Origin of the sequence: Enterobacter sp. MGH 24, from assembly GCF_000493015.1 — a bacterium.
In the GTDB taxonomy this organism is placed as follows: domain Bacteria; phylum Pseudomonadota; class Gammaproteobacteria; order Enterobacterales; family Enterobacteriaceae; genus Enterobacter.
This window is the reverse complement of record NZ_KI535657.1, coordinates 4,231,073-4,288,743: the sequence shown is the minus strand read 5'-3', so window position 1 is coordinate 4,288,743 and position 57,671 is coordinate 4,231,073. Positions and strand designations below refer to the sequence as shown.

Genomic DNA, 57,671 nt, shown 5'->3' with positions numbered 1-57,671 from the left:
TCCCGTTCCCGACGCCGGAGATTTTTACCGCGCTGCCGCCGCATGAAGAATTGCTGGAGGCGCTGTGTGATTACGATTTGCTGGGCTTCCAGACCGAAAATGACCGCCTCGCATTCCTTGACTCCGTCTCAGGTAAAGCGCGTCTGGTGACCAAAGGCGGGAAAACCCATACGGCATGGGGGAAAACCTTCCACACCGAAGTGTATCCGATAGGGATTGAGCCTGACGACATCGCGGAGCAGGCTTCCGGCCCGCTGCCGCCGAAGCTGGCGCAGCTTAAGAATGAACTTAAGCACGTGAAAAACATCTTCTCGGTTGAGCGTCTTGATTATTCCAAAGGGCTGCCGGAACGCTTCCTGGCCTATGAAACGCTGCTGGATAAATATCCGCAGCATCACGGTAAAATCCGCTACACCCAGATCGCGCCGACGTCGCGCGGTGAGGTTCAGGCCTATCAGGATATTCGCCATCAGCTGGAGACAGAAGCAGGGCGCATCAATGGCCGCTACGGCCAGCTGGGCTGGACGCCGCTCTTTTACCTGAATCAGCACTTTGACCGTAAGATCCTGATGAAGGTTTTCCGCTATGCGGACGTTGGACTGGTCACGCCGCTGCGCGACGGGATGAACCTGGTGGCGAAAGAGTATGTGGCGGCGCAGGATCCTGCCGACCCGGGTGTTCTGGTGCTCTCCCAGTTCGCCGGAGCCGCAAATGAGCTCACGTCGGCGCTTATCGTGAACCCTTATGACAGGGATGACGTGGCGAACGCGCTGAACCGCGCCCTGACAATGCCGCTCACGGAACGTCTTTCCCGCCATGCTGACATGATGGAGACGATCCGTAATAACGACATTAACCACTGGCAGGCACGTTTTATTCAGGATCTGCGGGATATCGCCCCGCAAAGTCATGAAGGCGATCTGCAAAAAAAGATCGCGACCTTTCCTAAACTCGCCTGATTTTCCGCTGGGGGGTTAACTCCCCCCAAGCGGCACTAACAGCACATCGACCTGGCTCGACGCGACAATAGATTTCGCGGCGCAGGCTGCGCGCGATATAAAGCTGTGGTTATGATTCCCGCAAATCACTAAATCAATATGTTGATTACGGCACACGTCGAGAATATGGGCGTTAAGTTCCCCGGTCGCAATAATTGTCTCATAAACCGGATATTGTGCCTTTTCCACCAGTTCGCGCAGAAATTGCTGCGTTTCTTCCTGAAGGACCTCACGAATATCCTCCAGCATGGGGGCGGCCAGCTGATTATACATCTCAGGCTCTGCGGCAAGCGTGATGAGGCTGATGCGGGCATTGTGGGGTCTGGCAATGGAAACTGCCCGGGCAACGAGCTGATGGCTTTCGGGAGAAACTGCTACGGAAACAAGCAGATGGGAGTAACTCATGGCGCACTCCTTAGGTGTCTGAAAGACAGCGTTTGATCACCTTTACCGCGAAATCTCTGGATCTGCAAGACCTGATTACGACATTAGTGTGAAGCTTATCATAATTATTCATTAATTATTCTTATAAGAAGAATAACTGAAAAATGCGCCTAAATGAAAAAAATTAACAACTTAACGTAAATCACACAAATTCACGCTTTCGCTGTTAAATCGTTTTTACGCGTTACAAAATCATTTCGAATGATCACGTACAGAAACATCTTTTATGTGCTATCTGCATAACTATATGTTTTTTCACGGTAAGAAAAATGTTTCCTGGAGAGGCGTTTGTTGTAAATGTTTCCGCGCGGCGCTTACGGCGGGAAAAGCACGATGTATGCCAGTTCGGATCACCCGTCTGCATGAGTATTCGTCAATTAAGAATACAAAACAGTGCCGATTGGTTAAAAAACGATCAAATTACAAGTCATACTGATGGATTTATGGGGCATATTCACTTAAATTGTGTGACGTGGATCACATTTTTTTTAAATTTGAGGGTGGCTGGATTGTATGTGACAAAACTGACGAGTAGAGTTTGCGTCGAATTAGGAAAAATCTTAGTTATTTGTAAGAAATGATAAAACATGTAAGAGACGCATTCGCGGTTTCTCTCTTACGGGTTTCAATGAATACAAACCTAAATTCAACTATGCATTTAGCCTTTTCTTTTTTATACCGGGTGATTTCCCGGCGACATCACGGGGTGCGGTCTTTCCGCATAAAAATAATAGTTGGTTATTCGGGATGGGAACAATGCATACATCCGAGTTGCTAAAACATATCTATGACATCAATTTGTCGTATTTACTGCTCGCGCAGCGTTTGATTAGTCAGGACAAGGCGTCCGCGATGTTTCGTCTGGGTATTAACGAAGAGATGGCAACCATGCTGGGCGGTTTAACCCTCCCGCAGATGGTTAAACTGGCTGAAACGAATCAACTGGTTTGCCAGTTCCGTTTCGATGATTCGCAGACAATAACGCGTCTGACGCAGGATTCCCGTGTGGACGATCTTCAACAGATCCATACCGGTATTCTTCTCTCCACTCGCTTGCTTAACGAAATCAGCCAGCCTGATGACGCAGCCCGTAAGAAAAGGGCCTAGCAATGAGCGAGAAAAGCATTGTTCAGGAAGCGCGTGACATACAGTTGGCCATGGAGCTGATTACGCTGGGTGCTCGTTTACAAATGCTGGAAAGCGAGACTCAGTTGAGCCGTGGCCGTCTCATCAAACTGTACAAAGAGTTACGTGGTAGTCCCCCGCCGAAAGGCATGCTGCCGTTTTCTACCGACTGGTTTATGACGTGGGAGCAGAATATTCACGCTTCCATGTTCTGTAATGCCTGGCAGTATCTTCTCAAAACCGGTTTGTGTAGCGGCGTTGACGCCGTGATCAAAGCGTACAAACTTTACCTTGAACAATGCCCACAGCAGGAAGAAGGCCCTCTGCTGGCGCTGACCCGCGCATGGACGCTGGTGCGTTTTGTTGAGAGCGGAATGCTTGAACTGTCGCGCTGCAACTGCTGCGACGGCAATTTTATTACCCATGCTCATCAGCCTGCAGGCAGCTTCGCATGTAGTTTATGTCAGCCTCCATCCCGCGCAGTAAAAAGACGTAAACTTTCCCGGGATGCTGCCGATATTATTCCACAACTGCTGGATGAACAGATCGAACAAGCTGTTTAACCCGAACGTGTGGGAAAGATTCCAGCAGCGGTAAGCAATTACCGCTGCTTTTTTTTACCCCGCAAACGGTAAACGCTGCGAGCTGGTCGTCCTTGCCATAGTCACTAGCGGAAGGATGATGTCGTGCTTATCTTATTAGGTTACCTGGTAGTTCTCGGTACAGTTTTCGGCGGTTACATGATGACCGGCGGGCACCTTGGAGCACTCTATCAACCGGCTGAACTTATTATCATCGGCGGTGCAGGGGTAGGGGCTTTTATCGTTGGTAACAACGGTAAATCGATCAAGGGCACGCTGAAAGCGATTCCGTTGCTGTTCCGTCGCTCGAAATACACCAAAAGTATGTATATGGATCTGCTGGCACTGCTCTATCGCCTGATGGCGAAGTCCCGTCAGCAGGGCATGTTCTCGCTTGAACGGGATATTGAAAACCCAAAAGAGAGCGAAATTTTTGCCAGCTATCCGCGCATTCTTGCTGACGCCATGATGCTGGATTTCATCGTCGACTATCTGCGGCTCATCATCAGCGGCAATATGAATACCTTCGAAATCGAAGCACTGATGGACGAAGAGATCGAAACCCACGAAAGCGAATCTGAAGTGCCGGCCAACAGCCTGGCGCTGGTCGGCGATTCACTTCCGGCATTCGGCATCGTTGCTGCGGTAATGGGGGTAGTTCACGCCCTGGCCTCGGCAGACCGTCCGGCAGCCGAGCTCGGTGCGCTGATTGCCCATGCGATGGTGGGAACTTTCCTCGGTATTCTGCTGGCGTACGGCTTCATCTCTCCGCTGGCAAGCGTTTTGCGCCAGAAGAGCGCGGAAACCACCAAAATGATGCAGTGCGTGAAGATCACGCTGCTCTCTAACCTCAACGGTTACGCGCCACCGATCGCGGTTGAGTTTGGCCGTAAAACGCTTTACTCCAGCGAGCGTCCGTCGTTTATCGAGCTTGAAGAACACGTGCGTGCGGTGAAAAACCCAAACCAACAGACGACAACTGAGGACGCATGAAAAACCAGTCCCATCCGATCGTCATCGTAAAAAAACGCAAGCACAAGGGTGGCGGGCATGGCGCACACGGCTCGTGGAAAATTGCGTACGCCGACTTTATGACTGCAATGATGGCGTTCTTTCTGGTGATGTGGCTGATCTCCATCTCCAGCCCAAAAGAACTGATCCAGATTGCCGAATATTTCCGAACGCCGCTGGCAACGGCGGTGGCCGGTGGGCCGCGTATCTCTAACAGCGACAGCCCGATCCCGGGCGGCGGCGATGATTACACCCAGCAGAAGGGTGAGGTGAAAAAAGAACCGAACATCGACGAGCTGAAAAGAAAGATGGAGCAGGCGCGTCTGAAGAAACTGCGTGGCGATCTCGATCAGCTGATCGAAGCGGATCCAAAGCTGCGCGCGCTGCGCCCGCACCTGAAGATCGACCTGGTGCAGGAAGGGCTGCGTATTCAGATTATCGACAGCCAGAACCGACCAATGTTTAAAACCGGGAGTGCGGAAGTCGAACCGTACATGCGCGACATTCTGCGTGCCATTGCACCGGTGCTGAACGGCATTCCTAACCGAATCAGCCTGTCAGGACACACGGATGATTTCCCGTACGCCAGTGGGGAGAAGGGATACAGCAACTGGGAGCTTTCTGCCGATCGTGCCAACGCCTCGCGTCGCGAGCTGGTGGTAGGTGGGCTTGATTATGGCAAGGTACTGCGCGTAGTCGGCATGGCCGCAACCATGCGCGTTTCCGACCGCGGGCCGGATGATGCCATCAACCGTCGTATCAGTCTTTTAGTGCTGAACCAGCAGGCGGAGCAGGCCATCCTGCATGAAAACGCCGAAAGTCAGAATGAGTCACTGGACGATTTAAAACAGCCTGGGGCCGTTCCTTCGGCTGCCGTTCCAACATCGCCACCAGCCAATCCGAGGTGATAGCGTGAGCATGGATATTAGCGATTTTTACCAGACATTCTTTGATGAAGCCGACGAATTGTTGGCCGATATGGAGCAACACTTGCTCGATTTGGTGCCCGAAGCGCCGGACTCCGAGCAGCTCAATGCCATCTTCCGTGCGGCGCACTCTATTAAAGGCGGAGCCGGAACGTTTGGATTTACCATCCTGCAGGAAACGACCCATTTAATGGAAAACCTGCTTGATGAAGCACGACGCGGTGAGATGCAGCTCAATACCGACATTATCAACCTGTTTTTGGAAACCAAAGATATTATGCAGGAACAGCTCGACGCCTATAAAAGTTCGGCAGAGCCTGATGCCGCCAGCTTTGAATACATCTGCAATGCGCTGCGCCAGCTCGCCCTGGAAGCAAAAGGTGAGGTCACTGCAGCCGTTGTCCCTGCGGCAAAACTGAGCGTTGTCGATGCGGTTGCTGCCGACGAGGCTGCGCCAGCCGCTGCACAAGCGAGCAAACTGCGCGTTGTGCTGTCACGCCTGAAAGAGAATGAAGTTAACCTGCTGGAAGAAGAGCTGGGTAACCTGGCGAAGTTAAGCAACGTGGTAAAAGGCAAAGACAGCCTTGCCGCGACGCTTGATGACGGTATTGGCCAGGACGATATCGTCGCGGTGCTGTGCTTTGTGATTGAAGCGGACCAGATCGCCTTCGAAACCGAAACCGCTGCGGTTGACGCCCCTGCCGCTGCAGAAGAGGTGGCTGTTGCTGCTCAGGCCGCCGCACCGGCTGTGACGCCTGCAGCCCCGGCGCTGAAGGCGGTGCCAAAAGAGGCCGCGGCACCTGGCCGTGGTGAAAAACCTGCCGCGCGTTCCAGCGAGTCAACCAGTATCCGCGTTGCCGTTGAGAAGGTCGACCAGCTGATAAACCTGGTTGGCGAACTGGTGATCACCCAGTCGATGCTGGCACAGCGTTCAAACGAACTGGATCCGGTCACCCACGGCGATCTGATTACCAGCATGGGTCAGCTGCAGCGTAACGCCCGCGATCTGCAGGAATCGGTCATGTCCATCCGTATGATGCCGATGGAATATGTCTTCAGCCGCTTCCCGCGTCTGGTCCGCGACCTTGCCAGCAAGCTGAATAAACAGATTGAACTGACCCTGATGGGCAGCTCAACTGAACTGGATAAGAGCCTGATCGAGCGCATTATTGACCCGTTAACGCACCTGGTGCGTAACAGCCTCGACCACGGTATCGAACTGCCGGAAAACCGCATTGCCGCCGGAAAATCCCCGGTCGGCAACCTGATCCTCTCTGCGGAACACCAGGGCGGGAACATCTGCATCGAAGTGACCGACGACGGCGCGGGCCTTAACCGCGAGCGCATCCTGGCAAAAGCGATTTCGCAGGGGATGGCGGTCAATGAAAACATGACCGATGAAGAAGTGGGCATGCTCATCTTCGCACCGGGCTTCTCTACCGCGGAGCAGGTGACCGACGTGTCCGGACGCGGCGTCGGCATGGACGTGGTGAAACGTAACATCCAGGAGATGGGCGGCCACGTAGAGATTCAGTCTAAACAGGGTTCCGGCACCACCATTCGCATTCTGCTGCCGCTGACGCTGGCGATTCTGGACGGCATGTCGGTCAAAGTGGCGGACGAAGTCTTTATCCTGCCGCTGAACGCCGTGATGGAATCCCTGCAGCCGCGTGAAGAAGATCTGCATCCGCTGGCGGGCGGCGAGCGCGTCCTCGAAGTGCGCGGTGAGTACCTGCCGCTGGTGGAACTGTGGAAAGTGTTCGAAGTGGACGGGGCGAAGACAGAGGCCACGCAGGGCATCGTTGTGATCCTGCAAAGCGCGGGTCGCCGCTATGCGCTGCTGGTCGATCAGCTGCTCGGTCAGCACCAGGTGGTGGTGAAGAACCTCGAAAGCAACTACCGCAAAGTGCCGGGTATTTCTGCCGCCACCATTCTGGGTGATGGTAGCGTGGCGCTGATCGTCGACGTGTCGGCGCTTCAGGGATTAAATCGTGAACAACGTGTGGCGTACACAGCCGCCTGATTAAGTAGAAGGTAATAACATGACCGGTATGAGTAATGTAACGAAACTGGCGGGCGAGCCATCAGGACAGGAATTTCTGGTATTCACTTTAGGCGATGAAGAGTACGGCATCGATATCCTTAAAGTGCAGGAAATCCGTGGTTACGACCAGGTTACCCGCATCGCTAACACGCCTGCTTTTATTAAAGGTGTCACCAACCTGCGTGGCGTCATTGTGCCAATTGTGGACCTGCGCGTGAAGTTCAGCCAGGGCGACGTTGACTACAACGACAACACCGTGGTGATCGTCCTGAACCTGGGGCAACGCGTGGTGGGTATCGTGGTGGATGGCGTATCTGACGTGCTCTCCCTGACCTCTGACCAAATTCGTCCTGCGCCGGAGTTTGCGGTCACGCTGTCGACCGAATACCTGACCGGTCTGGGCGCGCTCGGCGAGCGTATGCTGATTCTGGTGAACATTGAGAAGCTGCTGAACAGCGATGAGATGGCGCTGCTGGATATCGCCGCGAGTCATGTAGCATAAAACAACGCCGGGTGGCGCTGACGCTTACCCGGCCTACGTGTTCGAGCTATTTGTAGGCCGGGTAAGGCGAAGCCGCCACCCGGCTTTTTCATACCGTTACGCTTCCTGCTTTACCAGCTCAGCTTCAGCTTCCGCTTCCCGCGCACCTTCATTCTGCGACAGCATCGCGGTCGCAATACCATTCCCCAGCACGTTAATTGCGGAACGGCCCATATCCAGGAAGTGGTCGATGCCCATCAGCAGCAGAATACCCGCCACCGGAATATTAAAGCTCGGAATGGTGGCTGCCAGCACAACCAGCGACGAGCGCGGTACGCCCGCAATCCCTTTGGAGGCCAGCATCAGTGTTAGCATCAGCACCGTCACCTCAGAGAAGCTCAGGTGAATGTTGTACGCCTGGGCGATAAACATTGAGGCGAAAGAGCAGTACACCATCGAACCCACCAGGTTGAAGGAGTAGCCAATCGGCAGGACGAAAGAGGCGATGTTGCGCGAGCAGCCAAAACGCTCCAGCTGCTCCAGCGTTTTCGGGTAGGCGGCTTCAGAGCTGCTTGTGGTAAAGGCCACCAGGACCGGATCTTTCAGCATGCTGACCAGGCGAAACACCTCTTTTTTCAGCACCATGTAACCCACGGCCAGCAGCACCATGCAGGTCAGCAGGATCGCCACATAGTAGCCACCAATAAAGGAGGCGTAGTTCAGCAGGATGCCCAGACCCTGCGTGGCAATGACGGATGAAATCGCCGCGAAAATCGCCAGCGGAGCAACGTACATCACGTAACCCGTTACCTTCAGCATGATATGGGAAACCACATCCAGCGCGGCCACCAGCGGCGCGTTGAATTTCTGCCCCAGCGACGCGCCGCCGATGCCGAAGAACATTGAGAACACCACAATCTGCAGGATCTCGTTGTTCGACATCGCCCCTGCGATACTGGTCGGAATGGTGTGCGAAAGGAACGCTTTCAGCGTCATGCCGCCCACGGCCAGACCGGTATCCACCGCCTCGGTTGGGATCGTCAGGTTCAGACCGCTTCCCGGATGCTCGAGGGTGACGATAAACAGCCCGACCAGAATAGAGAGCACGGATGAGCTGATAAACCACACCATCGCTTTGCCGCCAACGCGGCCAATGGTCGAGGTTTCGCCCAGCTTCATAATGCCGACGGTGAGCGTGCTGAAGACCAACGGTGCAATGACCATTTTGATCAGGCGGAGGAAAATATCGGTCAGAAGGGTAATATTATCCGACCAGGCTTTGATGGCATCCGCAGATGCATATTCATGAATTGCTGCCCCTGAAAGAATACCCGCCAGCATGAATATCACGATGAAGAGTGTGAGTTTGTTTGCACTTGCCACGAAAAAAGACCCTCTATGCGCTTCAGATGTAGCCCGCGTCGATACATATAAATTTTTTATTACGATGCAGGAAATTATTCGGCACATAAATTGACGCAAAGTGTAGGGGGATACAACTCCTTTTTAAGTTTTATTAATTTTGTTGTTATTGCTCTGACGATATATTGTGATCTACATCACATATTAATGGATATATTCTCTCCGGAAAAAATAAAATCGCGGATTAAATGAATTTAAGCCTCTGTTATTAATATGAAAATTAAGTCAATAAGACATATGGCTTATGCGTCGTGGGGCAGGTGGTCGAAGCGATATCCGTAAACTAAATTCACAATAACCCCCTCAGAGGAACCTTAAGCGGGGCTAACATCTTGAACGACAAAAATAAAATGTGGCAAGGGAACGGAAACGTCTTCTGGAGGGTGGTAAATGAAAAGAAAACTTCTTTTGATCTGCGCAGGCACCTTACTGACTGTGACAACGGCCCATCAGGCGCTGGCCGTTACCAGCAGCGGCACCATCGGTGCGACGCTGACGCTGACAAACGGCTGTCTGATAAACGGCTCGCCCGCGCAAAGCGGTATTAACTTCGGTACGCTCGATTTCGGTACCCATCCGGCAACCTTTTCCACGCTTACGACGCAGCTGAGCGGTGCCAGCGGCGGAAACACCTTCACCATTCAATGTACGACCGCCAGCTATACGGTCGCGATCACCGGTAATACCCACTCCACCGCACCCGGAACCGTGGTCGGCTCGCCCGGTACGCCAGAGCGCTATCTGGTGAATACGGCAAACGCGGCTCAGGGTGTGGCTTATAGCCTGTACAGCGACAGCGGGTTTAATACCGTGATTGCGAATAATGCCGCGCTGCCGATCGCCTCAACCGCCGGAGGCGTGGATAGTTACACCCTCTACGGGCGTATTACCGGCGGTGGTAACAGCGTAACGGTCGTCCCGGGAACCTACACCGACACGATTAACGTCAGCGTCACCTATTAGTCCCGAACTGCCATGAAGGCCACTTTCGCAGGTCTGCGCAAACGCGCAGAGGGACGCGTGCAGCCTTTTTTCGCGCTGATCGTCGGCTTGCTCATGACGCCCGCGGCGGACGCGGTGACGTCCCAGTCGTTTAAGGTCAGTGCCACGATTGTACCGGGATGCGCGGTGGCCACCGGTAGCGGGGGGCTTCTCGGTACGCTGGATTTTGGCACCCATAACGGCGTCGAGAGCGCACCGGTCAGCACCAGCTTTGTGCCAAACGGGGCGTTGTCTATCGCCTGTACGCCGGGCGTGGCGCTGAGCATGAGCATTAATGGCGGTCAAAATTATTCATCCGTCCGCCGGATGAAGCGGTCCGGTGGAACGGAACTGGTGCCATACCGGCTCTACAGCAGCAGCTCGCTGGCCGCGAACAGCGAAATTGGTGTTAACCAGGCAATACCGGTGACCTATACCAACAGCAACAACATCGCGCTGCCGCTTTTTGGCGTGGCGCTACTGACCGGTTTTAGTCCGGCGGGAACCTATTCCGATCAGCTCACCGTGACCTTGTCATGGTAATAAAGGGAGAGTGTTGATGAAGCCATTTATCAGACCGGTTTGTCTGGCGGGCGCGTTGGGCATGGCTGCGGCCTCCGGCCAGGCGCAGGCGGCGGCCACCATCCTGCTCTGGCCGATCGATCCGTGGCTTGCTGCGGACGCCAACGCCACGGAGCTGTGGATCCAGAACCAGGGAAACAGCGCCACGACGATGCAGGTCCGCATCGTGCGCTGGAAGCAGGAGGACGGCCACGAGCGCTACACTGCGCAGCAGGACGTGGTCGCCAGCCCGCCCATCGTCACGATTGGCACGGGCAGCAAGCAGCTTATTCGCCTTATCAAACAGGCTTCGGTTCCCGCAGGGGTCGAACAGGCCTATCGCATTATCGTCGATGAAATCCCCCAGCCAGATGCCAAAGCCGAGCCCGCCATCGGCCTCAAACTGCAGATGCGTTACTCCATCCCTCTGTTCGTGTATGGACAGGGGATCCCGACCCTCAAAGAGGGCGCGCATCACGCGCTGGCGGAGACCCAAAACCTGAGCTGGCGGGTGACGCAGGCGGGGGGACAGCCTGCGCTGGAGGTCCGAAATCGGGGTAATGTCCACGTCAGGCTGAGCCAGGTCGCGCTGGAGCAGGGGGGGCAGAAACGCACGGTCGCGGAGGGATTACTGGGTTACGTCCTTCCGGGCAGCACCCGCAGCTGGCCGGTACCCGCTGGCGTTCGTCAGCCGGAGCGGATGAGCGCGCAGATTAATGCCAGGGACGAACAATGGCAGTCGCCGCCCGTAAACTGAAGCCAGCGATGATGATACTGCTATGCGTCAGCTCCGCGACCCTGGCCGAGCCCGGTGACGACAGTTTACCGCCGCCTCCTCAGGCGCAGGCGATAAATGATGAAGCGGTTTTCCAGCTTTCCCTCGTGGTCAACCACTACGATACCGGCCTGGTGGTGCCCGTGACGCAGCGTAAAGGCGCTTTCTTTATCTCGAGTGCCGATTTGCTGCGCGCGGGGCTACCCCCGGCGCATGTTCCCACCGGAGAGGTGAATCTCACTTCGCTTGCTCAGGTTCGGGTGGAATACGACAGCGCCGCGCAGCGCCTGCTGCTGACCGTTCCCCGCGACTGGGTGACGGCCCGCGTGACCCCATTCAGCGCGCAAACGGCGCAGGCCAAACCGCACTACGGGCGCGGGGCGCTGCTGAATTACGATCTCTACACCAACCACACGGAACATATCGGCGGTCAGGCGTCGCTCTGGCACGAGTTCCGCTACTTCAACGAGAACGGCTCGTTTTCGTCGACCGGCTACGCGCGGGAAAATTTCAGCGGTAACGGCGGCCAGCCGGAGGGGTACGTCCGCTATGACACGACCCTGCTGTTCACGAATGAAGATGACGCGATGAGCTGGAGCGTCGGGGATGTGATCAGCGATGCCCTGAGCTGGAGCTCCAGCGTGCGGATGGGGGGGATAAGCGTCGGGCGGGATTTCTCCCTGCGCCCTGACCTGGTGACATGGCCGCTGCCCGAGTTCGCGGGGGAAGCCGCGGTACCCACCTCGGTCGATCTCTTTATCAACGGCTATCGCTCCGGTTCAACCCAGCTTCAGCCGGGCCCCTTCACCCTGACGAATCTGCCCTATATCAACGGCGCCGGAGATGCGGTGCTGGTCACGACGGATGCGCTGGGGCGCCAGGTAAGCACCACGCTGCCGTTTTACGTCACTAGCGACTTGCTTAAGCAAGGGCTGAGCGACGGCGCAGTGACGCTCGGCAGCCTGCGGCGTAATTACGGTATCAAGAATTTTGACTACGGTTCGGCAGCAGGCAGCGGCTCGTACCGCTACGGGATGACGGACTGGCTTACGCTGGAGGGCCACGCGGAAGGGGCGCAGGAGCTGGCGCTGGGCGGAGCGGGAACGGTGATAAAACTCGGCCAGTTTGGCGTGGTAAATACCTCTTACTCGCAGAGCCGCATGCGCGGGGATACGGGTGGGCAAATCAACTGGGGTTACCAGTACAGCACCAGCGAGTTTAGCGTCGCCACCCAGCACACGCGTCGCGCCCGCGGCTTTGGCAACCTGGCCCTCTACGACCAGCCGACGGTGTATGACGAAAACGATAAGCCCATCGCCAGCTTCAGCCGTAATACGGACCAGTATTCGTTAACCTTCAATCTGGGACAGTACGGCAACATCGGTGCGGCCTGGATCGGCGTGGAGAGCTTTGACAGCCAAAAAACCGAGCTGCTGAATCTCTCATGGAGCCGTAATCTGTGGGGGGCGAGCAGTATTTACCTGGCCGGCAGCCGGGACCAGCAGCGGGGAGACTGGACGGTCGCGCTGTCGCTCCAGGTGCCGCTCGGGGCGCGCGACAGCGCTGCCGTCACCGTTGAAAACACCCCGGATGCCGGCAGTACCCAGCGCATCAACTATAACCACGCCATGCCGTCTGACGGCGGCTTTAGCTGGAACATGGCCTGGGCCAACCAGTCCAGATCCAGCGATTATCAGCAGGGCACGCTGGGCTGGCGCAACAACAACGTTGAGCTGCAGGGCGGCGCCTATGGCGAACGGGACATGATGACCTGGTGGGGCGAGGCGATGGGTTCCGTTGTGCTGATGGACGGCGAGCTGTTTGCGGCGAATAAGATTAACGATGCGTTTGTGGTCATCAGTACCGACGGCCACCCGGACGTGCCCGTCAGCTATGAGAACCAGCCCGTCGGTAAAACCAATAACAACGGCTACCTGCTGGTGAGCGGAGTGTCGGCGTATTACCCCGCAAGCTACCGGATTGATACCCTGAATCTGCCGGCAGATACCCGTCTGAAAGAGACCGAGCGGCGGATCGCCATCCGCCGTCACAGCGGCTATCTGGTCGATTTCCCGATGGAGCAGGAGCGGGTGGCCAGCGTTATTCTGCATGATGCGAACGGGAAGGCATTGCCGGTGGGAAGCCAGGTCCGACGCGTCTCGCGCAGCAATGCGGTGGTGGGTTATGACGGCATCGCCTGGCTGGAAAATCTCAGCGATGTTAACCCGCTCGAGGTGATTTCGCCTGACGGAAAACGCTGCAAGGCCACCCTGACCGTGGGAGCCAACCCGCAGCACAAGCTGCAAACCTACGGTCCGCTGGTATGTCGGGAGGGACCATGACGCGCCTGCTGCTATTGATGCTGCTGCTGTTCTCCGGCGGCGGCTGGGGGGCGTGTACCGTCAGTACGGTTAATGCGTCGTTTGGCAGCGTCACGTCGTTTGCGCTCAGCGGAACCGGGGAGGTAGAAACCACCGGCACCCTGGTGGTGGCGTGTGATGCCGTGCTCAACGTTCTGACCAACGACTCGGTGACCCTAAACTACACCGCGGCATCGGTGTCGGGCAGCAGTCGCGCGACGATGAAGCGCACGGATAATGCGGCCATCACGGACGTGATCCCCACCCGGCTGTGCGGATTATCGTCTTGCGCAAGCAGCAGCGAGGTACAGATAAGTAAATCATATACCTGGAGTGGGAATACGTTGCTGGGGCTACTGGGGACAAAGCAGTACAACATTCCGCTCTATTTTCGCACCGTCGCCGGACAAAACGTCACAGCCGGGCCTTACCAGGTGATGTTGACGTTCAGCATCAACTACAGCGTCTGCGCGTTAGGCGTGGGAAGCCTCTGTACGAATCCTCAGGCGGGAACCGCGACGACCAGTATTCTGCTTAATATGACCGTTACCAACGACTGCAGCGCGATGACCACCCCAGATGTGAACTTCAGCAGCGCGCCGCTGGTACAAAGTTTCCCCACCGTCTCACAGGCGATTGCCGTGACCTGTACCAAAGGAAGTTCGTATACCATCGGCATTAATAACGGTGCCAACTCGCTGAACAACGTGCGGCGAATGGTGAGCGGCAGCAACGCCATGAGCTACGACATCTATAAGGAAGCCACGACTAACCGCTGGGGCAGCAGCGGCAGCGAGCGCTGGTCCAGCGCGGCATCGTCGCAGGTCAGTACCGACGGCTTACTGCGCACCTACAACTACACCGCGAAAGTCCTTACCAATCAGACCACGCCACCCGCCGGAACCTACACCGACACGCTGATTGTCGACGTGGCGTTTTAACCCCCGCGCTTTTCCCTTTCTCAAATGTAAAGTTCCTGTGGGCAGTGCCGATAACACCGTTAATAAATCTATGAGAAGGTGTTGTATGTTGAACCGTATCCGCGTTGTCACAATGCTCATGATGGTGCTGGTCATTTTCGCACTTCTTCAGCTCATCTCCGGCGGGCTTTTTTTCTCGTCATTAAAACAGAACCAGGACAGCTTTGCGGCCTCGAACGATCTCCGCCTGCAGCAGAGTGAACTCACGTCGACGTGGGATCTGATGCTGCAAACGCGTATCAACCTGAGCCGCTCGTCCGCGCGCATGATGATGGATCCCAACAATCAGCAGAGCAGCGCGAAAACCGATCTGTTGAAAAATGCCCGTGCCACCCTCGCTGACGCCGCGAAACACTACGACGCCTTCAAAAAGATTACGCCGCAGCCTGCCATGGAGCAGGTGAGCCAGAATATTGATGAAAAATACAACGCCTACCATGCCGGTCTGGCAGAGCTGATTCAGTTCCTGGAGAGCGGCAACATGGACGCCTATTTCGCGCAGCCGACGCAAGGGATGCAAAACGCCCTCGGCGCGGCGCTGGGGGAATACGCGAAGGTCAGCGGCGACCTGTATCACTCGGCCTTTACGGAAAGCCAGAATGACTACCGATTTGCGAAATGGCAGATGGCGGTACTGGCGCTGGCGCTGGTCATTGTGCTGGTCGCGGTCTGGTACGGCATTCGCCATATCCTGCTGAACCCGCTTGGGCGCGTCATTGCCCACATTCGTGACATTGCCGGCGGCGATCTGACCAAAACGCTGACCGTTTCCGGGCGCAATGAGATCACCGAACTGGCAAACAGCGTTGACCATATGCAGCGTTCGTTAATCGAAACCGTCGCCAACGTGCGTAACGGGTCGGAGGCTATCTATACCGGCACCAGCGAAATTGCGATGGGGAATAACGATCTCTCATCCCGCACCGAACAGCAGGCATCCGCCCTGGAGGAGACGGCCGCCAGCATGGAGCAGCTTACCGCGACCGTGAAGCAGAACGCCGATAACGCCCGCCAGGCGTCTCAGCTGGCAGAAAGCGCCTCCGAAACGGCGCAGCGCGGCGGTCGCGTGGTGGATGGCGTGGTGAAAACCATGCACGAAATCGCCGACAGCTCGAAGAAAATTGCCGACATCATCAGCGTCATCGACGGTATTGCCTTCCAGACCAACATTCTGGCGCTGAACGCCGCCGTGGAAGCGGCGCGCGCGGGCGAACAGGGTCGCGGGTTTGCCGTGGTGGCCGGGGAAGTGCGCAACCTGGCCAGCCGCAGCGCCAACGCGGCAAAAGAGATCAAGTCGCTGATTGAAGATTCCGTCTCCCGCGTGGATACCGGCTCCGTGCTGGTGGAAAGCGCCGGGGAGACCATGAATGACATCGTGAATGCCGTCACCCGCGTGACGGACATCATGGGTGAAATCGCCTCTGCGTCTGATGAGCAGAGTCGTGGTATCGACCAGGTTGCCCTGGCGGTATCGGAAATGGATCGCGTGACACAGCAAAACGCCGCGCTGGTGCAGGAGTCCGCTGCGGCGGCCGCTGCGCTGGAAGACCAGGCAAGCCGTCTGAAGATGGCCGTCTCGGCGTTTCGTCTCGCTTCACTCGCTGGAAACACGGTCACCCCGCAGGCGACGTATCGCGCGCCAGCCGCTGAATCGGCTGTAAACCGTACGCGCACCGCGACGACCGGACAAGATGAAAACTGGGAAACATTTTGACTGACAATTAAACCGCGGCTGCTTGCCGCTTGATGGGAGCGTGGATGTTAAATCGTATTCGTATCTCGACCACACTGTTTTTGATTCTGATCCTTTGCGGTGTGTTGCAGGTTGGCAGTAACGGGTTGTCTTTTTGGGCGTTTCGCGATGGCTATCAGAATTTGCAGGAAGTTGAGGCGAGTAATCAGCAGCGCTCCGCACTGGCACAAACGCGTGCCGTGCTGTTGCAGGCAAGCACTGCGCTGAACAAGGCGGGAACCTTAACTGCGCTGAGTTATCCGCCGGATGACATTAAAGCGCTGATGGCGACCGCGCGCGACAGCCTGAAACAGGCTGACGCTCAGTTTAAAGCCTTTACCGCGCAGGCCGCCGACAGCGAGAAAGAGAAAGCGCTGAAGGCCGCCATGAAGACGAACTTTGAACAGTGGTACAGCGATCTGGACCACCAGGCGACGTGGCTTGAGAACAACCAGCTTTCGGACTTTATGACCGCACCGGTTCAGGCGTCTCAGGCGGCGTTTGATGGCAGTTTTAACGCGTGGCAACAGGATATTAACCAGTCTGTCCAGCGTGCCGGTGAACAGAGCCGTAGCAGCTATCACATGTCGGGCGTCATCTTTGCCGTGGTCGTGATTCTGGCAGGGTTGCTGACCGGCGGGGCACTGCTCTGGTCACGCAGGATGATCGTGCAGCCGCTGGCGATTATCAGCAGCCACTTCGACAGTATTGCGAAAGGGGACCTGGCGCGTCCGGTGGCGGTGTTCGGCAAAAACGAAATTTCGGCGATCTTTGCCAGCCTGAAGGCGATGCAGGGATCGCTGCGGGAAACGGTGAGCGACGTGCGGCAGGGCAGCTATGCCATGCACACGGGGATCTCAGAGATTGCGGCGGGTAACAACGATCTCTCGTCCCGCACCGAGCAGCAGGCGGCCTCGCTGGCGCAGACGGCGGCCAGCATGGAGCAGCTGACCGCGACGGTAGGCCAGAACGCCGATAACGCGCGCCAGGCGTCGGACCTGTCAAAACAGGCGGCAATGACGGCGAAGAAAGGCGGCGACCAGGCATCTCATGTCGCCAGCACCATGCAGGAGATTGCCACCAGTTCGCAGAAAATTGGTGACATCATCAGCGTGATTGACGGTATCGCGTTCCAGACCAACATTCTGGCGCTGAATGCCGCCGTGGAAGCGGCGCGCGCCGGTGAGCAAGGGCGCGGGTTTGCGGTGGTGGCGGGGGAAGTACGTAACCTGGCGAGCCGCAGCGCCAACGCGGCGAAAGAGATTAAGGTGCTGATCGAAGAGTCGGTCTCGCGCGTTCAGCAGGGCTCAACGCTGGTGGATACGGCGGCGAAAACCATGCATGAGATCGTCACCTCCGTCACCCGGGTGAACGACATCATGGGCGAGATTGCCTCGGCGTCGGACGAACAGCGTCGCGGCATTGAGCAGGTTGCCCAGGCCGTCAGCCAGATGGATCAGGTGACGCAACAGAACGCCTCGTTAGTTGAGGAAGCAGCAGCGGCAACCGATCAGCTGGCCAGCCAGGCAGATCGTCTGACCGGACTGGTCGCGGTATTTAATGTCAAAGAGCACGTTGAAGCAGTAGCAGAAGTCGGGCGGTCGCAGGCCGTGCCAGTTGTATCCTGAATGTAATTAAGAAGGCGCTATGACATCACCAATGCCCCCTGGGCAAACGTCATTATTGTTGCAGATGACACAGCGCCTCGCGCTGTCCGACGCGCATTTTCGTCGGATATGTCAGTTAATCTACCAGCGTGCGGGGATCGTGCTTGCGGATCATAAGCGGGACATGGTCTACAACCGTCTGGTGCGGCGCTTGCGTACGCTGGGGCTGGATGATTTTGGCCGCTATCTGAGCATGCTCGAGGCGAACCAGAACAGCGCAGAGTGGCAGGCTTTTATTAACTCGTTAACCACTAACCTGACGGCGTTTTTCCGTGAAGCTCACCACTTCCCGGTCCTGGCCGAGCACGCCCGCCGTCGCACCGGGGAATATCGCGTATGGAGTGCGGCCGCCTCGACGGGTGAAGAGCCGTACTCGCTGGCGATCACCCTTGCTGACACCCTGGGCATGACACCCGGGCGCTGGAAAGTCTACGCCAGCGATATCGATACCGAGGTGCTGGAGAAGGCGCGTAACGGCGTGTATCGCCAGGATGAACTGAAAACGCTGTCGCCGCAGCAGCTGCAGCGTTATTTCATGCGCGGCACGGGCCCGCATGAAGGCCTGGTACGCGTACGCCAGGAGCTGGCGAACTGCGTCGAATTCGCGCCCGTCAACCTGCTGGATAAGCAGTACAACGTGCCGGGGCCGTTCGACGCTATTTTTTGCCGTAACGTCATGATCTATTTTGATAAAACGACGCAACAGGACATTCTGCGTCGGTTTGTTCCGTTGCTCAAGCCTGACGGTTTACTGTTTGCCGGGCACTCGGAAAACTTCAGCAACCTCGCGCGTGAGTTTAGCCTGCGTGGGCAAACGGTATATGCGCTGAGTAAGGAAAAAGCATGAGTAAAATCAGGGTGTTGTCTGTCGATGATTCAGCGCTGATGCGTCAGATCATGACTGAAATTATCAATAGCCACAGCGACATGGAGATGGTGGCCACTGCGCCCGATCCTCTGGTAGCGCGGGATTTAATTAAAAAATATAACCCCGACGTGCTAACGCTGGATGTCGAGATGCCGCGCATGGATGGCATAGATTTCCTCGAAAAATTAATGCGTCTTCGGCCCATGCCGGTGGTAATGGTCTCCTCCCTGACCGGAAAAGGATCGGAAATCACCCTGCGCGCGCTGGAGCTGGGGGCGGTGGATTTTGTCACCAAACCGCAGCTCGGCATTCGCGAAGGGATGCTGGCCTACAGCGAAATGATCGCCGAGAAGATCCGCACCGCGTCGCGTGCGAAGCTAGCCGCCCACACGCCGATGGCCGCGCCTGCGACCCTGAAGGCCGGCCCCTTACTCAGCTCGGAAAAACTGCTGGTGATTGGGGCGTCAACCGGAGGAACAGAGGCAATTCGTCATGTACTCCAGCCATTGCCGCTTTCAAGTCCGGGTATTCTGATCACTCAGCATATGCCGCCAGGCTTTACCCGTTCGTTCGCCGAACGCCTGAACAAGCTGTGCCAGATCAGCGTGAAAGAGGCGGAAGACGGCGAGCGCGTGCTCCCGGGGCATGCCTATATCGCCCCTGGCGACAAGCATATGGAGCTGGCGCGCAGCGGCGCTAACTATCAAATCAAAATTCATGACGGACCGCCGGTCAACCGGCACCGTCCGTCGGTGGATGTGCTGTTTCATTCGGTGGCGAAACATGCGGGGCGCAACGCCGTTGGGGTGATCCTGACGGGGATGGGCAACGACGGGGCCGCCGGAATGCTTGCAATGCACCAGGCTGGTGCCTGGACGATTGCGCAGAATGAAGCAAGTTGTGTGGTGTTCGGCATGCCGCGCGAGGCCATCAATATGGGTGGCGTGAGCGAAGTGGTCGATCTTAGCCAGGTAAGCCAGCAGATGCTGGCGAAAATCAGTGCCGGACAGGCAATACGTATTTGACTCAGGAGTATTATTTTATGGCGGATAAAGAGCTTAAGTTTTTGGTTGTGGATGACTTTTCCACCATGCGTCGCATCGTGCGCAACCTGCTGAAAGAGCTGGGCTTCAACAACGTTGAAGAAGCAGAGGACGGCGTTGATGCGCTGAACAAACTGCAGGCTGGCGGGTTTGGTTTTGTTATCTCCGACTGGAACATGCCTAACATGGACGGTCTGGAACTGCTGAAAACCATTCGTGCCGATGCGGGAATGGCGTCTATGCCGGTTCTGATGGTCACTGCAGAAGCGAAAAAAGAGAACATCATTGCCGCTGCGCAGGCGGGCGCAAGCGGCTATGTGGTGAAGCCATTCACCGCGGCAACCCTGGAAGAGAAGCTCGGTAAGATCTTCGAGAAACTCGGCATGTGAGGTGATGGAAATGTTGCAACCTGCTATGAAACCCGTTGAAGAACACTCGCCGAGCGATATCATCGTCCGCATCGGCAGCCTGACGCGCATGCTGCGCGACAGCCTGCGTGAGCTGGGTCTGGATCAGGCGATTGCCGAAGCAGCGGAAGCCATTCCTGATGCCCGCGATCGTCTGGACTACGTTGTGCAGATGACCGCTCAGGCCGCGGAACGTGCGCTGAACAGCGTTGAAGCGTCACAGCCGCACCAGGATGCGATGGAAAAGGGAGCGAAAGCGCTGAGCAAACGGTGGGACGAGTGGTTTGAGAACCCTATCGAGCTGGCGGATGCCCGCGAGCTGGTGACGGATACCCGTCAGTACCTGGGTGATGTGCCGGGCCACACCAGCTTCACCAACGCCCAGCTGCTGGACATCATGATGGCGCAGGATTTCCAGGACCTGACCGGTCAGGTGATCAAGCGCATGATGGATGTTATCCAGGAGATTGAGCGCCAGCTGCTGATGGTTCTGCTGGAAAACATTCCGGAACCGGCAGCCCGTCCAAAACGCGAGAATGAAAGCCTGCTCAATGGTCCTCAGCTCGACACCAGCAAAGCGGGCGTTGTGGCAAGCCAGGATCAGGTAGACGACCTGCTGGACAGCCTCGGCTTCTGATTGCTTTGGTTACCCTCAGGTTGCAGCGCCAACCTGAGGGTATATCGCTTAGCGAAGATCCATCTTCACCGTCACGTTGCCTTCAAAACGCCCCGGCTTCGGGGGGGCGTCCGTGGTGCTGACCGGCACGGCCTGAATTTTGATGACGCCATTTCCCTGCTCATCCATCATCACCGGAAACGCGTAAGTACCATCCAGCGCAACGTTCTGACTGTTTTCGTCATATACGCGCACCCCAAGATCGTCTCTTTCCAGAAGCTTAGCGATGTACGGTGTACTGCTATCTACCACGCCCTGATCGGCTGTGAGCGTGAGCTTTATCCGGTCCATGTTTCCCACGGCGTTATCATCGCAATGGTAGGCAATATCGACGTTTTTGAGGGTATAACCCTTTGGTGGCTGCCCCTTGCTGACGAATTGCTTGCTGACAATGCTGCCGAACTCAACCTCAATGGTGCTGCCCGCGTTGATGGTGCAGCTTAGCGGCGCTGATAGCGTACCGCTAAACCAGATATCAGAGACCTGTTCTGCCTGTGTGGGATCGCAGCTTGCTCCGCTACCTATGTAGAGGCAGGCATAGTTTTGGGCGATGATCGTCGGCGGGATCACCTCTTCACCCAGGATAGGTTTTTTAACATGCAGCAATACCGCAACGACGTTCCAGCGGAATTTTCGCTTTACTGTCGCTGAGCCAGCAGGGCGGGTCTCGCTGCTGCAGACGCTGGCTTCCCCCTCAGTCCTGGCGCCCGTATTGGCCATAATGCTGTGCATATTCCCCCTGGACGTCGGGTATTCATCGATATTCACTGGCGTCAAAAAATTGCCGTCCGGGGAGTTTATGGCATCGGTGTAGCCGGTGATATCAGCATCAATCTTATCGGTTAAATAGCCATAGCCATGTGTTCCTGGGTTAAGCGGACTGCCAGCGAATGTGGTTTCATAAACGGTACTCGACGAAAACAGATTTCCTGGGCAGGTACAATTGGCCACCAGGTCTGCGCCAGCACCGACCAGATGATCGGGAATGTCATAATCATGATTGGCAACGTTATCACTGGACGTAAACTCGTGGTCGAACGAGGTGGTGTAGGTTTGTGGCGCGTCAAAGCAGCTATGAAGCAGCGTCATAGACCCGCTGCACGGGCTGGTAAAGACCAGGCACAGCAACGTGACAAGTGAGGCCACAGAGGCCTCTTTACTGAGTGTATTTATCATGTCCTTATTCCTGCTGACAAAGCGCGCTAACCGAGCGAATACCGTTAGGGCTTTCATTTTGTTGGGTTGACGGTTGCGTAATGCTGGCGCTGCAGCGTTGCTCCGTGCTGTTGCCCCATTTCACGGTGAGCTTTGCGGTTTCTCCCGTTCCCGCCAGATAGACGGTGCCGGTATCATCGACAATGCCGCTCAGGACCGGGGTGTCGCTGGTCGCAATGGCACCGAACGGGACAAGCTGACCGTTCTGACGCTTCAGGGTGATCAACATCCGATAGCCAGTATGCGCATCAAACCTGGCCATTACCGCTGCGTTGCGTGAAGGGATAACCGTGACTGACGTATCGCTGCTGTCCACGTTTTCCGGCAGGCTCGCCGTATCAATACGAATGTTGTTTTCCTGGTACGGAGTGAGTGATGGAATGACGGCGTTACCCTGCCAGTCGGTCTGAATACCTCGCTGGTTCTGGAAACGAACGCCGGAAGCGTCGTTGGCGCTCACGATAGCAAACTGGCTGCCTAAAGGTTGCGACAGCGTGACGCCCTGAGGATGGGCAACAATACCGCCGCTAATCCCGTAGGTCAGCTGTTGAGAGTTATCAGTGGATGCGTAATACCCGGCAGTCAGGTTGGCGTATTGCGAACGGTAGCTGCCATAGACGCTGCTGGTATCTTCCCCACCGTGGTTGGAATGGCTCTGCTGCAGCGAGTAGCTCAGACGCTCGTCGTCAAGCAGCGTGCCGCTGAGACCGACGTTTTGCCGCGTATAGCCATTTTTAGTATTGCTGATGTTATAGCTACTCCAGGCACGAGGCAGCCATCTGGCGAGAGGAATGCTGAATCCGAAAGAGATCATCCTGTCGGACTCTTCACCGTTGGTTTTACTGTAGGTATAGGCCATGTGGTAACTCGTACCGGCAACAACGGTATTGAATCCGACCGACAGGCTGCGCTCCTTTTTTGAGGTGCCCCAGTAATCCTGCTGATAACCGTTAAGATACAGGCTCACCCCGGCAAGGGTTTGGCTGACGCTCGCCTGAATGCGGTTGCGTTTAGTGTAATGAAACAGCAGATCGTCTTCGTGTCCGTCACGCTTTTGGTTGGCGTCGGCAAAGCTGTAGTATCCCCGGCTGGAGTATCGATAGCTGCCGAGACTGAAGTTGGTATTGGTCGAGTCCAGTTTACCGGTATAAAGCAAACGCCATGACTGGCCGGTATGCTGGCTGTCATCGTCCAGGCGGGTGTCGGCCATGGTCACGTCAGCCGACAGTGAGCCCAACGGACCCAGCGCCAGGCCGACGCCGGTATTGGCGGCGTTATAGTCTTTTGAGAGCGTCAGCCCGCCAAACCACGTGAGAAGGTTGTTTAAACCATAAATCATGCTCCCCTGGAGAAAATCGGGTTCCTTTTGGTCGCTCCCGCTGTCAGCACGATAACGGCCTGCCGTGAGTTCGTACTTCATGCGTCCAGGCCGCAGCATGACTGCGATGCTGGAGTAGGGTTGCGTAAAATGATGCTCGGAGCCGTCGGCCTCTTTCACCGTGACGTCCAGATCCCCACTGTTAGTCGTGGAGTAGAGGTCATTGATCTCAAATGCGCCGGGCGCGACATTTTGCTGGTAGATGAGATAGCCATTCTGGCGCACTGAGACTTCCGCATTTGAGCTGGCGATGCCGCGTATGACCGGGGCATAGCCGCGCTGACTATAGGGCAGCATCTCTTCATCCGATGCAAGGTTAACGCCACGGTACTGTAAGCTATCAAACACCTCGCCCCGGGTGCTGCTTTCTCCGGCAGTGAACTGAGCCTTGAGGGTGTCAATGTCATGTTGCAGGAAGGTATTAATGGCTTCCCACTGATTTTCATTGTCAGAATTGCTCCACGTCGAATAGTTGCGCACTCGCCAGCCACCCAGGTTGGCGCCGGTGCGCAAATTCAGATACTGGCTGGTGGTACTGCTGTCGCCGCTGTCCTTATTTTTTGATCCTGAAAACGCGTAGTCACTGAACAACACAGGGACCCCGTCGTCCCAACGCGAAGGATCGATGTAATCACGACCGGTACCGCTTAACGCGGCCTGAGGAATGCTCAACTTTAAGGTCATGGTAGAGAACTCAAGCTGCGCAGAGGCCTGCGGGATATAGCTGCCGAGCTCTTTTGGCAACGTCTCCCTGGCGGGTAATGCAAGCAGCGCGGGATTACGATCGATAGCGATCCCCCATGCGCGCAGCATATCCGGCGTGAGCTGTGGCAGCAATGTCCCGTCCGGGGAGCTGACATAGGTGATAGTTGTGTCCTTCAGGTGTTGATTGTTCACCTGAACACGTGAGGAATAGGTGCCGGGTAGCTGGGCATTTGGCTTTGAAAAGAGTGAAAGGTCAATATCCTGCTGGGTCAGCATGTCTCCTTCAAGCGATGAAGGGGAGAACCGATATTCGCGGGCCTGCACCGAGGTGCTCGTCATGAGTAAAACGCCCCCAAGGCAGTGGAGAACCGAATTCGGTCTAAAGAGTCGCCCGTATGACAAATAATTACGTCCTGTAATCATTGCAATCTTTAATCCTGCGCCAGGGTGGAAGTGTATTTTTCGGAAGCGTTGCCGTAATCGGTGATGCATCGCCAGGTGACGCTTGTGCCCTGAGCGGTGTCAGGGAGGGGAATAGCAACGCTGGATTTAGGGCCAACCATGTCGGCCTTCTCCACTTTGGTCGCCCCCAGCGAAAGTGAATCAAAGATGCTGTAGAACGCCCCTGCGTTGGTGACGGTGAGCTGCTGACCATGACGAGCGAACCGCAGATTTTTGCAGGACTCAGATGGGGTACCGCTAAGCCCACGAGGGCGCCAGAACAGTTTCAGGCGTGTTTTATAAATTAACCGCAGGACGTTTTTGTCATCCTCATCCGTAGCCGTGGCGGGAACGGTTCGCACGTTCATATAAAATAGAGACTCTTTATCGCCCGCTAAGGTTGTCCCGTTCCAGGTAATGCGCAGGCTTTGCTCTTTTTGCGGATCGAGTCGGAAAAGGGGCGGTGTCACGATAAATGGCCCGCGCGTTTTGCCATCACCGGTATCCGTCCATGACTGTATTAACCATGGAAGTTCGTTATCCTTATTCTGTAAGGGCAGGGCAACTTCCTTTTTCGCGGCATCGTAGATTATGCGTGTGCGGCCTATCTGCACGCCTGTTGCGTGACAAAGGGTGCTCGCAATAACAGGAATACATAATAAGACTTTGTGTGAAATGCGCATGGTGAAACCTTTAATAAAGGAGGTTGATGAGAGTGATAATAGTCCGAGTCCGGACGCGGACTATTATCCGAGCATGACTCCTTAAACGTCATGACGCCTAAATATATATATTCTGAATATCAGAATGGCGTTTATTAACGGTAAAGAATGTTTACCGTCATATCTGCATCTGCCGGACCGGCTGTAACATCCGCTGCGTACGATTTATAGCGGGCGTTAAAATTAGCCAGAATCGTGTCTGAGGATTTTGTTGCCAGCTCGATATAAACCTGGCCTTCAGCGCCGTCCATGGTAATGAGTTGGTTATCTTTACCCGCCGGGCTAACAGCCACGCCGATGCCGGTGGCTGCGGCGTCGCCCGTAGTGGTGATTTTACTGACATCCAGCAGGTTGTTCGTTTGGGTCAGGGTTGTTGGACCGTTAAAGGTCAGCTGTACAGCCGGAAGTCCATCGCTCTTTAAAGGACAGTTCGCCAGCGTAATGCTGAAGGGCATAAGGGTCGTTTCCGTCCCAACCTCAGTGAACAATGATTTGGGATAACTGCCCAATGGGATAGTGCTGTCTGTGCCATTGTCGCCCTGAATTGTACAGCTAGGTTCAATAATTTCACCCGTGAAGTGAATTGTTCCGGCATTCATTTCAGCAGCGAAACCATTCATTGATAGGGTGGCGAGCGCTAAGCCCGCAATAATATTTTTTCTGAAGTCCATCTAAAATCTTCCTTAATGTGGTAATCATATTTGGCATGCTGGATTTTCCTCTCGGAAACAGAATTATGCCGCGAGGAAGTATAGCGCTTAATTTTTATCAGGTAAGATGTCCCTGGACTAATGTTATATTAGTGTATGACACGTAAAGTTGTTTTTGGATCTATAAAAATAAGGTTTCAATTACTATGGTTTATAGAGTTCACATATTTATATCATTCTTGTAAAACAAGACGGTTAAAACTACGCTTGTTGTTAATTTTTCGCATCCATTATATTTATATTCACCTTTCAATATACTTTTGCTTAATTCAATTTGTATTATAAAAAATGTCAAAAAGATCTGGACACGATCGTTTCGAGCGTTATTTGTACCATCAACGCCTTCTGAACGCGTAGACGACGTACTTAAACTGGTTAAAAAGACCCGGTTATAGGGCTTTTTCCATCCATTGACAGGAGTGGGGGCTGGCATGATACCCCTGACGTAATGGGCTGAGCATGCACTGTGGCAGAAGAGAACGACGACAAAACGGAAGCCCCCACACCCCACCGACTAGAAAAGGCGCGTGAGGAAGGGCAAATCCCCCGATCCCGAGAATTGACCTCCCTGCTGATCCTTATCGTGGGGGTGTGCATTATCTGGTGGGGCGGGGAGTCGCTCGCCCGCAAGCTGGCGGGGATGCTCTCAACCGGCTTACGTTTTGACCACAGCATGGTCAACGATCCGAATCTGATCCTCAGCCAGATTATTCAGCTTATTAAAGGGGCCATGGTCGCGCTGTTGCCCCTGATTACCGGGGTCGTGCTGGTCGCGCTGGTTTCCCCGGTGATGCTTGGCGGTCTGGTCTTTAGCGCCAAATCGCTGCAGCCGAAATTTTCCAAACTGAACCCGCTGCCGGGCATTGCGAAAATGTTCTCTGCGCAGACCGGGGCCGAGCTGCTCAAAGCCGTTCTCAAATCGGTGCTGATGGGCAGTTCCGCAGGGTTTTACCTCTGGTACCACTGGCCGGAAATGATGCGTCTTATCAGCGAATCGCCGCTCACCGCGATGAGCAACGCCCTGAATCTGGTCGGGCTCTGTGCGCTGCTGGTGGTGCTCAGCATTATTCCGATGGTGGGTTTTGACGTGATCTTCCAGCTTTATACCCACTTCAAAAAACTGCGGATGTCGCGGCAGGATATTCGTGACGAATATAAGCAGATGGAAGGTGACCCGCACGTGAAAGGGCGCATCCGCCAGATGCAGCGTGCCGCCGCCCGTCGCCGCATGATGGACGATGTGCCGAAGGCCGACGTCATCGTCACAAACCCGACACACTATTCCGTTGCGCTGCGCTACGACGAAAACAAAATGAGCGCGCCGAAAGTCGTGGCGAAAGGGGCGGGACTGATCGCGCTGCGCATCCGCGAAATTGGCACCGAACACCGCGTGCCGATCCTCGAAGCCCCTCCGCTGGCGCGTGCTCTTTACCGCCATGCGGAAATTGGACAACAGATCCCGGGACAACTCTACGCCGCCGTGGCGGAAGTGCTGGCCTGGGTATGGCAGTTGAAGCGCTGGCGTCTCGCCGGCGGTCAACGGCCTGCGAAACCTGAGAACCTTCCGGTGCCTGCCGCGCTGGATTTTATGAACGAGAAGGACACTGATGGCTAATCTGGTGGCAATGTTGCGCCTGCCCGGCAACCTGAAATCGACCCAATGGCAGATCCTTGCCGGGCCGATTCTGATCCTGCTAATTCTGTCGATGATGGTACTGCCGCTCCCGGCGTTCATCCTCGATCTGCTTTTCACTTTCAATATCGCGCTGTCCATTATGGTGCTGCTGGTGGCGATGTTCACCCAGCGTACCCTGGAGTTCGCCGCGTTCCCGACCATTCTGCTGTTTACCACCTTGCTCAGACTGGCGCTGAACGTGGCGTCCACGCGTATCATCCTGATGGAAGGTCACACCGGTGCGGCAGCGGCAGGTAAAGTAGTGGAAGCGTTTGGCCACTTCCTGGTGGGCGGCAATTTCGCTATCGGTATCGTGGTGTTCGTTATCCTCGTTATCATCAACTTTATGGTTATCACCAAAGGTGCAGGACGTATCGCGGAAGTGGGCGCGCGTTTTGTGCTGGACGGGATGCCGGGCAAGCAGATGGCGATCGACGCCGACCTGAACGCCGGGCTCATTGCCGAAGATGAAGCCAAAAAACGTCGTTCGGAAGTGACGCAGGAGGCGGACTTCTACGGCTCCATGGACGGTGCGAGTAAGTTTGTGCGCGGTGACGCCATCGCGGGCATTCTAATCATGGTGATTAACGTGGTCGGCGGCCTGCTGGTGGGGGTATTGCAGCACGGGATGGACATGGGCCACGCGGCGGAAAGCTATACGCTGCTGACCATCGGTGACGGTCTGGTCGCGCAGATCCCGGCGCTGGTTATCTCCACGGCGGCGGGTGTGATTGTCACCCGTGTCAGCACCGATCAGGACGTTGGCGAGCAGATGGTGGGCCAGCTGTTCAGCAACCCGCGCGTGATGCTGCTGGCCGCTGCGGTTCTCGGCTTGCTTGGGCTGGTGCCGGGGATGCCAAACCTCGTCTTCCTGCTGTTTACGGCGGCTCTGCTGGGGCTTGCCTGGTGGATGCGCGGCCGTGAAATCAAACCGGCTGCTGAGCCTGTTCCGGTCAAAATGCCGGAGAACAACCAGGCCGTCGAAGCGACCTGGAACGACGTTCAGCTGGAAGATTCCCTGGGAATGGAGGTCGGGTATCGCCTGATCCCGATGGTCGATTTCCAGCAGGATGGCGAGCTGCTTGGCCGAATCCGCAGTATCCGTAAGAAATTCGCGCAGGACATGGGCTTTCTGCCGCCGGTTGTGCACATCCGGGACAACATGGACCTGCCGCCCGCGCGCTATCGCATCCTGATGAAAGGTGTCGAAATTGGCAGCGGTGATGCCTATCCGGGCCGCTGGCTGGCGATTAACCCGGGCACCGCCGCAGGCACGCTGCCGGGCGAGCAAACCATCGATCCGGCCTTTGGCCTGGCCGCTATCTGGATTGAAAGCGCGCTGAAAGAGCAGGCGCAAATCCAGGGGTACACGGTTGTTGAAGCCAGTACCGTGGTGGCGACCCATCTTAACCACCTGATTGGGCAATTCTCGGCGGAGCTGTTTGGCCGCCAGGAAGCGCAGCAGCTGCTGGACCGCGTCACGCAGGAGATGCCTAAGCTGACGGAAGATCTGGTTCCGGGCGTGGTGACGCTGACGACGCTGCACAAGGTGCTGCAAAACCTGCTCGAAGAAAAGGTGCCGATCCGCGATATGCGCACCATTCTGGAAACGCTGGCAGAGCATGCGCCAATCCAGAGCGATCCGCACGAGCTGACGGCGGTGGTGCGCGTGGCGCTGGGGCGTGCGATCACCCAGCAGTGGTTCCCGGGAACCGGAGAAGTGCAGGTTATTGGCCTCGATACGCCGCTTGAACGTCTTCTGCTTCAGGCCCTGCAGGGCGGGGGCGGCCTGGAGCCGGGGCTGGCGGATCGTCTGCTGGCACAAACGCAGGAGGCGCTGGCGCGTCAGGAGATGCTGGGCGCGCCGCCGGTGCTGCTGGTGAACCATGCGCTGCGTCCGCTGCTGTCGCGCTTCCTGCGTCGTAGCCTGAATCAGCTGGTCGTGCTGTCGAATCTGGAGCTGTCGGATAACCGCCATATCCGCATGACGGCGACGATTGGAGGAAAATAATGCGTAAATGGCTATGGATTTTGCTCTTCCCGCTGGCGGCGCAGGCTGCCGGGGAGGGGACCTGGCAGGCGAGCAGCATGGGTGTGACCCTCAGCAACCGGGGCGTGGCGATGTCCTCTAACCCGCTGGCGCCTTCTGACGCGGTATCCGGCCTGATGGGCCTTGTAGTCTGGAACTACCGGCTGATTGGCCCAACGCCTGCCGGGCTGCGGGTGCGCCTCTGTTCTCAGACGCGCTGCACGGAAATCGACGGAGAAAGCGGTACGACGCAGGCGTTCAACGGCGTACCGGCCATTGAACCTTTGCGTTTTATCTGGGAAGTGCCGGGCGGGGGACGTTTGATCCCGGCGCTGAAGGTGCAGAGTAATTCCGTCATCGTGAACTACCGCTGACGGTCGGATTATAAGAAATCCAAAAAACAAAACCCGGCGATTGCCGGGTTTTTGTATTACATACGTTCTGCGGTTTCGATACCCAGGGTATCCAGACCCAGCTTCAGGGTCTTCGCCGTAAGCTGGGCCAGCTTCAGGCGGCTGTTGCGGACCGATTCATTTTCCGCAGACAGAATAGGGCAGTGCTCGTAGAAGCCAGAGAACAGACCCGCCAGATCGTACAGGTAAGCACACATCACGTGCGGCGTACCGTCACGCGCGACAACCGTCAGCGTCTCTTCAAACTGCAGCAGGCGCGCCGCCAGCTGCGCTTCGCGATCTTCCGTGATGGTCACTGTCGCATTCGCCAGTACGCTTTCATCAATGTTCGCCTTACGGAACACCGAGAGCACGCGGGTGTAGGCATACTGCATATATGGCGCGGTGTTGCCTTCAAACGCCAGCATGTTATCCCAGTCGAAGATATAGTCGGTGGTACGGTTCTTGGAGAGATCCGCGTATTTCACCGCACCGATACCCACGGCGTTGGCCAGTTTTTCCAGCTCGTCGGCCGGCATGTCCGGGTTCTTCTCGGCCACCAGGCGGCGGGCGCGTTCCAGCGCTTCGTCCAGCAGGTCGGACAGCTTCACGGTACCGCCAGCACGGGTTTTGAACGGCTTACCGTCTTTACCCAGCATCATGCCGAACATGTGGTGTTCCAGCGGAACGCAATCCGGCACGTAACCGGCTTTACGCACGATGGTCCACGCCTGCATCAGGTGCTGGTGCTGACGGGAGTCGATGTAGTACAGCACGCGGTCGGCGTGCAGCGTCTCGTAACGGTATTTCGCACAGGCGATATCGGTGGTGGTGTAGAGGTAGCCGCCATCCTTTTTCTGGATAATCACGCCCATCGGTTCACCTTCCTTGTTTTTGTACTCATCAAGGAACACAACCGTTGCGCCTTCGCTCTCAACCGCCAGGTTTTTGGCTTTCAGGTCGGCCACAATGCCCGGCAGCATTGGGTTATAGAGGCTTTCACCCATTACGTCGTCACGGGTCAGGGTGACGTTCAGGCGGTTATAGGTAAGCTGGTTCTGAGACATGGTGATGTCAACCAGCTTGCGCCACATCTCGAGGAAGTATTTGTCGCCGCCCTGCAGTTTTACCACATAGCTGCGCGCGCGCTCGGCAAAGGCTTCGTCTTCGTCGTAGTGCTTTTTGGCTTCGCGGTAGAACCCTTCCAGGTCCGCCAGCGCCATTTCACCCGCGTTTTCCTGCTGCTGTTTTTCCAGGTAGGCAATCAGCATGCCGAACTGCGTACCCCAGTCGCCCACGTGGTTCGCCCGAATCACCTTGTGACCGAGGAACTCGAGCGTGCGCACTGCGGCATCACCGATGATGGTGGAGCGCAGGTGGCCAACGTGCATCTCTTTCGCCACGTTCGGGGCAGAATAGTCGATCACGACGGTCTGCGCCTCCGGCTGGGAAACACCCAGACGGTCAGACTTCAGCGCCGCGTCAACGTGGCTTGCCAGGAATGCAGGCTCAAGGAAGATATTGATAAAGCCCGGACCGGCGATTTCGGTTTTGCTGGCAATGCCGGAAAGATCCAGATGCGTCAGTACCTGCTCAGCGAGCTGTCGCGGCGGCATGCCCAGTTTTTTAGCCACTGCCATCACGCCATTAGCCTGATAGTCGCCAAACTGTACTTTTGCTGACTGACGAACCTGCGGTTCGCAATCCGCAGGCGCGCCTGCGGCAATCAGTGCCTGACTGACTTTTTCGGAGAGAAGAGCCTGAATATTCACCTGGATACCTTACGTTTTTGATGCGGGCCTACAACCGCCCGCGCCAGTTAAAGAATTTAGGGCGGGAGTATACTGCAAATGCCTTCTGGCGTCAGCATCGCGGGGCCCGAAGATTGCTCAGAATCCAGGCGGTGAAAGTGTGCATAATCATGCAGTCACAAAAAGCCGGATTCTGCGGTTGGTCAAAACAGGGCAACAGAGTAAATTAGCGGCTTTGCGACATGAAAAGAGAGTGACTTATGGCGAACTGGCTATCCATTGACGAACTGCATGATATTTCCGCAGATTTACCGCGCTTCACCCAGGCGTTCACAGAACTTGCCACCCGTCTCGGTCTGGATATCGCACCGCTTGAGGCCGATCACATCTCTTTGCGCTGTCATCAGAATGCCACCGCCGAGCGCTGGCGTCACGGGTTTGAACAGTGCGGTGAGTTGCTCTCCGAGAACATCATTAATGGTCGCCCCATTTGCCTGTTTAAACTGCATGAACCGGTGAACGTGGCGCACTGGCAGTTCACCGTGGTTGAACTGCCGTGGCCGGGCGAGAAACGCTATCCGCACGAAGGCTGGGAACATATCGAAATTGTCCTGCCGGGCGATCCGGAAACACTCAACGCGCGCGCGCTGGCCCTGCTTTCTGACGAAGGCTTGAGCAAGCCGGGAATTTTTGTGAAGACAAGTTCACCCAAAGGCGAGCGCGAGCGGTTACCTAACCCGACGCTGGCCGTCACCGACGGACAGGTTACGGTGAAGTTTCATCCGTGGACCATTGAGCAAATCGTTGCCAGTGAAGCGTAAGAAGTTGTGAGTTCACGCCGGGACTGAAAAGGGACGGGATGTCATGATGGTTCGTTTAGTGGGATTTCAGGAGGATTAAATGGCGCTGCTGGAGATTTGTTGTTACAGCGTGGAGTGTGCCGTAACCGCGCAAAAGCACGGGGCTGACCGCATTGAACTGTGCGCGGCACCCAAAGAGGGCGGGCTGACGCCGTCTTACGGCGTGTTGAGGTCTGCCCGCCAGGCCGTCGCCATTCCCGTTCACCCGATTATTCGTCCGCGCGGCGGTGATTTTTGTTACACGGCGGGCGAGTTCAGTGCCATGCTTGATGATATCGCACTCGTTCGGGACCTGGGGTTTCCGGGGCTGGTGACCGGCCTGCTGAATGAAGACGGCAACATCGATATACCGCGCATGCGTCAGATTATGAGCGCCGCGCAGGGGCTGGCCGTCACTTTTCATCGCGCATTTGATATGTGTAAAGATCCGCTTCAGGCCTTTGAAACGCTTGGAGAACTTGGCGTGGCGCGCATCCTGACATCGGGTCAGCAGGCGTCAGCGGAAAAAGGACTGCAATTAATTACGGAACTAAAAGCACATTCCGGTGTTCCAATAATAATGGCGGGTGCGGGAGTCCGCGCCGGCAATCTGGAACGGTTTTTAAACGCCGGGGTAGAAGAGCTGCACAGCTCCGCGGGTAAATGGATACCTTCGCCCATGCGTTATCGCAATACAGGGTTGTCAATGTCGACGGACGCTGAAGCGGATGAGTATTCACGCTACGGCGTAGAGGGAGAGTCGGTTGCGGAAATGAAGTCGCTGATTGAGCGCCATCACGTGTAGCAACGTACCGATTTTTACCGCGCATCATGTCGCCCAATATGATGCTTGCTTGTACCAGGCCCCTGCAATTTCAACAGGGGCCTTTTTTTCTCCTGCGCCCGGTGGCGCTTCGCTTACCGGGCCTACAAAATCGGGAGTAGGCCGGGTAAGGCGTAGCCGCCACCCGGCTAAAGGGCTACGGCTTGGTCGCAATCAACACCGCACGCATCGGGGCCGGATAGCCTTCGATGGTTTTGCTGTGGTCGGCCGGGTCGAGGAACTGCTCCAGTGATTCGGTGATCATCCAGTCGGTGCGGCGCTGTTCTTCAATAGACGTCACGCTGACGTCGGCAATCCGCACATCCACAAACCCGCACTTCTCCAGCCAGTTTTTCAGCGCCAGCGCGGAAGGGATGAAGTATACGTTGCGCATCTGCGCGTAGCGATCGCCAGGCACCAGAACGGCATGTTCATCGCCTTCAATCACCAGCGTTTCCAGCACCAGCTCGCCGCCGCTGACCAGCTGATCCTTCAATTGCCACAGGTGTTCAAGCGGGGAACGGCGGTGATACAGCACGCCCATGGAGAAGACGGTATCAAACGCTTTCAGGGCAGGGAGTTGCTCAATGCCCAGCGGCAGCAGGTGCGCGCGCTGGTCATTGCCCAGCAGCTTGCGCACCGCTTCAAACTGGCACAGGAACAGCTGCATCGGGTCAATACCGACCGCCAGATGCGCGCCCGCGCCAATCATGCGCCACATGTGGTAACCGCTGCCGCAGCCCACGTCCAGAATGGTACGCCCGGTCAGATCGGAAAGGTGGGGCAGAACGCGATCCCATTTCCAGTCAGAGCGCCATTCGGTATTGATGTTCACGCCGTAAAGTGAAAACGGCCCTTTGCGCCACGGCATCAGGTTCCGCATCAGCGTTTCGATGCGGTTGATCTGCCCGGCCGGAAGCGGCTCTTCGCTCTCGGCGGTTACGCTGTGGAGCAGGTCGAGGCGATACGGGGTCAGTTCCGGCAAAAATTCCACCGCATTTGACCACTGCTTTAACAGGCCGTGCTGCTGGTCGCGCTGCCAGGCGGCAATCTGCGCGGGCAAGGTTTCCAGCCAGTGGGAAAGCTGGTTTTTGGCAATAAGCTGATAGAAGTTACTGAATTCGATCATGCGGATTCTCCCGCTTTCAGCGCCACCAGAGAGCCAAAGTTAAAGCACTGGAACCACAGTTCGCTGTGCTCAAACCCGGCTTTGCTCAGACGCGCTTTGTGGGTTTCTACGGAATCCGTCAGCATCACGTTTTCAAGCATGCTGCGCTTCTGGCTGATCTCCAGTTCGCTGTAGCCGTTTGCCCGTTTGAAATCGTGGTGCATGTTGAACAGCAGTTCGCCAACCTCGGCATCTTCGAAGCTGAATTTCTCTGAGAGCACCAGCGCGCCGCCAGGGTTCAGCCCTTTATAAATTTTGTCCAGCAGCAGCTGGCGGTCTTCAGGCACCAGGAACTGAAGAGTGAAATTCAGCACCACCATCGAGGCGTTATTGATCTCAATATTGCGGATATCACCTTCCACCACGTCCACCGGGACAGGGGCTTTATACGCATCAATATGGCGACGGCAGCGTTCAACCATGGCCGGGGAGTTATCGACGGCAATGATCCGGCAGCCTTCGTGGTGAACGTTACGACGAACCGACAGCGTTGCCGCGCCGAGCGAGCAGCCCAGGTCATAGACCTGCGTGCCGGGTTGAACGAAGCGCTCAGCCAGCATGCCGATCATAGAGATAATATTGGAATAACCGGGAACAGAGCGCTGGATCATATCCGGGAAGACTTCGGCTACCCGTTCATCGAAGGTCCAGTCGCCCAGGCTGGCGATAGGCGCGGAAAAAAGCGTGTCGCGATCTGACATAACGTAAAAATCCGGGAAAAATAAAGTGGCGTATTGTGCGCTAATGGAGGGAGAAAACCAACTCCCACGGCATATACCACAGGTTAGCCAGCACCATCAGCAAAAGCGAACACCAGGTCGCACTCATGCCGGAACGACGCCAACGGATTAAGCGGTGGTGAAAACCGTAATAGTGCATCAGGCGGCCAGCAATAAGAAGCAGGCCACAGATGTGCACCATCCAGGTTTCTGCGCCATTCATCTCCATAAAAAGCAGCAGGATTAAGGCTGCGGGGATGTATTCGACCGCGTTGCCATGAATGCGGATAGCGCTTTGTAGCTCTGAAAATCCGCCGTCACCGTAAGAGACACGGTACAGCGTTCTCAGGCGCACAACATCAAAAGAAAACTTAATCAGCAGTAATGCACCTAACACCGCATACAGCGCGCTGACCATACAAACTCCCTGTTTTTGGCAGATGGCACTTCACTATGATAGGGGGTGATATCAGAAAAGAGAAGATTGTTGTGGGATAGCAGGGGCGCTGCCCACGGACGGCACCGCAGCCTGCAAGGCCTGCCACAGAGCATCGACCAGTTCGGGCGCCTGAGCGATATCCGGCGTGTGCAAAAAGAGGTACGGCGTGGTGGTATGTTCCCACTTCGGCAATGTTTGCAGCCAGACGGCGAACATTGCCTGATTTTGCTGCATGTTATCGCTGCCGATAAACCTGACCATCGGGTTTTGCGCGGTCACGATGGCGTGAACCGGCACTTTCGGTTTTTTTCGCTGCGCGTCGACGATGGCTTCGCTATGGGGGATAGCGCTGTGCACCGGGCGGCTGTCGAGGATCACCCGGTTAACGGAACGCTCAAGCAGGCCGCGGTTGAGCGCTTTTTCTGCTTCGCCTTTCGCAAAGAAGTCCTGGTGTCTTACTTCTACGCCGTAGGTGAATTCACGGGGCAGGGCATCCAGGAATTGCCAGAGCGCAGGCAAATCGCGCGGGCCAAACGTGGCGGGTAGCTGGATCCAGTACTGACCGATGCGGTTCGCCAGCGGCGACATGCGCGCGAAAAATTCTTCGGTCAAATCGCCGCAGTTGCGCAGCGCGGCCTGGTGCGAAATGGTGGCCGGAAACTTGAAGCAGAAGCGGAAGTCGTCGGTCGTTTGTTCCCGCCAGCGCGCAACAATCTCGGCTTTGGGGAGCGCATACAGGGTGGTGTTGCCCTCGACGCAGTTAAAGTGCCGGGCATACTCCTCAAGGCTGGTGATGCCAAGGCGCACCCATTTTGGGTGCGACCACTGGGGCAGGCCGACATACATCATAGCGCGCTGATAATCTCATCCGTGCTGCGCACGCGGCCGATGCGCGGGAAGATATGGGTCATGCTGCCCTGATGCTGTTCCGCGGAGGCTGCGCTGCAGGCATCTTCGGCGATCACCAGATTAAAGCCCAGCTCCCACGCGTTGCGGGCGGTAGACTCCACGCCGATATTGGTGGAAATGCCGCACAGAATAATGGTGTCGATGCCGCGACGGCGGAGCTGCAGCTCGAGATCGGTGCCGTAGAAAGCGCCCCACTGACGTTTGGTCACTTCAATATCGCTGTCGCGTTTGCCGAGTGAGACCGGGTACGTCCACCAGTTTTCCGGCAGGGCGCGTGCAGGAGCCTGGGCGTCAACGGGCTGCTTCAACGCTTCGGCGTAATCTGCGGACCAGCCCACGCGCACCATGACAACAGGCGCACCGCTGGCACGACATGTTTCCGCCAGGCGAGCGGCGCGGCTGACCACATCATCCGCGGTATGCGGGCCACCGGCGAAGGGCAGAATGCCTTCCTGTAAATCAATCACGACAAGTGCGGTTTTACTGGCATCAAGTGTTAACATCGTTACTCCCGTTAAATGAATCACTTCCAGACACCATACGACGTGATGGCCTGTTCCTGGGCGGATAATTTTGTTAATTTTTGTGAGAATGCGCAATAAGAGCGCAGCAAACGACCGCCTGGCCGTGGTTCGCTCTTATCGTCCGGCGGAATTTCCAGTATAATAGCCGCCTTTTTTCATCCAGTTGTGACATACAGAAAGCTGCGACATAGTAGCCTGCATACCAGGCGACATTTAGCCTGCGGCTAATTAAGGGATATCTCATGCGTACAGAATATTGCGGGCAGCTGCGTCAGTCCCACGTCGGGCAGCAGGTAACCCTGTGTGGTTGGGTCAATCGTCGTCGTGATCTTGGTAGCCTTATCTTCATTGATATGCGCGACCGCGAAGGTATCGTTCAGGTGTTCTTCGACCCGGATCGCGCAGATGCGTTGAAGCTGGCCTCTGAGCTGCGTAATGAGTTCTGCATTCAGGTTACCGGCACCGTGCGTGCGCGTGACGAGAAAAACGTCAACGCCGACATGGCGACGGGTGCCATCGAAGTGCTGGCGTCCGATCTGGTGATTATCAACCGTGCAGAAGCGCTGCCGCTGGACTCCAACCACGTCAACACTGAAGAAGCGCGTCTGAAATACCGCTACCTGGATCTGCGTCGCCCGGAAATGGCTCAGCGCCTGAAAACCCGTGCGAAAATCACCAGCCTGGTGCGTCGCTTTATGGATGACCACGGTTTCCTCGATATCGAAACCCCGATGCTGACCAAAGCCACGCCGGAAGGTGCGCGCGATTACCTGGTCCCATCCCGCGTTCATAAAGGTAAATTCTACGCGCTGCCGCAGTCTCCACAGCTCTTCAAACAGCTGCTGATGATGTCCGGCTTCGATCGCTACTATCAAATTGTAAAATGCTTCCGCGACGAAGACCTGCGCGCTGACCGCCAGCCAGAATTTACCCAGATCGATGTGGAAACCTCCTTCATGACCGCCGAGCAGGTGCGTGAAGTGATGGAAGCCCTGGTGCGTAGCCTGTGGAACGACGTGAAGGGCGTTGAGCTGGGCGATTTCCCCATCATGACCTTCGCTGAAGCCGAGCGTCGCTACGGCTCCGACAAACCAGACCTGCGTAACCCGATGGAGCTGGTGGACGTGGCAGACCTGGTGAAAGCCGTTGAGTTTGCCGTATTCTCTGGCCCGGCTAACGATCCTAAAGGCCGCGTAGCAGCGCTGCGTGTACCGGGCGGTGCGGCACTGAGCCGCAAGCAGATTGACGACTACGGCAACTTCATCAAGATCTACGGCGCGAAAGGTCTGGCCTATATTAAAGTGACCGAGCGTGCGAAAGGTCTGGAAGGCATTACCAGCCCGGTAGCGAAATTCCTGAACGCAGGCATCGTGGAAGCGATCCTTGAGCGCACCGGCGCGCAGGACGGCGACATGATCTTCTTCGGCGCAGACAACAAGAAAGTCGTGGCGGATGCGATGGGCGCGCTGCGTCTGAAGCTCGGCAAAGACCTGAACCTGACCGACGAGAACAAATGGGCGCCGCTGTGGGTTATCGACTTCCCAATGTTTGAAGACGACGGTGAAGGCGGTCTGACCGCAATGCACCACCCGTTCACCTCGCCGAAAGACATGACGGCAGCAGAGCTGAAAGCGGCGCCGGAAGACGCGGTCGCGAACGCTTACGATATGGTTATCAACGGCTACGAAGTGGGCGGCGGTTCCGTGCGTATTCACAGCGGTGAAATGCAGCAGACCGTGTTCGGTATCCTGGGCATCAACGAGCAGGAGCAGCGCGAGAAGTTCGGCTTCCTGCTGGACGCCCTGAAATACGGCACGCCGCCGCACGCGGGTCTGGCCTTCGGTCTTGACCGTCTGACCATGCTGCTGACCGGCACCGATAACATTCGTGATGTTATTGCCTTCCCGAAAACCACTGCCGCAGCGTGTCTGATGACCGAAGCGCCAAGCTTTGCCAACCCGGCCTCTCTGGCCGAGCTGGGCATTGAAGTGGTGAAGAAGGAAGAGAAAAACTGATATGGCATATAAGCTTCCCGTTTCGGTCCTGGTGGTCATTTATGCAGAAGACACGAAGCGGGTGCTGATGTTGCAGCGGCGCGATGATCCTGATTTCTGGCAGTCGGTAACAGGCAGTCTGGAAGAGGGGGAAACCGCGCCGCAGGCCGCCGCGCGCGAAGTAAAGGAAGAGGTCGCCATTGACGTTGCCCGCGAGCAACTGACCCTGAAGGACTGTCAGCGCACGGTGGAGTTTGAAATTTTTAGCCATTTACGTCATCGCTACGCGCCGGGTACCGAGCGCAATACGGAGTCGTGGTTCTGTCTCGCGCTCCCCCATGAACGGGAGATCGTGTTTACCGAACACCTGACCTACCGCTGGGTGAATGCGGCGGACGCCGCCGCACTGACCAAGTCGTGGAGCAACCGGCAGGCGATTGAAGAATTTGTAATTAACGCAGCCTGAGAAGGCGCGATTTTTGGAGAACTTTTTATGGCAGGTCATAGTAAGTGGGCCAACACCAAACACCGCAAAGCGGCACAGGATGCCAAGCGCGGTAAGATCTTTACCAAAATCATTCGCGAGCTGGTGACGGCAGCGCGTCTGGGCGGCGGCGACCCGGCTTCTAACCCGCGTCTGCGCGCGGCGGTGGATAAAGCGCTGTCTAACAACATGACGCGTGACACCCTGAACCGTGCAATCGCACGCGGCGTGGGCGGTGATGAAGACGCGAACATGGAAACCATCATTTATGAAGGTTACGGCCCTGGCGGTACTGCGGTGATGGTTGAGTGTCTGTCTGACAACCGTAACCGTACCGTTGCGGAAGTGCGCCACGCGTTCACCAAAACCGGTGGCAACCTGGGCACTGACGGTTCCGTTGCTTACCTGTTCAGCAAAAAAGGCGTCATCTCCTTCGAGAAAGGCGACGAAGATGCGATCATGGAAGCGGCGCTGGAAGCCGGTGCGGAAGACGTTGTGACCTTCGATGACGGTGCTATCGACGTTTACACCGCGTGGGAAGAGATGGGTGCCGTGCGCGACGCGCTGGAAGCGGCTGGCCTGAAAGCGGACAACGCTGAAGTGTCCATGATCCCGTCCACCAAAGCGGACATGGATGCGGAAACGGCACCAAAACTGCTGCGTCTGATCGACATGCTCGAAGACTGCGACGACGTGCAGGAAGTGTATCACAACGGTGAAATCTCTGATGAGGTTGCAGCGACTCTCTAATGAGAGCGTATAAATCCGTTACGGGAGACGCGTGATGTCGATTATTCTCGGGATTGACCCAGGCTCACGCGTCACCGGTTATGGCGTTATCCGTCAGGTGGGACGCCAGCTAACCTACCTGGGCAGCGGCTGTATTCGCACCAAAGTTGACGATCTGCCGTCGCGCCTGAAGCTCATTTATGCGGGCGTGTCGGAAATCATCACCCAGTTTCAGCCTGACTATTTCGCCATCGAGCAGGTCTTTATGGCGAAAAACGCCGATTCAGCGCTAAAGCTCGGGCAGGCGCGCGGCGTTGCCATCGTTGCTGCCGTGAACCAGGATTTGCCGGTATTCGAATACGCGGCGCGTCAGGTCAAGCAGACGGTGGTGGGCATTGGTAGCGCGGAGAAAAGCCAGGTGCAGCATATGGTGCGTACCCTGCTGAAGCTTCCTGCGAACCCGCAGGCTGACGCCGCCGATGCGCTGGCAATTGCGATTACCCACTGTCACGTCAGCCAGAACGCGATGCAAATGAGCGAGTCGCGGCTTAATCTGGCGCGAGGCAGGTTACGATAATGAGAAATCAGGCTGGATAAACATCCAGCCTTTTTTTATTATGTCGGCAGTTAATTTCTCCCAGAACGCAGGAGCGTCACGTGATAGGCAGACTCAGAGGCATCATCATTGAAAAACAACCCCCGTTAGTGCTGCTGGAAGTGGGTGGCGTGGGCTACGAAATCCATATGCCGATGACCTGCTTCTACGAGCTGCCGGACGCGGGCAAAGAGGCGATTGTCTTTACTCAGTTTGTGGTGCGTGAAGATGCCCAGCTGCTGTACGGCTTCAATAATAAACAGGAACGCACCCTGTTCCGCGAGCTGATTAAAACCAACGGTGTCGGTCCGAAGCTGGCGCTGGCGATTTTATCCGGCATGTCAGCGCCACAGTTTGTGAATGCCGTTGAGCGCGAAGATCCTGCGGCGCTGATTAAGCTTCCGGGCATCGGCAAGAAAACCGCCGAGCGCCTGATTGTGGAGATGAAAGACCGCTTTAAAGGTCTGCATGGCGATCTGTTCACGCCGGCTGCCGATTTGGTACTGACCTCTCCTGGCGGCCCTGCGACGGATGATGACGCCGAGCAGGAAGCGGTTGCCGCGCTGGTGGCGCTGGGCTATAAACCTCAGGAGGCCAGCCGTATGGTGAGCAAAATTGCCAAACCGGACGCCAGCAGTGAAACCCTGATTCGTGAAGCGCTGCGCGCTGCATTGTGAGGTAAAGGATGATTGAAGCAGACCGCCTGGTTTCGGCAGGCACTATTCAGGCAGAAGACGTGGTGGATCGTGCGATCCGCCCTAAGCTGCTTGATGAGTATATCGGCCAGCCGCAGGTTCGTTCCCAGATGGAGATTTTCATCCAGGCGGCAAAGCTGCGCGGCGATGCGCTCGATCACCTGCTGATTTTTGGCCCTCCTGGTTTAGGGAAAACCACGCTGGCGAATATCGTCGCCAATGAAATGGGCGTCAACCTGCGCACCACCTCCGGCCCTGTGCTGGAGAAGGCGGGCGATCTCGCTGCGATGCTGACCAACCTCGAACCGCATGACGTGCTGTTTATCGATGAGATCCACCGCCTGTCACCGGTGGTGGAGGAAGTGCTCTATCCGGCGATGGAAGATTATCAGCTGGATATCATGATCGGTGAAGGTCCGGCCGCGCGCTCCATCAAAATCGATCTGCCGCCGTTTACCCTGATTGGCGCCACCACCCGCGCCGGGTCGTTGACCTCTCCGCTGCGCGACCGTTTTGGCATCGTGCAGCGTCTGGAGTTTTACCAGGTGGCGGACCTCCAGCACATCGTTGGGCGTAGCGCCCGCTATATGGGGCTGGAAATGAGCGAAGAGGGCGCGTTTGAAGTGGCGAAGCGTTCCCGCGGTACGCCGCGTATCGCCAACCGTCTGCTGCGCCGCGTGCGTGACTTTGCCGAAGTGAAGCACGATGGCTCGATTTCCGCCGAGATCGCTGCTCAGGCGCTGGATATGCTGAACGTCGATGCCGAAGGCTTTGACTATATGGACCGTAAACTGCTGCTGGCGGTGCTGGATAAGTTCTTTGGCGGCCCAGTCGGGCTGGATAACCTGGCGGCGGCAATCGGAGAAGAGCGGGAGACGATAGAAGATGTGCTGGAGCCGTATCTGATCCAGCAGGGCTTCCTGCAGCGCACCCCGCGTGGACGTATGGCAACGGTGCGGGCGTGGAATCATTTCGGCATTACGCCACCGGCAATGCCGTAAATCGTGCCGGATGACGGTTTCGGATGGTTTTGTAGCCCCGGTAAGCGAAGCGCCACCGGGGACATACCCGCTACTGTGCGGTCTTCTTCATCATACTGAAGATAAACATCACCGCTGCGCTCAGCACCACGGACGGCCCCGCAGGCGTGTCATAGAACGCCGAGAAGGTTAACCCCCCCGTTACCGCAACCATCCCGACGATAACCGCCACGCCAGCCATCTGCTCCGGCGTACGGGCAAAACGACGCGCCGTGGCGGCAGGGATGATCAGCAGCGATGTAATAATCAGCGCGCCGACAAACTTCATCGCGACACCAATCGTTAACGCCGTCACCAGCATCAGCAGCAGTTTTACGCGCTGCAGCTTCACGCCGTCGACAAACGCCAGATCGGGACTGACGGTCATGGCCAGTAAATTACGCCACTGCCAGAGCAGAATGGCGAGCACCACCACCACCCCAATGGCGATAGCGATGAGATCCTCCGGCGTCACGGCCAGCAGGTCACCGAAGAGGTAGGCCATCAGATCCACGCGGATGTTCGACATCAGGCTGACCACCACCAGGCCCAGAGAAAGGGCACTGTGCGCCATAATGCCAAGCAGCGTATCAATCGCGAGGTGAGGGCGCTTTTCCAGCCAGACCAGACCGGCGGCCAGCAGCAGCGTGACCACAATCACCGCGTAGAAGGGGTTTACATCCAGCAGCAGACCAAAGGCAACGCCCAGCAGAGACGCATGCGCCAGGGTATCGCCAAAATAGGACATTCTGCGCCAGACGACAAACGAGCCGAGCGGGCCCGCGGCGCAGGCAAGCATAATCCCGGCCAACCAGCCGGGCAGTAACAGTTCAATCATGAGTGTCCATTTCCCCGACGCAGTACGATTCGTCCCTGTAAATCATGGCGATGATTATGATGATGGCGGTAAATGCCCAGCTGTTCAGCGCCGCGTGGGCCGAACATGGAGATAAATTCCGGGTGCATTGACACCACTTCAGGCGTACCGGAGCAGCAGATGTGATGGTTGAGACACAGCACTTCGTCGGTTTTTGCCATCACCAGATGGAGATCGTGAGACACCATCAACACGGCGCAATCAAGCTCCCGGCGCAGCTGGTCGATCAAATCATAAAGCGCAACCTGACCATTCACGTCCACACCCTGAGTTGGCTCATCCAGAACCAGCAGCTGCGGGCTGCTCAGCAGCGCGCGGGCAAGTAACACTCGCTGCGTTTCACCGCCGGACAGTTTTTGCAGCGGCGCATCGACAAGATGGCCCGCCTGCACGCGTTTCAGCGCCGGGAGAATATCGGCCTTCCGCGTGCCGGGACGCAGACGCAGAAAACGGCTCACCGTTAGCGGCAGCGTGGCGTCGAGATGAAGTTTTTGCGGCACATAGCCAATACGCAATTTTTCCTCGCGCTTGATCACGCCTTCATCGGGTACGACCAGACCCAGCACCACGCGCACCAGGGTGGATTTGCCTGCGCCATTGGGGCCGAGCAGCGTCAGAATTTTGCCGGGCTTCAGATCGAGCGACACGTCAGAGAGGACGCGGCGCTGGCCGAATGAGACCGAAATATTTTCAAGAGAAACCAATGTCGTCATGTCATTTTAAGCTTGAAGAAGTCAACGAATGTTATAATATCACATTCCACGCATTCACTACGATGATTAGTCGCATTATGTTACATAAAAATACGCTTCTTTTCGCAGCATTATCCGCTGCCCTTTGGGGTACAACCGCACAAGATGTTAACGCTGCAGTTGTCGCTTCGCTTAAACCACTCGGATTCATCGCGTCGGCCATTGCCGACGGGGTAACGGAAACTCAGGTTCTGCTCCCTGATGGTGCATCCGAGCATGACTATTCCCTGCGCCCTTCAGATGTAAAACGCTTACAAAACGCGGACTTAGTCGTCTGGATTGGCCCGGAAATGGAAGCGTTCATGCAGAAGTCAGCAAAACAGGTTGCTGGCGAAAAACAGGTCGCGATTGCCGAACTCCCCGGCGTGAAACCGTTGCTCATGAAAGGGGCGGATGACGACGGCGACGAACACGATCATCATGCCGCAGACGGTGAAAAAGGTGATGGAGATCACCATCACGGCGAGTACAACATGCATCTTTGGTTATCCCCAGAGATAGCGCGGCTTTCAGCGGTTGCAATCCATGACAAATTAGTGGAACTTATGCCGCAAAGTCGAGCCAAACTAGACGCCAACCTGAAGGATTTTGAGGCACAATTAGCCGCAACCGATAAGCAGGTAGGTAATGAGCTCGCACCGTTGAAAGGTAAAGGGTATTTCGTTTTTCATGACGCCTACGGCTATTACGAAAAACATTACGGTTTGACCCCGCTGGGTCACTTCACCGTCAACCCTGAAATTCAGCCTGGTGCGCAGCGTTTACATGAAATCAGAACACAGTTGGTTGAGCAAAAAGCGACATGCGTTTTTGCTGAGCCACAGTTCAGGCCAGCGGTCGTAGAAGCCGTGGCCAGGGGAACGTCCGTGCGCATGGGAACCCTTGACCCGCTAGGTACGAATATCCAGTTGAGCAAAGTGAGCTATTCACAGTTCCTCAGCCAACTGGCGAATCAGTATGCGAGCTGCCTGAAAGGAGATTAACGAGGAAGTGAATACGTGCAACAGATAGCCCGCTCTGTCGCCCTGGCATTTAACAATCTGCCTCGACCCCACCGCGTTATGCTGGGGTCGCTTACAGTACTCACCTTAGCGGTCGCCGTCTGGCGGCCCTATGTTTACCACCCGAGTTCTGCCCCTATCATCAAAACCATTGAGCTCGAAAAGAGCGAAATCCGTTCTTTGCTGCCTGAAGCCAGTGAGCCTATCGACCAGGCGGCTCAGGAAGATGAAGCCATCCCGCAGGATGAACTGGACGATAAAACCGAGAACGAAGCAGGTATTCACGAATATGTTGTGTCTACCGGGGACACGCTGAGCAGCGTGCTGAACCAGTACGGCATCGACATGGGCAATATCACCCAGCTGGCGGCTGCGGATAAAGATCTTCGTAACCTGAAAATCGGACAACAGCTTTCCTGGACATTAACGGCGGATGGCGATCTCCAGCGTCTGACCTGGGAAATGTCCCGCCGCGAAACCCGTACCTACGATCGCACTGCAAACGGTTTCAAAATGACCAGTGAAATGCAGAAGGGCGACTGGGTTAACAGCGTTCTGAAAGGCACCGTGGGCGCGAGCTTTGTCTCCAGCGCGCGCGATGCAGGCTTGACCAGCGCTGAAATCAGCTCGGTGATCAAAGCCATGCAGTGGCAGATGGATTTTCGCAAGCTGAAGAAGGGCGATGAGTTCTCCGTCCTGATGTCCCGCGAAATGCTGGACGGCAAGCGCGAGCAAAGCCAGCTGCTGGGCGTACGTCTGCGCTCCGAGGGCAAAGATTACTACGCGATTCGTGCCGAAGACGGTAAGTTCTATGACCGCAGCGGTACGGGCCTTGCGAAAGGTTTCCTGCGCTTCCCGACGGCAAAACAGTTCCGCGTCTCCTCCAACTTTAACCCGCGTCGTCTGAACCCGGTAACCGGGCGCGTCGCGCCGCACCGTGGCGTTGACTTCGCCATGCCGCAGGGCACGCCGGTACTGGCGGTAGGAGATGGCGAAGTGGTGGTAGCCAAGCGTAGCGGTGCCGCCGGATATTATGTCGCGGTACGTCATGGTCGTACTTATACGACCCGCTATATGCACCTGCGTAAGCTGCTGGTCAAACCGGGCCAGAAGGTGAAGCGTGGTGACCGTATCGCGATCTCCGGCAATACCGGACGATCTACCGGCCCGCACCTGCACTATGAAGTGTGGATCAACCAGCAAGCAGTGAACCCGCTGACGGCGAAACTGCCGCGCACCGAAGGCCTGACAGGTAAAGATCGTACTGATTATCTGGCGCAGGTTAAAGAGGTGGTGCCGCAGCTGAGCCTAAACTAAGCTCTCTGTTTTTGTTAAAAAAGCCGGCGCACACTGACGCCGGCTTTTTCTTTTGTGCGTGGACGACTGCCTCGCTACACTATCTGCATAAAATTTTGCGTCATCAGACCCTGGATCCAGCATGGAAACCCAAAAAAACAATATTGAATACATTCCTGAGTTTGAAAAATCCTTCCGCCATCCGCGCAACTGGGGCGCCTGGCTTGGTGTTTATGCCTTTGCGGGGATGGCGATGCTGCCAGCTTCCGTCCGCGACCCTGTTCTGGGTAAGATTGGCCGCCTGGCCGGGCGTTTAGGCAAGAGCGCCCGCCGTCGCGCGCAGATCAACCTCTACTACTGTTTTCCTGAGAAAAGCGACGCCGAGCGCGAGGCAATCATTGATGATATGTATACCACCGCGCCGCAGGCAATGGCGATGATGGCGGAGCTGGCGCTGAAAGGGCCGGATAAAATCGTCGATCGCGTTGACTGGAAAGGGCTGGACATCATCGAGGAGATGCGCCGCAATGACGAGAAGGTCATTTTCCTCGTCCCCCACGGCTGGGGCGTTGATATTCCGGCGATGCTGATGGCGTCTCAGGGGCAGAAAATGGCGGCGATGTTCCATAACCAGGGAAATAAAATCTACGATTTTGTCTGGAACACGGTGCGTCGTCGTTTTGGCGGACGTTTGCATGCGCGTAACGATGGCATTAAGCCCTTCATTCAGTCGGTACGTCAGGGGTACTGGGGCTACTATCTGCCGGATCAGGACCACGGCCCGGAGCACAGCGAGTTTGTTGATTTCTTTGCGACCTATAAAGCGACGCTCCCCGCGATTGGTCGCCTGATGAAAGTCTGTCGTGCCCGCGTGATCCCGTTGTTCCCGGTCTATGACGGCAAAACGCATCGTCTGAGTATTGAGGTCCGTCCGCCGATGGACGATCTGCTCACCGCGGACGACCACACCATCGCGCGTCGAATGAACGAAGAGGTGGAGATACTGGTGGGGCCGCATGCCGAACAGTACACGTGGATTCTGAAGCTGCTAAAAACGCGCAAACCGGGTGAAACAGAGCCCTATAAACGCAAAGAGCTTTATCCGCGGAAATAAAAAAAGCCCTCTCCAGATGGAGAGGGCTTTTTAACACAGGCGTTATTACTCGACGGTCATAACGCGCGTGGTGTTGGTTGAGCCGATGGTGCTCATCACGTCACCCTGGGTCACAATGACGATATCACCGGACACCAGATAGCCTTTGTCGCGCAGCAGGTTAACGGCATCGTGTGCCGCAGCTACGCCGTCATTGGTGCTGTCGAAGTGAACCGGCGTCACGCCGCGGTACAGCGCCGTCAGGTTCAGGGTACGCTCGTGACGGGACATGGCGAAGATCGGCAGACCAGAGCTGATACGAGAGGTCATCAGCGCGGTGCGGCCAGATTCGGTCATGGTGATGATCGCGGTAACGCCCTTAAGATGGTTTGCCGCGTACATCGCAGACATCGCAATCGCTTCTTCCACGTTGTCAAACTGCACGTCCAGACGGTGTTTAGAGACGTTGATGCTTGGGATCTTTTCAGCGCCCAGGCAGACGCGCGCCATGGCGGCCACCGTTTCTGCCGGATACTGGCCTGCAGCGGTTTCCGCAGAGAGCATCACCGCATCGGTACCGTCCAGCACGGCGTTAGCCACGTCCATGACTTCCGCACGGGTTGGCATTGGGTTGGTGATCATGGATTCCATCATCTGAGTGGCGGTGATCACCGCGCGGTTCAGCTGACGTGCGCGACGAATCAGCGCTTTCTGGATACCTACCAGCTCAGGGTCGCCGATTTCCACGCCCAGGTCGCCACGCGCAACCATCACCACGTCTGACGCGAGGATCACATCGTCCATGGCATCCTGATCGCAAACGGCTTCCGCGCGTTCAACTTTAGCGACGATTTTAGCATCACAGCCTGCATCACGCGCCAGGCGACGCGCATAGTTCAGATCTTCGCCGCAGCGTGGGAAGGAGACGGCCAGGTAGTCAACGCCGATCAGCGCGGCAGTCACAATGTCCGCTTTGTCTTTGTCGGTAAGCGCTTCTGCAGAGAGACCGCCACCCAGTTTGTTAATGCCTTTATTGTTGGAGAGCGGGCCGCCGACGGTGACTTCGGTGAACACTTTCATGCCCTGAACTTCCAGCACCTTCAGCTGTACGCGACCGTCGTCGAGCAGGAGGATATCGCCAGGTACCACGTCAGCCGGCAGGCCTTTATAGTCGATACCGACTTTCTCTTTATCGCCTTCGCCTTTGCCCAGGTTGGCATCCAGCAGGAATTTGTCGCCGATGTTGAGGAAAACTTTACCCTCTTTAAAGGTCGATACGCGGATTTTTGGACCCTGCAAATCGCCGAGAATAGCCACGTGGCGGCCCAGTTTTGCTGCGATTTCACGCACTTTATCGGCACGTAATTTATGGTCTTCTGGCGTACCGTGAGAGAAGTTCATGCGCACCACGTTGGCACCAGCGGCGATAATTTTCTCAAGATTATTATCGCGATCGGTGGCCGGGCCTAAGGTGGTTACGATCTTGGTTCTGCGAAGCCTTCTGGACATGTAATACTCCGTTGACTGAAACAACTTTGGTGTTGCGTGAACATTGAATCGGTCTTCATCTGCTGCAAGGCAGCGGAGAGTGGACCGAATGCCGTAAATCGTTACATCGTAATTATTGGTTACGTCTTCGTTATCAACTATCAGGGAACATCGCTCTTTATAAGCAATTCTTTATCAAAACGCGATTCCTTCAGCGCTTCCTTGACCCGCTTCAAGTTATCCCGGAATTTTGCGCCCCGACGCAAGGTAAAACCGGTCGCCAGCACGTCAATCACGGTAAGCTGCGCCAGTCGGGAAACCATCGGCATATAAATGTCGGTGTCTTCCGGCACGTCGAGGGTGAGCGCCAGCGTTGCCTCACGCGCCAGCGGCGTACCTGCCGTGGTGAGGGCAATCACCATGGCATCGTTTTCACGGGCCAGCTGTGCCAGCTCGACCTGACTCTTGGTGCGGCCGGTGTGCGAAATCAGTACCACGACGTCATCTTCACTGCAATTCATACAGCTCATGCGTTGCAGCACAATGTCATCGGAATAAATAACCGGGACGTTAAAGCGGAAAAATTTGTTCATGGCGTCATGCGCCACGGCCGCCGACGACCCGAGACCAAAGAACGCAATCCGCTTGGCCTGGGTGAGTAAATCCACCGCGCGATTCACGGAACTCATGTCCAGAGACTGGCGGACGTGGTCGAGCGAAGCCATAGCCGATTCAAAAATTTTCGCGGTATAGGCATCAACGCTGTCGTCTTCATCCACATTACGATTAACATAAGGGGTGCCGTTAGCCAGACTTTGTGCCAGATGCAGTTTAAAATCAGGAAAGCCGCGCGTTTCCAGGCTGCGACAAAAGCGATTGACCGTCGGTTCGCTAACACCCGCTTCCTGCGCCAGAGCGGCGATGCTTGAATGAATCGCCTGAGCGGGGGAGGCGAGAATGACCTCGGCCACTTTTCGCTCGGATTTGCTAAGGTGTTCCAGTTGAAACTGGATTTTTTCCAGCATGTTCATGTTAACAGGACGCTCATGGGTGTAAACGATTTCATAAATTGATGAAATCGTGATTCGATTTAGCCGATATTACCCTTGTGGCTTCCATATAGGGTAATAATCGACAAGATAATGTTGTTGTTTTTTTTCATTACTTGATCGATGTCGGGTTTTGCCGTGACCCTGTTGCGCAAAGAAACAACGGTTGTTGCGTCATTAGGCCACCGTAATCCTCCAGAGGGGGAAAAATCGCGGTATCGCACGCGACGATAAGCGCTAATGGTTTCGGGAATGACGTAAAAGCAGTACAGTGCATTGTAATAAAATTACAACGATACCTGGCAGAAGTACCAGGTGATCCAACTGAGGAGAATGACATGGCGGTAACGCAAACAGCCCAGGCATGTGACCTGGTCATTTTCGGCGCGAAAGGCGATCTTGCACGCCGAAAATTGCTGCCTTCCCTGTATCAACTGGAGAAAGCGGGCCAAATTCATCCGGATACCCGTATCCTGGGTGTAGGGCGCGCCGACTGGGACAAGGACGCTTATACCAAAGTCGTCCGCGAGGCGCTCGAAACTTTCATGAAAGAAAAAATTGATGAAAGTTTGTGGGATACCCTGAGTGGACGTCTCGATTTCTGCAACCTGGACGTTAATGACGTCAGCGCGTTTACCCGCTTAGGCGCGATGCTGGATCAGAAAAACCGTGTCACCATTAACTATTTCGCCATGCCGCCAAGCACCTTCGGCGCCATCTGTAAAGGTCTGGGCGAAGCCAAACTGAACGCCAAACCGGCGCGCGTCGTGATGGAGAAGCCGCTGGGTACATCGCTGGCAACCTCGCGTGAAATCAACGACCAGGTGGGTGAGTTCTTTGAAGAGTGCCAGGTCTACCGTATCGACCACTATCTCGGTAAAGAGACGGTACTGAACCTGCTGGCGCTGCGTTTTGCTAACTCCCTGTTCGTGAATAACTGGGACAACCGCACTATCGACCACGTGGAAATCACCGTGGCGGAAGAGGTGGGGATTGAAGGGCGCTGGGGTTACTTTGACCAGGCCGGCCAGATGCGCGACATGATCCAGAACCACCTGCTGCAGATTCTGTGCATGATTGCCATGTCTCCACCGTCTGACCTGACGGCTGACAGCATCCGCGATGCAAAAGTGAAAGTGCTGAAGTCACTGCGCCGCATTGACCGCTCCAACGTGCGTGAGAAGACCGTTCGCGGCCAGTACACCGCCGGGTTTGCGCAAGGCAAAAAAGTGCCTGGCTACCTGGAAGAAGAGGGCGCGAACAAGTCCAGCAACACCGAGACGTTCGTGGCCATCCGCGTGGATATCGACGACTGGCGCTGGGCGGGCGTTCCGTTCTACCTGCGCACCGGTAAACGTCTGCCGGCCAAATGTTCCGAAGTGGTTGTTTACTTCAAAAACCCGGAACTGAACCTGTTCAAAGAGTCCTGGCAGGAACTGCCGCAGAACAAACTCACCATTCGTCTGCAGCCGGACGAGGGCGTGGATATCCAGATCCTGAACAAAGTGCCGGGCCTGGATCATAAACACAACCTGCAGACCACCAAGCTGGATCTGAGCTACTCCGAAACCTTCAACCAGACGCACCTGGCCGATGCTTACGAGCGTCTGCTGCTGGAAACCATGCGCGGTATCCAGGCGCTGTTCGTGCGCCGCGATGAGGTGGAAGAAGCGTGGAAATGGGTCGACTCCATCACCGAGGCCTGGGCTGCCGATCAGGATGCGCCAAAACCGTATCAGGCAGGGACCTGGGGACCGGTTGCGTCGGTGGCGATGATCACCCGCGATGGCCGCTCCTGGAACGAGTTTGAGTAAGATAATCCTCTAGCCCGAAAGTGTTATTTTACCGGTAACATGATCTAACACAGCTAGTGGCACAATTTTCAACTTTTAAGCTCCGTGTGGATTCACCCGCGGAGCTTTTTTTATTACACTGCCGGAAGTGATTTTGCCCCTGAGCTCCGGACAGCAAGCGTTTCAGCGTTGTTAACAACTGCCAGCGACTTTGTAAACTCCCGAGCCCGGACAGATAAATTAGAGGAGCTTTTATGAATCCGACATTGTTACGCGTAACACAGCGCATTATTGAGCGCTCGAAAGAGACCCGCTCGGCCTACCTCGCCCGGATTGAACAGGCAAAGAGCAACACCGTACATCGCTCGCAGCTGGCCTGCGGGAACCTGGCGCACGGCTTCGCCGCCTGCCAGCCCGATGATAAAGCGTCGCTGAAAAGCATGTTGCGTAACAATATCGCCATCATTACCTCCTACAACGATATGCTTTCCGCGCACCAGCCTTATGAGGTTTATCCCGATATCATCCGTAAAGCGCTGCACAGCGTGAATGCCGTGGGCCAGGTGGCGGGAGGCGTACCTGCCATGTGCGACGGCGTGACGCAGGGGCAGGACGGCATGGAGCTGTCCCTGCTGAGCCGCGAAGTGATTGCCATGTCCGCAGCGGTTGGCCTGTCACACAACATGTTTGATGGCGCGCTGTATCTCGGCGTGTGCGACAAGATTGTCCCGGGCCTGGTAATGGCGGCGCTGTCGTTTGGCCATTTGCCTGCGATCTTCGTGCCGTCCGGCCCGATGGCGAGCGGTCTGCCAAACAAAGAAAAAGTGCGTATCCGCCAGCTGTACGCGGAAGGGAAAGCAGACCGTCAGGCGCTGCTGGAGGCGGAAGCCGCGTCCTACCATGCGCCGGGGACCTGTACGTTTTACGGTACGGCTAACACCAACCAGATGGTGGTGGAATTTATGGGTATGCAGCTTCCGGGTTCGTCTTTCATCCAGCCGGATGCGCCGCTGCGCAAGGCGCTGACCGAGGCCGCAGCCCGTCAGGTCACGCGACTGACCGGCAACGGCAACGAATGGATGCCGATGGGCAAAATGGTCGACGAAAAGGTCATCGTCAACGGAATCGTCGCGCTGCTGGCAACCGGGGGGTCAACCAACCACACCATGCACCTGGTGGCCATGGCGCGTGCGGCGGGCATTCTGATTAACTGGGATGACTTCTCCGAGATCTCTTCCGTGGTGCCGCTGATGGCACGCCTGTACCCGAACGGTCCGGCGGACATCAACCACTTCCAGGCCGCAGGTGGCGTACCGCTGCTGATGCGCGAGCTGCTGAAAGGCGGACTGCTGCATGAAGATGTCAACACCGTGGCGGGCTTTGGCCTGCAGCGCTACACCCAGGAGCCGTGGCTGAACAACGGCGAGTTGGACTGGCGTGAAGGGGCGAGCGCCTCTCTTGATGCGCAGGTGATTGCCACCATCGACAAACCGTTCTCACCTCACGGCGGCACCAAAGTGCTGAGCGGCAACCTTGGTCGCGCGGTAATGAAGACCTCTGCCGTACCGGAAGAGAACCAGATTATCGAAGCGCCGGCGGTGGTGTTTGAAAGCCAGCACGACGTGTTACCCGCCTTTGACGCCGGTCTGCTCGACAAAGACTGCGTGGTGGTGGTGCGTCACCAGGGGCCTAAAGCTAACGGGATGCCAGAATTACATAAACTTATGCCACCACTTGGTGTATTATTGGACCGCCGTTTCAAAATTGCGTTAGTCACCGATGGACGCCTCTCCGGGGCATCCGGTAAAGTGCCTTCAGCCATCCACGTAACGCCGGAAGCCTACGACGGCGGTTTACTGGCGAAAGTGCGCGACGGTGACATGATCCGCGTGAATGGTCAGACAGGCGAGTTAACCCTGCTGGTCGATGACGCCGAGCTGGCGGCACGTCAGCCCCATATTCCAGACCTGAGCGCATCGCGCGTGGGGACCGGACGCGAAATGTTCAGCGCGCTGCGTGAGAAACTCTCCGGTGCGGAGCAGGGCGCAACCTGTATTACGTTTTAAGACGACTTGATTTTAACGATCTGGCGAGAGAAAACTCTGATGAAAAACTGGAAAACAAGTGCAGAAGCAATCCTGACCACTGGCCCTGTCGTGCCGGTTATCGTGGTAAACAAGCTGGAGCACGCTGTACCGATGGCGAAAGCGCTGGTTGCGGGTGGCGTTCGCGTTCTGGAAGTCACCCTGCGTACCGCCTGCGCGATGGACGCTATTCGCGCTATCGCCAAAGAAGTGCCGGACGCCATCATCGGTGCGGGTACCGTGACGAACGCAAAACAGCTGGCGGAAGTGACCGACGCGGGCGCGCAGTTCGCCATCAGCCCTGGCCTGACCGAGTCGCTGCTGAAAGCCGCCACTGAAGGTACCATTCCGCTGATCCCTGGCATCAGCACCGTCTCTGAACTGATGCTGGGCATGGACTACGGTCTGAAAGAGTTTAAATTCTTCCCGGCTGAAGCGAACGGCGGCACCAAAGCGCTGCAGGCGATTGCGGGTCCATTCTCTCAGGTGCGCTTCTGCCCGACGGGCGGTATCTCTCCTGCCAACTACCGTGACTACCTGGCGCTGAAAAGCGTGCTTTGCATCGGTGGTTCATGGCTGGTTCCGGCGGATGCGCTGGAAGCGGGCGACTGGGATCGCATCACCAAACTGGCTCGTGAAGCGGTTGAAGGCGCGAAGCAGTAAGCCATTCGCCACATAAAAAAACGGGCCTAACGGCCCGTTTTTTTATCCCTCTACCTTGACGTTCGCAGCGGCCGCTTTCGCTCTCGCCACGGCGTCGTCAACGTTATCCCCGGTGGCTAACGCCACGCCAAGACGGCGGGTTCCGTCGATCTCCGGCTTGCCGAACAAACGTACCTGCAATCCTGCACCCACCGCCCCGTCGACGTTATCAAACGTAACGTTCTGGCTGGTTAACTGCGGCAGGATCACCGCCGAGGCGGCCGGGCCATACTGACGAACACCGCCGACGGGCAGGCCGAGGAACGCGCGCACGTGCAGGGCGAACTCGGAGAGATCCTGCGAAATCAGCGTCACCATGCCGGTGTCATGCGGGCGAGGGGAGACTTCGCTGAAAATCACCTCATCACCGCACACAAACAGCTCCACGCCGAACAGGCCATAGCCGCCCAGCGCCAGGACGGTTTCACGGGCGATCTCCTGAGCACGCTCCAGCGCCAGGGCGCTCATCTGCTGCGGCTGCCAGGATTCGCGGTAATCGCCATCTTCCTGACGGTGGCCAATCGGGTCGCAGAAATGGACGCCGTCAACGGCGCTGACGGTCAGCAGGGTGATTTCGAAATCAAACTTCACGACGCCTTCGACGATGACGCGACCGGCGCCGGCGCGGCCACCCTGCTGGGCATAATCCCACGCGTGATCCAGGGTGCTGCTGTCGCGAATAAAGCTCTGTCCTTTTCCGGAGGAGCTCATCACCGGCTTAACGATGCACGGGTAGCCAATCTCCTCAACGGCCTGCAGGAACGCGGCCTTATCGCCAGCAAAACGGTAGCTCGAGGTGGGCAACCCTAGCTCTTCCGCCGCCAGGCGACGAATGCCTTCGCGGTTCATGGTCAGCTTTGCGGCTTTCGCGCAGGGCACCACGCGCTGGCCTTCCTGCTCGAGGGCGATCAGCGTATCGGTGGCAATGGCCTCAATTTCCGGTACGACAAAATCGGGTTTCTCGCGCGTAATCAATTCGTGAAGGGCATCGCCATCCAGCATGTTAATCACATAAGAACGATGGGCGACGTGCATGGCGGGTGCGTCGGCGTAACGGTCTACGGCAATGACTTCCACACCTAAACGCTGGCACTCAATGGCGACCTCTTTCCCCAGCTCGCCCGATCCCAGCAGCATCACTCGCGTCGCCGCAGGTCGCAGCGCAGTTCCTAAACGAATCATAACAATCCCCCTAAAAAAGTTGCGCGCAGTATAAACGAAAACGTTTGCGTCTGTCTTGTGCAGGGCTAAACGAGGGGGCAGAAATTTGCGCTTCTTTAGCCCGACCAGACGTTTCCTGACGCCCGCTCGCTTACGCTGTGGTACATGTTCACCGTTAAGTGAGGGAAACCATGTCTGGCTGGTTAAATCAACTGCAATCCCTGTTAGGACAGAAAACATCGTCTGGCGAACGGGACCTCAGCAAACTGCTGGTACCCGGGGCGCTCGGCGGGCTGGCAGGCCTGCTGGTGGCGAATAAATCCTCACGCAAGCTGCTGGCAAAGTATGGTACAGGCGCGCTGCTGGCCGGCGGCGGCGCCATCGCGGGCACCGTGCTGTGGAATAAATACAAGGACAGAGTGCGGACCGCGCACAGCGATGAACCGCATTATGGCGAGCACACCTCGCCGCTGGATCTGCGTACCGAACGGCTCATTCTTGCGCTGGTTTTTGCCGCGAAAAGTGACGGGCATATTGACGATAAAGAACGAACGGCGATCGAGCAGCAGCTGCGCGAAGCCGGTGTCGAAGAGAGGGGAAGAGCGCTGGTGGCGCAGGCGATAGAACAGCCGCTCGAGCCGCAGCGTCTTGCGCAAAGTGTGAAAAATGAAGAAGAGGCGCTGGAGCTCTATTTCCTCAGCTGTGCCGCCATCGATATCGATCATTTTATGGAGCGTAGCTACCTGAATGCGCTTGGGGACGCGCTGAAGATCCCCCAGGACGTGCGTGAGGGCATTGAGCGGGATATCCGGGAACAAAAACAGGCTTTACAGGGATAACCGTCGCCGTTGCGACGCTGTTTCGCTTGCATCATGCGTGGGTTTTGCCAACCTTATAGGGTGTAAAACTTAAAAGAATGATGACATGCCACCGAAAGCCCGACGTATACCTTATGCGATCACCACGCATGGCGATACGCGTATAGACAACTATTACTGGCTACGGGACGATTCGCGCTCCCGGCCAGAGGTGCTCGACTACCTGCACGAGGAAAATGACTATGGCCGCAAGGTCATGTCCAGCCAGCAGACGCTTCAGGACCAGCTGCTGAATGAAATGGTGCAGCGTATTCCTCAGCACGACATCTCCGCGCCCTGGACCAAAAACGGCTATCGCTATCGCCATATCTACGAGCCCGGCAATGAGTATCCCATCTACCAGCGTCAGTCGGTGTTAAGCGCCGAATGGGATGAGTGGGATATTCTGCTGGATGCCAACCAGCGCGCCGCCCACAGCGAGTTTTATACCCTGGGCGGCATGTCCATTTCGCCGGATAAC

At 56.4% G+C, this 57,671-nt stretch carries 54 protein-coding genes (2 of these 54 running past the window's edge); 37 read left to right on the top strand and 17 right to left on the bottom strand.

The window, feature by feature from the left end:
• Positions 1-959: the 3' portion of an alpha,alpha-trehalose-phosphate synthase gene (otsA, locus tag L370_RS01945; protein WP_023336139.1), read on the top strand. The gene continues 466 nt to the left of window position 1, outside the view; 959 of the gene's 1,425 nt are visible here — the last part of the coding sequence; its start codon lies off the left edge, out of view; the stop codon is at positions 957-959.
• Positions 960-974: 15 nt separating this feature from the next.
• Here otsA and uspC read toward each other — a convergent pair whose 3' ends face one another.
• Positions 975-1,403: a universal stress protein UspC gene (gene uspC / locus L370_RS01950; protein ID WP_023336138.1), complete on the bottom strand. Its 429-nt coding sequence runs from the start codon at positions 1,401-1,403 to the stop codon at positions 975-977.
• Between the two features lie 795 nt (positions 1,404-2,198).
• Between uspC and flhD the strand changes: the two genes are divergently transcribed.
• The 6 genes from flhD (at position 2,199) to cheW (ending at position 7,631) form a co-directional block, all read left to right on the top strand.
• Positions 2,199-2,549, top strand: a complete 351-nt coding sequence (gene flhD / locus L370_RS01955; RefSeq protein WP_023336137.1) for a flagellar transcriptional regulator FlhD — start codon at positions 2,199-2,201, stop codon at positions 2,547-2,549.
• 2 nt (positions 2,550-2,551) lie between these two features.
• Positions 2,552-3,130, top strand: a complete 579-nt coding sequence (gene flhC / locus L370_RS01960) for a flagellar transcriptional regulator FlhC (protein WP_013096051.1) — start codon at positions 2,552-2,554, stop codon at positions 3,128-3,130.
• A 123-nt stretch (positions 3,131-3,253) separates the two neighbouring features.
• The gene (motA, locus tag L370_RS01965; protein ID WP_008500417.1) at positions 3,254-4,141 is read left to right on the top strand and encodes a flagellar motor stator protein MotA; all 888 of its coding nucleotides are present in this window, start codon (positions 3,254-3,256) and stop codon (positions 4,139-4,141) included.
• A complete protein-coding gene (gene motB, locus L370_RS01970) occupies positions 4,138-5,067 on the top strand; it encodes a flagellar motor protein MotB (RefSeq protein ID WP_023336136.1) in 930 nt (309 codons plus the stop codon). The genes motA and motB overlap by 4 nt, the downstream gene beginning before the upstream one ends.
• Positions 5,068-5,071: 4 nt before the next feature.
• On the top strand, positions 5,072-7,108 hold the full coding sequence (cheA, locus tag L370_RS01975; RefSeq protein ID WP_023336135.1) for a chemotaxis protein CheA: 2,037 nt from the start codon (positions 5,072-5,074) through the stop codon (positions 7,106-7,108).
• A 19-nt stretch (positions 7,109-7,127) separates the two neighbouring features.
• Positions 7,128-7,631, top strand: coding sequence for a chemotaxis protein CheW (gene cheW / locus L370_RS01980; protein ID WP_008500420.1), 504 nt, complete (start codon positions 7,128-7,130; stop codon positions 7,629-7,631).
• Between the two features lie 96 nt (positions 7,632-7,727).
• Here the strand turns inward: cheW and L370_RS01985 are convergent, their stop codons facing one another.
• The gene (locus tag L370_RS01985) at positions 7,728-8,993 is read right to left on the bottom strand and encodes a dicarboxylate/amino acid:cation symporter (RefSeq protein ID WP_023336134.1); all 1,266 of its coding nucleotides are present in this window, start codon (positions 8,991-8,993) and stop codon (positions 7,728-7,730) included.
• Between the two features lie 429 nt (positions 8,994-9,422).
• Here L370_RS01985 and L370_RS01990 point away from each other — a divergent pair, with 429 nt between their 5' ends.
• From L370_RS01990 to cheZ, 11 genes are all read left to right on the top strand, one after another.
• On the top strand, positions 9,423-9,995 hold the full coding sequence (locus tag L370_RS01990; RefSeq protein ID WP_023336133.1) for a Csu type fimbrial protein: 573 nt from the start codon (positions 9,423-9,425) through the stop codon (positions 9,993-9,995).
• 12 nt (positions 9,996-10,007) lie between these two features.
• Positions 10,008-10,556 carry a Csu type fimbrial protein gene (locus L370_RS01995; RefSeq protein ID WP_023336132.1) on the top strand — a complete coding sequence of 183 codons (549 nt, stop codon included), beginning with the start codon at positions 10,008-10,010 and terminating at the stop codon, positions 10,554-10,556.
• Positions 10,557-10,572: 16 nt separating this feature from the next.
• Positions 10,573-11,331 (top strand): fimbrial biogenesis chaperone, encoded by a 759-nt coding sequence (locus L370_RS02000; protein ID WP_023336131.1) that lies wholly within the window; start codon positions 10,573-10,575, stop codon positions 11,329-11,331.
• Entirely contained in the window at positions 11,307-13,691 is a 2,385-nt protein-coding gene (locus L370_RS02005) for a fimbria/pilus outer membrane usher protein (protein WP_023336130.1), read from the top strand. Before L370_RS02000 ends, L370_RS02005 begins: the two co-directional genes overlap by 25 nt.
• Positions 13,688-14,650, top strand: coding sequence for a Csu type fimbrial protein (locus L370_RS02010; protein WP_023336129.1), 963 nt, complete (start codon positions 13,688-13,690; stop codon positions 14,648-14,650). The genes L370_RS02005 and L370_RS02010 overlap by 4 nt, the downstream gene beginning before the upstream one ends.
• Positions 14,651-14,735: 85 nt before the next feature.
• Positions 14,736-16,403, top strand: a complete 1,668-nt coding sequence (gene tar / locus L370_RS02015; RefSeq protein ID WP_023336128.1) for a methyl-accepting chemotaxis protein II — start codon at positions 14,736-14,738, stop codon at positions 16,401-16,403.
• A 44-nt stretch (positions 16,404-16,447) separates the two neighbouring features.
• On the top strand, positions 16,448-18,049 hold the full coding sequence (tap, locus tag L370_RS02020; RefSeq protein ID WP_023336127.1) for a methyl-accepting chemotaxis protein IV: 1,602 nt from the start codon (positions 16,448-16,450) through the stop codon (positions 18,047-18,049).
• Positions 18,050-18,068: 19 nt separating this feature from the next.
• Complete coding sequence (gene cheR, locus L370_RS02025; protein WP_023312253.1) at positions 18,069-18,935, top strand: protein-glutamate O-methyltransferase CheR; 867 nt, start codon at positions 18,069-18,071, stop codon at positions 18,933-18,935.
• Entirely contained in the window at positions 18,932-19,981 is a 1,050-nt protein-coding gene (locus L370_RS02030) for a protein-glutamate methylesterase/protein-glutamine glutaminase (protein WP_008500430.1), read from the top strand. The genes cheR and L370_RS02030 overlap by 4 nt, the downstream gene beginning before the upstream one ends.
• A gap of 17 nt (positions 19,982-19,998) precedes the next feature.
• Positions 19,999-20,388 (top strand): chemotaxis response regulator CheY, encoded by a 390-nt coding sequence (gene cheY / locus L370_RS02035; protein WP_008500431.1) that lies wholly within the window; start codon positions 19,999-20,001, stop codon positions 20,386-20,388.
• Positions 20,389-20,398: 10 nt separating this feature from the next.
• The gene (gene cheZ / locus L370_RS02040; RefSeq protein WP_023336126.1) at positions 20,399-21,043 is read left to right on the top strand and encodes a protein phosphatase CheZ; all 645 of its coding nucleotides are present in this window, start codon (positions 20,399-20,401) and stop codon (positions 21,041-21,043) included.
• Positions 21,044-21,091: 48 nt separating this feature from the next.
• Here cheZ and L370_RS02045 read toward each other — a convergent pair whose 3' ends face one another.
• From L370_RS02045 to L370_RS02060, 4 genes are all read right to left on the bottom strand, one after another.
• Positions 21,092-22,258, bottom strand: coding sequence for a fimbrial protein (locus L370_RS02045; RefSeq protein WP_023336125.1), 1,167 nt, complete (start codon positions 22,256-22,258; stop codon positions 21,092-21,094).
• 4 nt (positions 22,259-22,262) lie between these two features.
• Complete coding sequence (locus L370_RS02050) at positions 22,263-24,719, bottom strand: fimbria/pilus outer membrane usher protein (protein ID WP_255344021.1); 2,457 nt, start codon at positions 24,717-24,719, stop codon at positions 22,263-22,265.
• A gap of 92 nt (positions 24,720-24,811) precedes the next feature.
• Positions 24,812-25,504, bottom strand: coding sequence for a fimbrial biogenesis chaperone (locus L370_RS02055; RefSeq protein WP_023336123.1), 693 nt, complete (start codon positions 25,502-25,504; stop codon positions 24,812-24,814).
• Positions 25,505-25,638: 134 nt separating this feature from the next.
• Positions 25,639-26,214, bottom strand: a complete 576-nt coding sequence (locus tag L370_RS02060) for a fimbrial protein (RefSeq protein ID WP_023336122.1) — start codon at positions 26,212-26,214, stop codon at positions 25,639-25,641.
• A 505-nt stretch (positions 26,215-26,719) separates the two neighbouring features.
• Here L370_RS02060 and flhB point away from each other — a divergent pair.
• From flhB to L370_RS02075, 3 genes are read left to right on the top strand one after another with little or no spacing between them, the layout of a single operon-like run.
• Complete coding sequence (gene flhB / locus L370_RS02065; protein ID WP_023336121.1) at positions 26,720-27,868, top strand: flagellar biosynthesis protein FlhB; 1,149 nt, start codon at positions 26,720-26,722, stop codon at positions 27,866-27,868.
• Positions 27,861-29,939 (top strand): flagellar biosynthesis protein FlhA, encoded by a 2,079-nt coding sequence (flhA, locus tag L370_RS02070; RefSeq protein WP_023336120.1) that lies wholly within the window; start codon positions 27,861-27,863, stop codon positions 29,937-29,939. The genes flhB and flhA overlap by 8 nt, the downstream gene beginning before the upstream one ends.
• Positions 29,939-30,331, top strand: coding sequence for a flagellar protein FlhE (locus tag L370_RS02075; protein ID WP_023336119.1), 393 nt, complete (start codon positions 29,939-29,941; stop codon positions 30,329-30,331). Before flhA ends, L370_RS02075 begins: the two co-directional genes overlap by 1 nt.
• Positions 30,332-30,387: 56 nt before the next feature.
• Here L370_RS02075 and argS read toward each other — a convergent pair whose 3' ends face one another.
• Positions 30,388-32,121, bottom strand: coding sequence for an arginine--tRNA ligase (gene argS, locus L370_RS02080; protein WP_023336118.1), 1,734 nt, complete (start codon positions 32,119-32,121; stop codon positions 30,388-30,390).
• A 239-nt stretch (positions 32,122-32,360) separates the two neighbouring features.
• Between argS and L370_RS02085 the strand changes: the two genes are divergently transcribed.
• Together L370_RS02085 and cutC are read left to right on the top strand one after the other, a co-directional pair.
• On the top strand, positions 32,361-32,921 hold the full coding sequence (locus L370_RS02085; RefSeq protein ID WP_023336117.1) for a VOC family protein: 561 nt from the start codon (positions 32,361-32,363) through the stop codon (positions 32,919-32,921).
• Between the two features lie 79 nt (positions 32,922-33,000).
• Positions 33,001-33,744, top strand: coding sequence for a copper homeostasis protein CutC (cutC, locus tag L370_RS02090; RefSeq protein ID WP_023336116.1), 744 nt, complete (start codon positions 33,001-33,003; stop codon positions 33,742-33,744).
• 175 nt (positions 33,745-33,919) lie between these two features.
• Here cutC and cmoB read toward each other — a convergent pair whose 3' ends face one another.
• The 5 genes from cmoB to L370_RS02115 are packed head-to-tail and all read right to left on the bottom strand — an operon-like array spanning position 33,920 to position 37,500.
• Positions 33,920-34,891, bottom strand: a complete 972-nt coding sequence (cmoB, locus tag L370_RS02095; protein WP_023336115.1) for a tRNA 5-methoxyuridine(34)/uridine 5-oxyacetic acid(34) synthase CmoB — start codon at positions 34,889-34,891, stop codon at positions 33,920-33,922.
• Positions 34,888-35,631 (bottom strand): carboxy-S-adenosyl-L-methionine synthase CmoA, encoded by a 744-nt coding sequence (gene cmoA, locus L370_RS02100; RefSeq protein ID WP_023336114.1) that lies wholly within the window; start codon positions 35,629-35,631, stop codon positions 34,888-34,890. Before cmoA ends, cmoB begins: the two co-directional genes overlap by 4 nt.
• A gap of 40 nt (positions 35,632-35,671) precedes the next feature.
• The gene (locus tag L370_RS02105; RefSeq protein WP_021240443.1) at positions 35,672-36,067 is read right to left on the bottom strand and encodes an MAPEG family protein; all 396 of its coding nucleotides are present in this window, start codon (positions 36,065-36,067) and stop codon (positions 35,672-35,674) included.
• Between the two features lie 51 nt (positions 36,068-36,118).
• Positions 36,119-36,937, bottom strand: a complete 819-nt coding sequence (locus L370_RS02110; protein ID WP_023336113.1) for a DUF72 domain-containing protein — start codon at positions 36,935-36,937, stop codon at positions 36,119-36,121.
• Positions 36,934-37,500: a hydrolase gene (locus L370_RS02115; protein ID WP_023336112.1), complete on the bottom strand. Its 567-nt coding sequence runs from the start codon at positions 37,498-37,500 to the stop codon at positions 36,934-36,936. Before L370_RS02115 ends, L370_RS02110 begins: the two co-directional genes overlap by 4 nt.
• 263 nt (positions 37,501-37,763) lie before the next feature.
• Between L370_RS02115 and aspS the strand changes: the two genes are divergently transcribed.
• From aspS to ruvB, 6 genes are all read left to right on the top strand, one after another.
• On the top strand, positions 37,764-39,536 hold the full coding sequence (gene aspS, locus L370_RS02120) for an aspartate--tRNA ligase (protein WP_023336111.1): 1,773 nt from the start codon (positions 37,764-37,766) through the stop codon (positions 39,534-39,536).
• Between the two features lies 1 nt (position 39,537).
• Complete coding sequence (nudB, locus tag L370_RS02125) at positions 39,538-39,981, top strand: dihydroneopterin triphosphate diphosphatase (RefSeq protein ID WP_023336110.1); 444 nt, start codon at positions 39,538-39,540, stop codon at positions 39,979-39,981.
• A 27-nt stretch (positions 39,982-40,008) separates the two neighbouring features.
• Positions 40,009-40,749: a YebC/PmpR family DNA-binding transcriptional regulator gene (locus L370_RS02130; RefSeq protein ID WP_008500447.1), complete on the top strand. Its 741-nt coding sequence runs from the start codon at positions 40,009-40,011 to the stop codon at positions 40,747-40,749.
• A gap of 34 nt (positions 40,750-40,783) precedes the next feature.
• On the top strand, positions 40,784-41,305 hold the full coding sequence (gene ruvC, locus L370_RS02135; RefSeq protein ID WP_003859749.1) for a crossover junction endodeoxyribonuclease RuvC: 522 nt from the start codon (positions 40,784-40,786) through the stop codon (positions 41,303-41,305).
• Positions 41,306-41,385: 80 nt separating this feature from the next.
• Positions 41,386-42,000 (top strand): Holliday junction branch migration protein RuvA, encoded by a 615-nt coding sequence (gene ruvA / locus L370_RS02140; RefSeq protein ID WP_023336109.1) that lies wholly within the window; start codon positions 41,386-41,388, stop codon positions 41,998-42,000.
• A gap of 8 nt (positions 42,001-42,008) precedes the next feature.
• Positions 42,009-43,019: a Holliday junction branch migration DNA helicase RuvB gene (gene ruvB, locus L370_RS02145; RefSeq protein ID WP_023336108.1), complete on the top strand. Its 1,011-nt coding sequence runs from the start codon at positions 42,009-42,011 to the stop codon at positions 43,017-43,019.
• A 70-nt stretch (positions 43,020-43,089) separates the two neighbouring features.
• On the opposite strand, the gene znuB is transcribed toward ruvB, so the two are convergent.
• Both znuB and znuC read right to left on the bottom strand, forming a co-directional pair.
• Positions 43,090-43,875, bottom strand: coding sequence for a zinc ABC transporter permease subunit ZnuB (gene znuB, locus L370_RS02150; protein ID WP_023336107.1), 786 nt, complete (start codon positions 43,873-43,875; stop codon positions 43,090-43,092).
• Positions 43,872-44,627, bottom strand: a complete 756-nt coding sequence (gene znuC, locus L370_RS02155; RefSeq protein ID WP_023336106.1) for a zinc ABC transporter ATP-binding protein ZnuC — start codon at positions 44,625-44,627, stop codon at positions 43,872-43,874. The genes znuB and znuC overlap by 4 nt, the downstream gene beginning before the upstream one ends.
• Before the next feature lie 77 nt (positions 44,628-44,704).
• Between znuC and znuA the strand changes: the two genes are divergently transcribed.
• The 3 genes from znuA to lpxM all read left to right on the top strand — a co-directional run bounded on the left by znuA (position 44,705) and on the right by lpxM (position 48,077).
• Positions 44,705-45,649 carry a zinc ABC transporter substrate-binding protein ZnuA gene (gene znuA, locus L370_RS02160; RefSeq protein ID WP_032666740.1) on the top strand — a complete coding sequence of 315 codons (945 nt, stop codon included), beginning with the start codon at positions 44,705-44,707 and terminating at the stop codon, positions 45,647-45,649.
• Between the two features lie 15 nt (positions 45,650-45,664).
• Complete coding sequence (mepM, locus tag L370_RS02165) at positions 45,665-46,984, top strand: murein DD-endopeptidase MepM (protein WP_023336104.1); 1,320 nt, start codon at positions 45,665-45,667, stop codon at positions 46,982-46,984.
• A 121-nt stretch (positions 46,985-47,105) separates the two neighbouring features.
• The gene (lpxM, locus tag L370_RS02170) at positions 47,106-48,077 is read left to right on the top strand and encodes a lauroyl-Kdo(2)-lipid IV(A) myristoyltransferase (protein ID WP_023336103.1); all 972 of its coding nucleotides are present in this window, start codon (positions 47,106-47,108) and stop codon (positions 48,075-48,077) included.
• Positions 48,078-48,122: 45 nt separating this feature from the next.
• Here lpxM and pyk read toward each other — a convergent pair whose 3' ends face one another.
• Entirely contained in the window at positions 48,123-49,565 is a 1,443-nt protein-coding gene (pyk, locus tag L370_RS02175; RefSeq protein ID WP_008500455.1) for a pyruvate kinase, read from the bottom strand.
• A 140-nt stretch (positions 49,566-49,705) separates the two neighbouring features.
• Positions 49,706-50,575, bottom strand: coding sequence for a MurR/RpiR family transcriptional regulator (locus tag L370_RS02180; RefSeq protein ID WP_023336102.1), 870 nt, complete (start codon positions 50,573-50,575; stop codon positions 49,706-49,708).
• A gap of 356 nt (positions 50,576-50,931) precedes the next feature.
• On the opposite strand from L370_RS02180, the gene zwf reads away from it, so the two are divergent.
• From zwf to L370_RS02195, 3 genes are all read left to right on the top strand, one after another.
• On the top strand, positions 50,932-52,407 hold the full coding sequence (zwf, locus tag L370_RS02185; protein WP_023312228.1) for a glucose-6-phosphate dehydrogenase: 1,476 nt from the start codon (positions 50,932-50,934) through the stop codon (positions 52,405-52,407).
• Positions 52,408-52,640: 233 nt separating this feature from the next.
• The gene (gene edd / locus L370_RS02190; RefSeq protein ID WP_023336101.1) at positions 52,641-54,452 is read left to right on the top strand and encodes a phosphogluconate dehydratase; all 1,812 of its coding nucleotides are present in this window, start codon (positions 52,641-52,643) and stop codon (positions 54,450-54,452) included.
• A gap of 39 nt (positions 54,453-54,491) precedes the next feature.
• A complete protein-coding gene (locus L370_RS02195; RefSeq protein WP_023336100.1) occupies positions 54,492-55,133 on the top strand; it encodes a bifunctional 4-hydroxy-2-oxoglutarate aldolase/2-dehydro-3-deoxy-phosphogluconate aldolase in 642 nt (213 codons plus the stop codon).
• Positions 55,134-55,175: 42 nt separating this feature from the next.
• Here the strand turns inward: L370_RS02195 and purT are convergent, their stop codons facing one another.
• Positions 55,176-56,354: a formate-dependent phosphoribosylglycinamide formyltransferase gene (gene purT / locus L370_RS02200; protein WP_023336099.1), complete on the bottom strand. Its 1,179-nt coding sequence runs from the start codon at positions 56,352-56,354 to the stop codon at positions 55,176-55,178.
• Positions 56,355-56,524: 170 nt separating this feature from the next.
• On the opposite strand from purT, the gene L370_RS02205 reads away from it, so the two are divergent.
• Positions 56,525-57,172: a tellurite resistance TerB family protein gene (locus L370_RS02205; RefSeq protein WP_023336098.1), complete on the top strand. Its 648-nt coding sequence runs from the start codon at positions 56,525-56,527 to the stop codon at positions 57,170-57,172.
• A gap of 85 nt (positions 57,173-57,257) precedes the next feature.
• Positions 57,258-57,671 carry the beginning of an oligopeptidase B gene (gene ptrB, locus L370_RS02210; RefSeq protein ID WP_023336097.1) on the top strand. 1,647 nt of this gene lie beyond the right edge of the window, so the window shows 414 of its 2,061 coding nt (coding positions 1-414); the start codon lies at positions 57,258-57,260; its stop codon lies off the right edge, out of view.

Excerpts from the sequence above, each read along its gene's own strand:
- L370_RS02105 (WP_021240443.1), bottom strand. The coding sequence starts at position 36,067 with ATGGTCAGCGCGCTGTATGCGGTGTTAGGTGCATTACTGCTGATTAAG.
- znuC (WP_023336106.1), bottom strand. The coding sequence starts at position 44,627 with ATGACGACATTGGTTTCTCTTGAAAATATTTCGGTCTCATTCGGCCAG.
- cmoB (WP_023336115.1), bottom strand. The coding sequence starts at position 34,891 with ATGATCGAATTCAGTAACTTCTATCAGCTTATTGCCAAAAACCAGCTT.
- aspS (WP_023336111.1), top strand. The coding sequence starts at position 37,764 with ATGCGTACAGAATATTGCGGGCAGCTGCGTCAGTCCCACGTCGGGCAG.
- tap (WP_023336127.1), top strand. The coding sequence starts at position 16,448 with ATGTTAAATCGTATTCGTATCTCGACCACACTGTTTTTGATTCTGATC.
- lpxM (WP_023336103.1), top strand. The coding sequence starts at position 47,106 with ATGGAAACCCAAAAAAACAATATTGAATACATTCCTGAGTTTGAAAAA.
- L370_RS01995 (WP_023336132.1), top strand. The coding sequence starts at position 10,008 with ATGAAGGCCACTTTCGCAGGTCTGCGCAAACGCGCAGAGGGACGCGTG.
- L370_RS02005 (WP_023336130.1), top strand. The coding sequence starts at position 11,307 with ATGGCAGTCGCCGCCCGTAAACTGAAGCCAGCGATGATGATACTGCTA.
- flhC (WP_013096051.1), top strand. The coding sequence starts at position 2,552 with ATGAGCGAGAAAAGCATTGTTCAGGAAGCGCGTGACATACAGTTGGCC.
- L370_RS02045 (WP_023336125.1), bottom strand. The coding sequence starts at position 22,258 with ATGATAAATACACTCAGTAAAGAGGCCTCTGTGGCCTCACTTGTCACG.
- cheW (WP_008500420.1), top strand. The coding sequence starts at position 7,128 with ATGACCGGTATGAGTAATGTAACGAAACTGGCGGGCGAGCCATCAGGA.
- L370_RS02180 (WP_023336102.1), bottom strand. The coding sequence starts at position 50,575 with ATGAACATGCTGGAAAAAATCCAGTTTCAACTGGAACACCTTAGCAAA.
- zwf (WP_023312228.1), top strand. The coding sequence starts at position 50,932 with ATGGCGGTAACGCAAACAGCCCAGGCATGTGACCTGGTCATTTTCGGC.
- motB (WP_023336136.1), top strand. The coding sequence starts at position 4,138 with ATGAAAAACCAGTCCCATCCGATCGTCATCGTAAAAAAACGCAAGCAC.
- L370_RS02115 (WP_023336112.1), bottom strand. The coding sequence starts at position 37,500 with ATGTTAACACTTGATGCCAGTAAAACCGCACTTGTCGTGATTGATTTA.
- flhA (WP_023336120.1), top strand. The coding sequence starts at position 27,861 with ATGGCTAATCTGGTGGCAATGTTGCGCCTGCCCGGCAACCTGAAATCG.
- L370_RS01990 (WP_023336133.1), top strand. The coding sequence starts at position 9,423 with ATGAAAAGAAAACTTCTTTTGATCTGCGCAGGCACCTTACTGACTGTG.
- L370_RS02000 (WP_023336131.1), top strand. The coding sequence starts at position 10,573 with ATGAAGCCATTTATCAGACCGGTTTGTCTGGCGGGCGCGTTGGGCATG.
- L370_RS02205 (WP_023336098.1), top strand. The coding sequence starts at position 56,525 with ATGTCTGGCTGGTTAAATCAACTGCAATCCCTGTTAGGACAGAAAACA.
- L370_RS02110 (WP_023336113.1), bottom strand. The coding sequence starts at position 36,937 with ATGATGTATGTCGGCCTGCCCCAGTGGTCGCACCCAAAATGGGTGCGC.
- cheY (WP_008500431.1), top strand. The coding sequence starts at position 19,999 with ATGGCGGATAAAGAGCTTAAGTTTTTGGTTGTGGATGACTTTTCCACC.
- L370_RS02130 (WP_008500447.1), top strand. The coding sequence starts at position 40,009 with ATGGCAGGTCATAGTAAGTGGGCCAACACCAAACACCGCAAAGCGGCA.
- cutC (WP_023336116.1), top strand. The coding sequence starts at position 33,001 with ATGGCGCTGCTGGAGATTTGTTGTTACAGCGTGGAGTGTGCCGTAACC.
- L370_RS02075 (WP_023336119.1), top strand. The coding sequence starts at position 29,939 with ATGCGTAAATGGCTATGGATTTTGCTCTTCCCGCTGGCGGCGCAGGCT.
- flhD (WP_023336137.1), top strand. The coding sequence starts at position 2,199 with ATGCATACATCCGAGTTGCTAAAACATATCTATGACATCAATTTGTCG.
- L370_RS02010 (WP_023336129.1), top strand. The coding sequence starts at position 13,688 with ATGACGCGCCTGCTGCTATTGATGCTGCTGCTGTTCTCCGGCGGCGGC.
- edd (WP_023336101.1), top strand. The coding sequence starts at position 52,641 with ATGAATCCGACATTGTTACGCGTAACACAGCGCATTATTGAGCGCTCG.
- pyk (WP_008500455.1), bottom strand. The coding sequence starts at position 49,565 with ATGTCCAGAAGGCTTCGCAGAACCAAGATCGTAACCACCTTAGGCCCG.
- purT (WP_023336099.1), bottom strand. The coding sequence starts at position 56,354 with ATGATTCGTTTAGGAACTGCGCTGCGACCTGCGGCGACGCGAGTGATG.
- L370_RS02055 (WP_023336123.1), bottom strand. The coding sequence starts at position 25,504 with ATGCGCATTTCACACAAAGTCTTATTATGTATTCCTGTTATTGCGAGC.
- cmoA (WP_023336114.1), bottom strand. The coding sequence starts at position 35,631 with ATGTCAGATCGCGACACGCTTTTTTCCGCGCCTATCGCCAGCCTGGGC.
- ruvC (WP_003859749.1), top strand. The coding sequence starts at position 40,784 with ATGTCGATTATTCTCGGGATTGACCCAGGCTCACGCGTCACCGGTTAT.
- cheR (WP_023312253.1), top strand. The coding sequence starts at position 18,069 with ATGACATCACCAATGCCCCCTGGGCAAACGTCATTATTGTTGCAGATG.
- L370_RS02060 (WP_023336122.1), bottom strand. The coding sequence starts at position 26,214 with ATGGACTTCAGAAAAAATATTATTGCGGGCTTAGCGCTCGCCACCCTA.
- znuA (WP_032666740.1), top strand. The coding sequence starts at position 44,705 with ATGTTACATAAAAATACGCTTCTTTTCGCAGCATTATCCGCTGCCCTT.
- ruvB (WP_023336108.1), top strand. The coding sequence starts at position 42,009 with ATGATTGAAGCAGACCGCCTGGTTTCGGCAGGCACTATTCAGGCAGAA.
- L370_RS02050 (WP_255344021.1), bottom strand. The coding sequence starts at position 24,719 with ATGACGAGCACCTCGGTGCAGGCCCGCGAATATCGGTTCTCCCCTTCA.
- L370_RS02085 (WP_023336117.1), top strand. The coding sequence starts at position 32,361 with ATGGCGAACTGGCTATCCATTGACGAACTGCATGATATTTCCGCAGAT.
- L370_RS02030 (WP_008500430.1), top strand. The coding sequence starts at position 18,932 with ATGAGTAAAATCAGGGTGTTGTCTGTCGATGATTCAGCGCTGATGCGT.
- cheZ (WP_023336126.1), top strand. The coding sequence starts at position 20,399 with ATGTTGCAACCTGCTATGAAACCCGTTGAAGAACACTCGCCGAGCGAT.
- nudB (WP_023336110.1), top strand. The coding sequence starts at position 39,538 with ATGGCATATAAGCTTCCCGTTTCGGTCCTGGTGGTCATTTATGCAGAA.
- tar (WP_023336128.1), top strand. The coding sequence starts at position 14,736 with ATGTTGAACCGTATCCGCGTTGTCACAATGCTCATGATGGTGCTGGTC.
- L370_RS02195 (WP_023336100.1), top strand. The coding sequence starts at position 54,492 with ATGAAAAACTGGAAAACAAGTGCAGAAGCAATCCTGACCACTGGCCCT.
- uspC (WP_023336138.1), bottom strand. The coding sequence starts at position 1,403 with ATGAGTTACTCCCATCTGCTTGTTTCCGTAGCAGTTTCTCCCGAAAGC.
- znuB (WP_023336107.1), bottom strand. The coding sequence starts at position 43,875 with ATGATTGAACTGTTACTGCCCGGCTGGTTGGCCGGGATTATGCTTGCC.